This is a genomic window from Porphyromonas sp., assembly GCF_030529325.1.
GTDB lineage: Bacteria > Bacteroidota > Bacteroidia > Bacteroidales > Porphyromonadaceae > Porphyromonas_A.
Window position 1 is genome coordinate 1 of sequence record NZ_JAUMXC010000004.1, and the last position, 57671, is coordinate 57671.

39 protein-coding genes, 1 tRNA gene and 1 riboswitch (1 of these 41 running past the window's edge) are annotated in these 57671 nt (G+C 45.1%); of the genes, 21 read left to right on the forward strand and 19 right to left on the reverse strand.

The genetic code is table 11. The annotated features are described in order from the left end of the window. Positions 1-341: 341 nt before the first annotated feature. The 10 genes from Q4A14_RS01240 to Q4A14_RS01285 form a co-directional block, all read right to left on the reverse strand. The gene (locus Q4A14_RS01240; RefSeq protein ID WP_303169346.1) at positions 342-677 is read right to left on the reverse strand and encodes a hypothetical protein; all 336 of its coding nucleotides are present in this window, start codon (positions 675-677) and stop codon (positions 342-344) included. Between the two features lie 137 nt (positions 678-814). Then, positions 815-1285 (reverse strand): DUF1896 domain-containing protein, encoded by a 471-nt coding sequence (locus Q4A14_RS01245; protein ID WP_303169347.1) that lies wholly within the window; start codon positions 1283-1285, stop codon positions 815-817. A gap of 35 nt (positions 1286-1320) precedes the next feature. Next, positions 1321-2547: a site-specific integrase gene (locus tag Q4A14_RS01250; RefSeq protein WP_303169416.1), complete on the reverse strand. Its 1227-nt coding sequence runs from the start codon at positions 2545-2547 to the stop codon at positions 1321-1323. A gap of 315 nt (positions 2548-2862) precedes the next feature. After that, positions 2863-2935: transfer RNA gene (locus Q4A14_RS01255), tRNA-Phe, on the reverse strand. 351 nt (positions 2936-3286) lie between these two features. Beyond that, complete coding sequence (locus Q4A14_RS01260; protein ID WP_303169349.1) at positions 3287-4354, reverse strand: hypothetical protein; 1068 nt, start codon at positions 4352-4354, stop codon at positions 3287-3289. Positions 4355-4379: 25 nt separating this feature from the next. Further along, the gene (locus Q4A14_RS01265) at positions 4380-5489 is read right to left on the reverse strand and encodes a hypothetical protein (protein WP_303169350.1); all 1110 of its coding nucleotides are present in this window, start codon (positions 5487-5489) and stop codon (positions 4380-4382) included. A gap of 237 nt (positions 5490-5726) precedes the next feature. Further along, positions 5727-7472, reverse strand: coding sequence for a phospho-sugar mutase (locus tag Q4A14_RS01270; RefSeq protein ID WP_303169352.1), 1746 nt, complete (start codon positions 7470-7472; stop codon positions 5727-5729). An 84-nt stretch (positions 7473-7556) separates the two neighbouring features. Further along, positions 7557-8510 (reverse strand): TIGR01212 family radical SAM protein, encoded by a 954-nt coding sequence (locus Q4A14_RS01275; protein WP_303169354.1) that lies wholly within the window; start codon positions 8508-8510, stop codon positions 7557-7559. Between the two features lie 288 nt (positions 8511-8798). Beyond that, positions 8799-9341: an HD domain-containing protein gene (locus Q4A14_RS01280; RefSeq protein WP_303169417.1), complete on the reverse strand. Its 543-nt coding sequence runs from the start codon at positions 9339-9341 to the stop codon at positions 8799-8801. A gap of 31 nt (positions 9342-9372) precedes the next feature. After that, positions 9373-10191, reverse strand: a complete 819-nt coding sequence (locus Q4A14_RS01285) for a DUF3108 domain-containing protein (protein ID WP_303169355.1) — start codon at positions 10189-10191, stop codon at positions 9373-9375. Between the two features lie 468 nt (positions 10192-10659). Between Q4A14_RS01285 and Q4A14_RS01290 the strand changes: the two genes are divergently transcribed. The 4 genes from Q4A14_RS01290 to fmt all read left to right on the forward strand — a co-directional run bounded on the left by Q4A14_RS01290 (position 10660) and on the right by fmt (position 15912). Then, entirely contained in the window at positions 10660-12309 is a 1650-nt protein-coding gene (locus Q4A14_RS01290) for a C69 family dipeptidase (RefSeq protein WP_303169357.1), read from the forward strand. A 186-nt stretch (positions 12310-12495) separates the two neighbouring features. Next, on the forward strand, positions 12496-13080 hold the full coding sequence (locus Q4A14_RS01295; RefSeq protein WP_303169358.1) for an L-threonylcarbamoyladenylate synthase: 585 nt from the start codon (positions 12496-12498) through the stop codon (positions 13078-13080). Between the two features lie 24 nt (positions 13081-13104). After that, the gene (locus Q4A14_RS01300; protein ID WP_303169359.1) at positions 13105-14916 is read left to right on the forward strand and encodes a chloride channel protein; all 1812 of its coding nucleotides are present in this window, start codon (positions 13105-13107) and stop codon (positions 14914-14916) included. 12 nt (positions 14917-14928) lie between these two features. Next, a complete protein-coding gene (fmt, locus tag Q4A14_RS01305; RefSeq protein WP_303169360.1) occupies positions 14929-15912 on the forward strand; it encodes a methionyl-tRNA formyltransferase in 984 nt (327 codons plus the stop codon). 85 nt (positions 15913-15997) lie between these two features. Here fmt and pckA read toward each other — a convergent pair whose 3' ends face one another. The 3 genes from pckA to Q4A14_RS01320 form a co-directional block, all read right to left on the reverse strand. Then, positions 15998-17605: a phosphoenolpyruvate carboxykinase (ATP) gene (pckA, locus tag Q4A14_RS01310; RefSeq protein ID WP_303169361.1), complete on the reverse strand. Its 1608-nt coding sequence runs from the start codon at positions 17603-17605 to the stop codon at positions 15998-16000. 623 nt (positions 17606-18228) lie between these two features. Then, positions 18229-19266 (reverse strand): 2-oxoacid:ferredoxin oxidoreductase subunit beta, encoded by a 1038-nt coding sequence (locus Q4A14_RS01315; protein WP_303169362.1) that lies wholly within the window; start codon positions 19264-19266, stop codon positions 18229-18231. Positions 19267-19280: 14 nt separating this feature from the next. Beyond that, on the reverse strand, positions 19281-21146 hold the full coding sequence (locus Q4A14_RS01320) for a 2-oxoacid:acceptor oxidoreductase subunit alpha (protein ID WP_303169364.1): 1866 nt from the start codon (positions 21144-21146) through the stop codon (positions 19281-19283). 551 nt (positions 21147-21697) lie between these two features. Here Q4A14_RS01320 and Q4A14_RS01325 point away from each other — a divergent pair. From Q4A14_RS01325 to Q4A14_RS01340, 4 genes are all read left to right on the forward strand, one after another. Then, positions 21698-22642, forward strand: a complete 945-nt coding sequence (locus Q4A14_RS01325; protein ID WP_303169365.1) for a hypothetical protein — start codon at positions 21698-21700, stop codon at positions 22640-22642. 173 nt (positions 22643-22815) lie between these two features. Then, positions 22816-24108 carry a tyrosine--tRNA ligase gene (tyrS, locus tag Q4A14_RS01330; RefSeq protein ID WP_303169419.1) on the forward strand — a complete coding sequence of 431 codons (1293 nt, stop codon included), beginning with the start codon at positions 22816-22818 and terminating at the stop codon, positions 24106-24108. Positions 24109-24230: 122 nt separating this feature from the next. Continuing rightward, entirely contained in the window at positions 24231-25481 is a 1251-nt protein-coding gene (locus Q4A14_RS01335; protein WP_303169366.1) for a uracil-xanthine permease family protein, read from the forward strand. A gap of 186 nt (positions 25482-25667) precedes the next feature. Next, the gene (locus Q4A14_RS01340; protein ID WP_303169367.1) at positions 25668-28661 is read left to right on the forward strand and encodes a glycoside hydrolase family 3 N-terminal domain-containing protein; all 2994 of its coding nucleotides are present in this window, start codon (positions 25668-25670) and stop codon (positions 28659-28661) included. A 313-nt stretch (positions 28662-28974) separates the two neighbouring features. Here Q4A14_RS01340 and Q4A14_RS01345 read toward each other — a convergent pair whose 3' ends face one another. Beyond that, positions 28975-29856, reverse strand: coding sequence for an OmpA family protein (locus Q4A14_RS01345; RefSeq protein ID WP_303169369.1), 882 nt, complete (start codon positions 29854-29856; stop codon positions 28975-28977). A gap of 20 nt (positions 29857-29876) precedes the next feature. Then, complete coding sequence (locus Q4A14_RS01350) at positions 29877-32009, reverse strand: outer membrane beta-barrel protein (RefSeq protein WP_303169371.1); 2133 nt, start codon at positions 32007-32009, stop codon at positions 29877-29879. A gap of 569 nt (positions 32010-32578) precedes the next feature. Here Q4A14_RS01350 and Q4A14_RS01355 point away from each other — a divergent pair. The 13 genes from Q4A14_RS01355 (at position 32579) to Q4A14_RS01415 (ending at position 51826) form a co-directional block, all read left to right on the forward strand. Next, positions 32579-35113 carry a TonB-dependent receptor gene (locus tag Q4A14_RS01355; RefSeq protein ID WP_303169373.1) on the forward strand — a complete coding sequence of 845 codons (2535 nt, stop codon included), beginning with the start codon at positions 32579-32581 and terminating at the stop codon, positions 35111-35113. A gap of 38 nt (positions 35114-35151) precedes the next feature. Next, positions 35152-36672 carry a DUF5689 domain-containing protein gene (locus Q4A14_RS01360; protein WP_303169375.1) on the forward strand — a complete coding sequence of 507 codons (1521 nt, stop codon included), beginning with the start codon at positions 35152-35154 and terminating at the stop codon, positions 36670-36672. Between the two features lie 38 nt (positions 36673-36710). Further along, complete coding sequence (locus Q4A14_RS01365) at positions 36711-37631, forward strand: BACON domain-containing protein (RefSeq protein WP_303169377.1); 921 nt, start codon at positions 36711-36713, stop codon at positions 37629-37631. A gap of 418 nt (positions 37632-38049) precedes the next feature. Next, positions 38050-40644, forward strand: a complete 2595-nt coding sequence (gene glgP, locus Q4A14_RS01370) for an alpha-glucan family phosphorylase (RefSeq protein ID WP_303169379.1) — start codon at positions 38050-38052, stop codon at positions 40642-40644. A gap of 507 nt (positions 40645-41151) precedes the next feature. Further along, on the forward strand, positions 41152-41859 hold the full coding sequence (cas6, locus tag Q4A14_RS01375) for a CRISPR-associated endoribonuclease Cas6 (RefSeq protein ID WP_303169380.1): 708 nt from the start codon (positions 41152-41154) through the stop codon (positions 41857-41859). Positions 41860-41868: 9 nt separating this feature from the next. Then, entirely contained in the window at positions 41869-42447 is a 579-nt protein-coding gene (locus tag Q4A14_RS01380; protein ID WP_303169381.1) for a hypothetical protein, read from the forward strand. Further along, positions 42444-44612, forward strand: a complete 2169-nt coding sequence (cas3, locus tag Q4A14_RS01385) for a CRISPR-associated helicase Cas3' (RefSeq protein ID WP_303169383.1) — start codon at positions 42444-42446, stop codon at positions 44610-44612. The genes Q4A14_RS01380 and cas3 overlap by 4 nt, the downstream gene beginning before the upstream one ends. 30 nt (positions 44613-44642) lie before the next feature. Beyond that, positions 44643-45959 carry a hypothetical protein gene (locus tag Q4A14_RS01390; RefSeq protein ID WP_303169385.1) on the forward strand — a complete coding sequence of 439 codons (1317 nt, stop codon included), beginning with the start codon at positions 44643-44645 and terminating at the stop codon, positions 45957-45959. After that, complete coding sequence (locus Q4A14_RS01395; protein ID WP_303169386.1) at positions 45956-47020, forward strand: CRISPR-associated protein Cas7; 1065 nt, start codon at positions 45956-45958, stop codon at positions 47018-47020. The genes Q4A14_RS01390 and Q4A14_RS01395 overlap by 4 nt, the downstream gene beginning before the upstream one ends. Before the next feature lie 347 nt (positions 47021-47367). Continuing rightward, the gene (cas4, locus tag Q4A14_RS01400; protein ID WP_303169388.1) at positions 47368-47883 is read left to right on the forward strand and encodes a CRISPR-associated protein Cas4; all 516 of its coding nucleotides are present in this window, start codon (positions 47368-47370) and stop codon (positions 47881-47883) included. Continuing rightward, on the forward strand, positions 47880-48896 hold the full coding sequence (cas1b, locus tag Q4A14_RS01405) for a type I-B CRISPR-associated endonuclease Cas1b (RefSeq protein ID WP_303169389.1): 1017 nt from the start codon (positions 47880-47882) through the stop codon (positions 48894-48896). Before cas4 ends, cas1b begins: the two co-directional genes overlap by 4 nt. Next, the gene (gene cas2 / locus Q4A14_RS01410; protein WP_303169390.1) at positions 48896-49156 is read left to right on the forward strand and encodes a CRISPR-associated endonuclease Cas2; all 261 of its coding nucleotides are present in this window, start codon (positions 48896-48898) and stop codon (positions 49154-49156) included. Before cas1b ends, cas2 begins: the two co-directional genes overlap by 1 nt. Positions 49157-49343: 187 nt before the next feature. Continuing rightward, a riboswitch (TPP riboswitch) is annotated at positions 49344-49439 on the forward strand. A gap of 143 nt (positions 49440-49582) precedes the next feature. Beyond that, positions 49583-51826 carry a TonB-dependent receptor gene (locus Q4A14_RS01415; protein WP_303169392.1) on the forward strand — a complete coding sequence of 748 codons (2244 nt, stop codon included), beginning with the start codon at positions 49583-49585 and terminating at the stop codon, positions 51824-51826. A 332-nt stretch (positions 51827-52158) separates the two neighbouring features. On the opposite strand, the gene Q4A14_RS01420 is transcribed toward Q4A14_RS01415, so the two are convergent. From Q4A14_RS01420 to Q4A14_RS01435, 4 genes are all read right to left on the reverse strand, one after another. Next, complete coding sequence (locus Q4A14_RS01420) at positions 52159-53136, reverse strand: calcium/sodium antiporter (protein WP_303169394.1); 978 nt, start codon at positions 53134-53136, stop codon at positions 52159-52161. A 33-nt stretch (positions 53137-53169) separates the two neighbouring features. Beyond that, a complete protein-coding gene (locus tag Q4A14_RS01425; protein ID WP_303169395.1) occupies positions 53170-55179 on the reverse strand; it encodes a M3 family metallopeptidase in 2010 nt (669 codons plus the stop codon). Positions 55180-55311: 132 nt separating this feature from the next. Then, positions 55312-55761 carry a ribose 5-phosphate isomerase B gene (gene rpiB, locus Q4A14_RS01430; protein WP_303169396.1) on the reverse strand — a complete coding sequence of 150 codons (450 nt, stop codon included), beginning with the start codon at positions 55759-55761 and terminating at the stop codon, positions 55312-55314. 7 nt (positions 55762-55768) lie between these two features. Then, positions 55769-57671, reverse strand: partial view of a transketolase gene (locus Q4A14_RS01435; protein WP_303169397.1) — the 3' portion only. Its footprint extends 125 nt past the window's final position; only the last 1903 of its 2028 coding nucleotides appear in the window; its start codon lies off the right edge, out of view; its stop codon occupies positions 55769-55771.

Genomic DNA, 57671 nt, shown 5'->3' on the forward strand with positions numbered 1-57671 from the left:
TTATGCGTCCAAAGATCGGAGTATGCTGATTCCTTTTTTCGAGCGAAACAGAGGTCGTGGGGCAAAAGCGAACACAAAGTTTGGGCGGAAAATACGACCTGAAGAGAAGCATAGCGAAACGCAAGTGTGGAGATTTTCCAGACCAACCGTAGGCTTGACCTTGGGGTAGCTCAAGCCCCGTACTACCTTTGCGAAGAAAAAGAAACAGCATCCATCTGCCACGCATAGGGTGGAACGACAGGGCAAAGAAGCAAAAGTGCAACGCCAAAGCAGGGAAACAAAAAAGGTGACTACCTCCCGAAGAGACAGTCACCCATAAAGATTATTTTCAATCGTCTACTCTAAAAGACGAAGAGTAAAATTGCTGCTAAAACAGCCAGCCAGAAGAAGATGCTAAGTAACGTAAGTGTAACTCTTAGTATCGTACGTACAATGAAGCGTAGCACCAAGAAGCCAATAAAGATGCTAATAACGGTTATGACTTGAGGCGTAACGAGCTTCGAGATGAAGTAGATTGCGCCGGTAACAACTGAGAGTAGAAGCACTAGTTCAATGATACGTCTCCAGTCGATAGAGCGAAAACGCTTCATTGGCTCTGCCTTAGGCTTGTCGTTAGTAGTCTTAGCCCGAATGAAGATGGGGCTGTGTACATCGTGATTCATAACTTGAGTATTCATATCCGGGAGCATTTTAGAGTTTCAAGAGCGTCCACAAGATAGTCCGACCGACAAAGACAAGAGCTTGCCTCTTGGCGTGTGGGAGCGGAGTGTATATCTTGGCTCTTGATGCTCCAATGCTCCTGATAGGATTAAAGTTACTTCGATGTATCAGCCTTACCGACAGTAGGCAAGTTATTATTCTCGATAAGTTGAACAATCGTGCCCGTGAGTTCGGTGTAGAGAGCCTCATACTCAGTGCTTCCGTCGAAATCGTCTGTAAGGTCATACTTTGCGAAAGCCGCTTGAATGAACTTGTTGCCAAGTAGAATAGGTGCAAGCTCTTGAGGTAACGAGTCGGGTAGTTCTTCAGCAAACTCGTTCTCTAAGATAGACACGAGATTATTGTATTTGGAAAAATGTAACCCTTGGTAGAGGACTTCGCTAGACATAGCCTCGGCTTCGAGATGGGAGAAGCCTTGTTCCACGGCATCGCAGTAAGCGGTGAGTGCTGCATCAACACGAGCCGAAATAAAGGCTGCGTCTGTCATTAACTCGGGGTGATAATCATTGAGGTAAGTTTCCAACTTCAGGCGGAAGTAAGAAAGCTCTTTCTTAGTCTGATTCATAATATCATTCTGATTTTAGATGAAACAAGTCTTTGTTAGATGCCCATAGCAGTATTGAATTTATCAAGTTTTTCGGCGAGTTGCTCCATATCATGCTCTATTTTTTTGTTAGTGATACGGGCATAGATTTGCGTAGCTCTGATATTGGTATGCCCAAGCATCTTTGATACACTCTCCATAGAAACCCCTTTACTAAGCGACATCGTTGCAAAGGTATGGCGCGCCATATGAAAAGTCAGATTCTTTTTGATGCCACAGAGATCGGCTATCTCCTTGAGATAGGAGTTCGTTTTTTGATTTGATAGCATAGGGAATATCAGGCTTTCATCTGTGGACTCCTCAGTACGGTACTTACTGATAATCTGCTCAGGAATTTCCAAAAGAAGAATATTCGTTTCTACACTAGTCTTTTTCCGGTTGGTCATAATCCATTTTCTGTCATTCATGTTAACGATATTCCCATATCTGAGCATAGTGATATCAATGTAAGCTAAACCCGTAAAACAAGAGAATATGAAGACATCTCGAACAAATGAGAGACGTTGCAAAGAAAACTCCTTTGTTATGATGCTCATCAACTCTTCATCGGTAAGAAACTCTCTATTATGAACAACACTTTGAGGCTTATAACCAATAAATGGATCAGAACGAAAAAGCCCTAACTTACTGCCAAAGAGTATGATTGTCCGAAACGTTCTCATTGTCTTGTTGGCCGTATTGGGATTTTGTCTTGCTTTTGTCCTAAGGTAAACATCAAAATCAAGTACCGTCACATAGTTTACTTCCTTGACGAAAAGATCACTCCTTTTATAATTTTCCTCTATAAACTTTTTGAAGTGTCTCTTACAAACGTCATATTTTTTGATCGTTGTAGTGGATATGGAAATACCCACAAGTTTGTTTTGATTGGCAATATAGGCATCAAAGAGGTCAATAATGCTATCCATCTCTGACTGCTTTCCCAGATATTTACTTTTGATAAGCTCGACAGACAAACTTTCATCGAATTCCATCTTCTTGTACATCGCAGATAAATGCGCTCTGATGTTTTCCAGTTGTAGATTTGCTTGCAAGGCTTCTGATGTTCGCCCTTTGATCTTGTTACTTTTGCTATCCCACAATTCTGGAGAAACAAATACACCACTGGCTCCAAGGGAAGTCCGTTCGCTGTTTAAGTAGATGCGAATCATCACTGAAGCCTGTCCATTTTTGTTTACGTAATTGGAACGCAAATAAAAAACAACTCTGAATATACTTCTCATACTTAATGTTGTTGCTGCAGGTGATATAAAACTAATAATATCGCACTGCAAAGTTCTACATAATTAATTGAATAGCAACGAGATAAAGGTTGTCTAAACGAACTCTGTACGAACTCTTGGCTACAGGCTTTGAAAAGGTCAATTTTGTGTAGCCAAATTGTAGCCAATTCAGAGTTTTTTGAGCGTATCTGTGTTCTCTGAAGAGTATCTCGAAAGAGGTGTATGAGAAAAGAAAAAGTGTCATAACTTGTTGAAGTTATGACACTTAGATGTTTTAGAATGAACTCTCATTTTGTTGTTTCAGAGTTCCTTAAGTGGTGCCACCAGGAATCGAACCGGGGACACAAGGATTTTCAGTCCTTTGCTCTACCAACTGAGCTATGGCACCATTGTTTTCTTTTGCACTGCAAAGGTAACACTTTATTTTGATTCCACAAGAGCCTTGACAAAAAAATATTTGAAATCGACCTCCGAAAGCGAATATTTCAGCCGAGTTTCACACTTTTCTGAGAGTTCATTATCTCCCAAAGCCTCAACTATCTCAGAAAAGGCAGCCGTATCAATTTATCAGTTAGACACATCAACTCATCAGGTTAGAGAGATTGATTCATCTACTTAGACATATCCGCATTGACTCTTCTCAATCGCAAATATTTATCAAGAGGGGACAAGGGTCTTCGTATGATAGAACATAAATATGGGAAAAGAGCAACAAAAAGAAGTAACTGATTTTGAGAGTCTATTCGTAATATTCTATATTTCGCGTGATGAAAGAGAGCAAGCGTGAAGATGTTTGTTCACCTCCGAAAGTATACTTTTCGATGCTTTTTATCCAGTTCCCCTTTTCGTCATACTCATAAAGGATAGTTCTCATCGTCTTTTGCCCAACAATCTCATTACCGGTAGACTTTTCTATCAAATAATCATTTTCATCATACCGGTAGTTTGTTTGTTCGAAAAGTATGAGTGTCCCATCTTCTGACAAGTCATAAAGCGATTCTTCGAGCTTCTGTTGTAGATCATTGTAGGAAAATTTCTTTACTCTTTCAAGGACAAATTCTCCGCCCCTCTCATCACTGTACATACGCTCCTCAAGCAAAAGGCCTTGATCATCATAGTCATAAACCGTCTTTCGACAGCCATTGGTCATCTTTTCATTAAGGTTTATCAGGCGCTGATTGGCATCATAGTTATAAACAACTTCAATAGTGGGATTATCCTCATCGGTACATGTCAAAGTCTTCGTCAGATTGCCCTCCTCTCCGAAAGTATAAGCGATTCTTGACATAACAACATCCATCTCTGAATAAGCAACCTCTTCGACCAATCTCTGCTCTTCATCATAAGCATATTCTATCCGACTGACCTGCTTATCCTCCTGATCTCGGACATAGGTCTCCATGCGCCTACCTTTTTTGTCATAACAGTGAATCTCCCTACGCTGACAACTATCTCCCCCTTCGACACTATATTTTTCTGTGAGTCGTCCCCTATTATCATATGCATATGAGGTCTCGATGGAGTAACCGTCGATATTATATGAGGTCTCAAAAGTAAGCTTTTCCTCCTCATCAAAGAAAAGACACTCTGAGATCACCAAGATGAGATCATCCTTCCGCACAGAGTCTCCGCTGAAATGATTGTAAGCATCTTGATGTTTGTAATAAAAACTCGTACAAGCCTTGACTCTCCCTGAAAGCGAATAATCGGATAAGTTGGAAACTCCTTTATACTCTCGACGTTTGGTATGTGTGCAAGCAACACAACCAAGCAACATTGCTACGACTATGAGACTAAATCTATTCATCAAAATTGCTACTACTTAATAGGGCTTATTTATAATACTTCAGTTGACGCTCGGTGACAATCCTTGTAGGATCTTGCTCTCCATCATTCAGATGAACAGTAGTCATACGAGTCCAATTCCCCTCCTTATCGTATTCGTATTCCATCGAAGCAACATACAAATGCCCCTCAATAGGAAATGAAGTTGACTCCTCTATAAGTCCCCCCATCTTGTCATACTTATACTTGCTATGCAGACTGATAACCAATGTATCGTCCTCTGACATGGAGAAGTATACCGTCTCGGTGAGCCTGCCCATATCATCATAAGAACGTTGAGTCCTGGCAGAGATTTCACCGTCAGGGCTATAAGTCTCCGAGAGTATCGGGTTCCCTTTTTCGTCAAGAGTCTCCAGATACCTATACTCTAAACCTCCACTATGATCATAGACCTTGGTTTCACTCCCTACCCTTTTACCTTCAATATTACGGGAAACTATAAGTTCGCTTGCGAGCAAACCATCAGCATTATATGTCAAAGAGCCCACAAGGCTATCCTTATCGTTGTATGAAAAGGACACACGACTCTCCGACCCATCACTCAAGGAGACGCGCTCTTCGATGAGAAGCCCTTTTGCATCATAGGCACGAGTAATTTTGTCTCTCCCACCCTCTATCCGATAGGTCTCGGTCTCAATCAGATGGTTATTGCTGTCAAAAACGTGTGTGTCCCTCTGAGAGACGATAGAGTCTCCTGTCACAACTGACATTTCAATAAGATTACCGGAAACATCATAAACGTATTGCCTGACTTCAACGCGCTCATCCACATAAGTTAATTCTTCTCTCTGTAATCGCCCGAAATCGTCGTAGACATAGGAAATTGTACGTATGTCATCGTCACCATTCCTCTCATCAGACAAGATCTTTCCAACCTCATCAAACGACCGGACACCATCATAGTACGACATTTTACTATCTTGACCATCCTCCGAACTTACAGCATAAGCTACTGTATGAACAGACTTCACCTGCCCGAAAAGGCCATACTCAGAGAGGTTTGAAGTCCCCCCTTGCGATGATTTTTTATTGCTCTGTGTACAAGACATACCCAAAATCAATATCATTGCCAGTAATCCACAAATCTTAACTTTCATATACTGAACGCCTTGTTGAAATTGACCGCTGTTTTTATTTTCTCATGTACACCTTCAGACTTGAGAAGGATGAGATCACAACAAGTATATAAATTATCAGCACAAGCACCTCGGATTCTCTCTGATTTAGACAGGAGACTACGTATTTCTTGATTATTTCCACTTGCAATACAAATAAAAAAGCAGAGCCAAAGCAGGTGCTTTGGCTCTGCTTTTTTATTTATCAATTATTAGTCTTTAGATATCCAACTCCTTACAGATCTGAGCAATCTTTTCCTCGCATCTCTTTCGTGCCATACCAAGGTCAGCAGGAGAAGAAACAGGAGCTTGAACTTGAATATAAAACTTGATCTTTGGCTCTGTACCCGATGGACGGATAGAGAGCTTAGTCCCATCATTAGCCTTATATTGAAGCACATTGCTGGTAGTAGGCATATCGAGAGTAAAGACTTCTCCCTTGTCGAGCCACTGCCCCTTGAGATTTGAATAGTCAAGCACTTCTGTGATTGTAGAACCACCAAGAGACTTTGGAGGGTTGTTGCGGAAGTTTTTCATCATCGCATCTATCTCTTCTGCGCCGCTCTTACCGGGGCGCACGACAGATATACCCTTTTCAAGCGAGTAGCCATACTCGCAGTAGATCTTATCGAGCAATTGGTAGATGGTTAAGCCCTTATCCTTGGCCCAAGCTGCGATCTCTGCAAGGATAACACAAGCAGAAACGGAACTCTTATCACGGATGAAGTCTTCCCACAAGTAACCATAGCTCTCCTCTCCACCACCGAGGTATTCTTTTTTGCCCTCATTTTTACGGATGACGTCAGCAATCCATTTGAATCCGGTGTAACAGTCATATAGTTCGACATTGTTACGCTCCGCAATATTGCTGATAAGATCTGTGGTAACGATCGTCTTGACAAGATACTGATTACCATTGAGGCGCCCTTGTTCGCGTCGTCTTTCGATAGCGTAGTAAGCGTATAGGAGACAAGTCTGATTTCCATTGACAAGAACCCACTCGCCCTCGTTATTTTTCACAGCAGCACCGATACGGTCACCATCAGGATCACTCGCCATTACGAGTTCGGCATCCACTTCTTTGGCTCTTTCGATCGCCATCTTGAGAGCAGCAGGCTCTTCCGGATTAGGAGATTCTACAGTAGGAAAATTGCCACTGATGACATCCTGTTCAGGCACATTGAAGATATTGGTAAATCCCGCAGCTCTAAGAGCAGGAGGCACTATCTTTACGCCCGTCCCATGAATAGGCGTATAGACGATCTTTATGTCATGATGCTTCTTTACAATTTCTTGTGAGAGCATAGATCCAACGACAGCATCGATAAACTGCTCGTCCATCTCTGCGCCAAGGATGGTTATCATGTCTTTGGGACCATCAAACTTGATATCTGCCACCGATCTGATCTGATTGACCTCAGCGATGACATTACGGTCATGAGGAGCGATCATCTGTGCTCCATCACTCCAGTAAGCCTTATACCCGTTGTATATCTTGGGGTTGTGCGAAGCCGTGATCATAACACCACTTTGACAACCAAGCTCACGAATTGCGTACGAGATTTCCGGAGTAGGTCTGAGATCTTCAAACAAAAAGACCTTGATACCATTGGCTGCAAAGATACCTGCAGCAATCTCCGCAAATTTTCGGCTGTTGTTGCGACAATCATGCCCAATGACCACCTTGAGATCTTCGTTGGCACACTCCTTGATGATATAGTTGGATAGACCTTGTGTTGCAGCACCGACAGTGTATTTATTCATACGATTTGTGCCGGCACCCATGATACCTCTGAGACCACCGGTCCCAAACTCCAAGTCTTTGTAAAAAGCCTCGATGAGCGCAGTCTTATCCTCGCTCTCCATCATAGCTTTCACTTCAGCTTGAGTCTCTTGATCATACTCATTGCCAAGCCAACCCTGAGCTTTTGCAACGACCGTCTTCAATAGTTCTTCTTGTGACATAGTCTATAATATTTCAGTGTGAGAATTACCTAAGTCTAATGGAATATATCCAAATCAATCCTTAGACACAAATGTACCTATTTTTTATGAGATTAACTCTTTATAATACATTCCTTGTCGAATATCCTTTTCTTGAAGATAACGCAACACTTTGTGGGTAAAGACGTGATTCTTGATGTTCCATTTTGGCGCAATGAGAAGATCTGCCGGCGATGAAGACACAAACCTGTCGATGTATATATCCTCCCTCAGATGTGCGATGAGGTTCCCCAGGATCTCGAGATATTCGTCCGGAGAGAGCAGAGGGATAGAGGCAGGAGCTTTGAGGAACTCCTGTCCGAGGATAGTACCCTTAAGGATCTGGAGCTGGTGAAGTTTGATAGAGGTGATGGGCAACTTGGACAATTCAGATATATGATGTACAAAGTCTTCACGTCCCTCTCCCGGCAGTCCGATGATGAGATGAGCCCCCACGGGAATACCACGACGGGCTGTTTCCTCTATGGCATTGATGCTTGTCGCAAAGTCATGTCCCCTATTGATACGCTCCAGCGATGGATCCAAAGTAGACTCGACTCCATACTCTATGTATACAAATGTCTGACAAGAAAGTGTTTCAAAATAATCAAGCAACGCAGCAGGCATGCAATCCGGACGAGTACCGATGATGATACCTACAACATCCGGCACACTGAGAGCCTCCTCATACTTGGCAATCATCGCATCGATATCATCACCATAAGTATTGGTGTACGACTGAAAATAAGCAAGGTACTTCATCTCGGGGTATTTGTGGGAGAAGAACCTCTTGCCATCCTCTATCTGCTGTGTGATCGAGCCAAATTTTGATGTGTAGTCGGGAGTAAAAGATCTATTGTTACAATATGCACACCCTCCATGCCCGGACGCACCATCCCTATTGGGACACGTAAAGCCGGCATTTATGGAGATCTTTTGTACTTTGAAGGGAAAGATGCTCTGAAAATATTCTGTGAAATCTCTGTATGGTTTTTGAGATGCAGGGCGAAAATCGCTCATTGTTGTACCTATGTATAGTTTATGTTTGAAACAACAAGTTACTGAAAAAACAAAACCCCACAATATCCTTGTGGGGCATAAAAAGAAAAAGGCTGTCTCACGACAACCTTCAATCTAATATTAACCTAAAATCTAATACTATGAAAAACACAATGCAAAGGTAGCAACTATTTTTGATTTGTCAATACCACAAATCAAAAAACATGCCTCCAAAGCCCATAATTTAACCTATTTTATATATTGAGATAACAAATCAGATGAAAAGAAGCATTTTTTAAGAGTAAAAACCTACTCAGTCAAGAAAATCGTGCACCAGGCATCAAATTTTACGACATCATCTTTTCCGTACTTTGCAAGCCCTTTGCGGATCTTTTCCAAAGATTTCTCTTTCATCTCACCAGACTTGGAGAAGAACTTGTCTGCAAAGCATACGATCTGCTCCTCTATGGAAACAGGACACATTTCTCTATGAGGCAGATCCCAACCATTGGCTATAATCATTTCGAGTGTAAGTCCCATACCGGTATGACGCTCGCACACGAGAGCATGATCATGCAATCCTAAAGCTCGAAGGCGCTCGGCCCCCAAGTACCCGTGACGGATATATGGCGCCTCCCCATGACAGTCTATAGCAGGAGCGTGGCACGCATTGATCCCGATGTCATGGAGCATGGCAGACTCATAGACAAACCTCCTATCCACATCCCAGTCGGGATGGGCATCCACAATCTCCAAAGCTTTCTCCGCGACCTTACGGCTATGTTTGACCAATATACGATAAGCCTCTGAGGTCGGATCATAAAATTTCTCTATGATCTCAATAGGATCTATACTGTGCTGCACATCTTTATCCATAGCCTACTTACTGTCTTGTCACAGACGTAAGGACGCACTCGGCATAACCGACCTTGAGTTTTGCCCTCACTTTGAGCGGTATCAAGAACTCATCGTCTGTAACCCAGAGTTCCGCGGACTGATTCTTTTTCGAGAAAGCCTCATCTTCTATATTCAGAAACAGATGGATGACCTCCTTGTCCTGTCCGTCAGGCATACGCATCACATCCTTACCGGAGTAGACGATCTCACAAGGCACGATATCGTGTCCCACAGGGATGAGGAACCTCTCTCTGTAGTTGAGTCTCACCTTGGAGCGATCTATCCCGCGCACAATGTTAAATGCTGACTGCATATCCGCGACGACCTTATTGGAGTTTACTTGCAAGACAGTATCAATACGCAATTCATCGGAGGCATAGCGTTTCATCCTCACACGAGTTTTATTCGCCTCATAAGTGTAAGTCATCTCGTCAATAGAGTAATAACCTCCATCATCCGTCCTCTTCTCTGATCTCAGAGGAAGATTTTTATCACCATACAGGACTTCGAGGGTATCTCTCATCGAAAAAACGCTCTCAAATATCCCGGTCGTCCTAAACCTCACCTGTTGGAACCACTGTTCGTGCTTGGAGACTTTACTCGTCTTGATGACGGCAGTACCGGCAGTACCCTTGATGATTCCCCATCTGAAGTAGACATTATAGTGAAGTTGTTCGGGATTTTTGAACGTCGCAGATCTCTCATAGAGAGCAGCTCTATTGTCCTGAGCAACGATAGAACCTGCGAGAAACAAATTGCCAAAAAGAAGAAAAAGAATATTGAATATGTATCTTGATTTCATCATGATCAATGTTGAGTGAATAGCCAATACTACCGGGAGACTCCGACTCATGAGAGCAAACAGAGGGCCTCCTTGGGATAGTGACTTATCGCAAAGATATCATATTTTTTCAATATCCGTCTGTCAGGAGACATCTCAAAGGGTCTGAAAAAGGTTGTCTAACTTGCATTATCAAGTTAGACAACCTTTTTCATCAAGTTAGACACATTCATTTCGATGGTTCTATATCCTCCTCAAAACATCACCTGAAAAGGAGTCGAAAAAACGCTGGGCACTTTGTAAAAATAGACTAATCAAATAAGATATAAACACCGGAAGCATCGATGTGTACGAACCGACATTTTCGACTACGTGGCACTAAATCATACTCCCTATATGCCCAAGATTTATTATATTAGCAAATCTTTAGCCTTTCGGGACTAAGGAGAGATAACAGTCTATCAATATTATATTAACATTTTAAGTAATACAATGAAAAGATTATTTCTATCTGCAGTCCTACTGCTTATGGGGATCAACCTGTCTCAAGAAGCACAGGCTTGTACCGACCTCATAGTGGGACGCAAGGCTTCGACCGATGGTTCGGTCATCGTTAGTTATGCGGCAGACAGCCACACTCTCTATGGAGCACTCTACCACTGGCCTGCAGCCGTATGGCAACAGGGAGCTATGCTCAAGGTCTACGAGTGGGATACCGGTGCATACGGAGGAGAGATCGCTCAGGCAGGTCGCACCTACAATGTCATCGGCAACATGAATGAAAAACAGGTTGCCATCACCGAAAGTACATTCGGCGGTAGAGACGAGCTCCGAGGCACCGAGGGTATCATGGACTATGGAAGTCTCATCTATATTGCACTCCAACGCTCTGCCACAGCTCGTGAAGCGATCAAGGTGATGACCGGACTCGTAGACAAATATGGCTACAAGAGCAGCGGTGAGACATTTACCATAGCAGACAAAAATGAAGTCTGGGTAATGGAAATGATCGGTAAAGGCAAGGGTGAAAAGGGTGCTGTATGGGTGGCTATCCGTATCCCTGATGATTGCATATCTGCTCACGCCAACCAAGCTCGTATCCAACAGATACCGTTCAATGACAAAGAGAACTGTATGTACTCCAAGGACGTCGTAGAGTTTGCTCGCAAAAAAGGTTTCTATAATGGCAAGGACAAAGACTTCAGCTTCCAGAAGGTTTATGCACCATACGACTTCGGTGCTCTCCGTGGTTGCGAAGCTCGTGTATGGTCATTCTTCAACCGTTTTGCTGATGGCATGGACAAATACCTTCCTCTTATCACAGGCCATAATCCTGAAAACGAGCCTATGCCACTTTACGTAAAGCCAAACCGCAAAGTATCTGTGGCAGATGTCCGCGATATGATGCGTGACCACTACGAAGGCACACAGCTCGATATGACCCAAGACATAGGAGCAGGCCCTTATGCATGCCCTTACCGTTGGAGACCTATGACTTACAAAGTCGACGGTCAGGAGTATGTCAACGAACGTGCCATTGCGACTCAGCAATCAGGTTTTGTGCTTGTAGCTCAACTCCGCAATCACCTACCCGACTATGTAGGAGGTGTGTTGTGGTTCGCTGTCGATGATGCGGACATGGCTGTATTCACACCGATGTATGCATCTATGACTCGTGTACCTGAATGTTACAGCGAAGCCAACGGTGACTTGCTTACATTCTCATGGACTTCGGCATTCTGGATGCACAACTGGGTAGCCAACATGGCTTACAATAAGTACAGCTACATGATCAAGGATATCCGTAAGGTACAGAGCGAACTCGAGTCTAAGTTCTTGACCATGCAACCGATGATCGAAAAGTATGCTATGGAGCTCGGTCAGAAGGACGAAAAAGCTGCTGTAGACTTCCTCACCGGATACTCTTGCACCGAAGCCGACATGGCTACTGCTCGTTGGAAAGATCTCGGAACTTATCTCCTTATAAAATATATCGACGGTAATGTGAAGAAGGAAAAAGATGGCAAATTTGAACGCACAAGTGACGGCATGCCTGTCTCTCCACATCAGCCGGGCTATGACCAAGAGTACTACAGACGTATCGCTGAACAGACCGGTGACCGCCTGAAAGTGAAGAAATAAGACCGAGCGGTCGGTTCGACACAAACCCGTAAAAGAGGTTGCACAGAGGATATATACCCTGCGTGACCTCTTTTCTGTTGAGGTAAAAGACATATAGAAGTTCCAAAGTTAGAGAAAGACAGATTGCGTATTTTATAACAATTTGTTGTACCTTAGTCTGTTCAAAATATTGATTCGGAAAATGTCATGAAAGAAGAGCAGTTTGTTTATACCAAAGAAGATATACAGGCAGCACTCGAAGCTCTCCAACGTGGAGAGATCATCCTCTATCCGACCGACACGATATGGGGTATAGGCTGTGATGCAACCAACACAGAGGCAGTAAAAAAGATCTACGCCATCAAGCAACGTGAAGATGCAAAAGCACTCATAAGCATAATAGACAGCAATGCAAAATTGCAGGGGCTGATGGATGAGGTTCCGGAACTGGCCTACGATCTCACGGAGCTTGCGACCGAACCTCTCACAATCATCTATCCCAATGTGAGAGGCTTGGCCCCTAATCTATTGGCCGAAGACGGCAGTGCAGGCATCCGCATCTGCAATGAGCCCTTTTGCAAGGTTCTGTGCCAACGCTTCAAAAAGCCGATTGTCTCGACATCAGCCAATATTTCGGGAGAAACTGCGCCAAGATTTTTTACAGAGATCTCACCCGCCATCATCGAGGCAGTAGACTATATAGTTAGGTATCGCCGGGACGATAACCGCCCTCACAGTGCGTCAAAGATCATGAAGTTGAATATCGATGGGTCGTTTGTCCTCATCCGTTAATGCCTCCCGTCAATACTGAAAAGCATGAAAAAAGTTTTAGAAGATAAGTTCTTTACATTTTTGAAATGGAGAGAGGAAAACATCAAAGAGCCTGTCTTTATAAGTATCCTCAGTCTCGTCGTCGGGATAGCTTGTGCTCTTGTGGCTGCTCTGCTCAAGGGAGCAATCCATCTCATACAGAATTTTGTGACGTCCCGGCTGGTTTTCGATGGTTTGGATCTTGGCTTTTTGATCTTTCCGGTCATAGGGGTACTGCTTGCAGGACTTTTTGTCAAGTACATCGTCAAAGATGATATAAGCCACGGGGTAACCAAGATACTTTATGCCCTCTCCCAACGAAAGAGCCGTATCAAGCCACACAATATGTGGACCTCTCTTGTAGCCTCTTCAGTCACAATAGGTATGGGGGGATCGGTAGGAGCCGAAGCTCCGATCGTCCTCACGGGCTCTGCTATCGGGAGCAATATAGGGCGTCTCTTCCGTCTTGATCAAAGGAATCTCATGTTGCTTGTCGGCTGTGGAGCGGCAGGAGCAGTCTCAGGAATCTTCAAAGCTCCTATTACAGGACTTATCTTCGTCATCGAGGTACTGATGCTCGACCTGACATTGACCTCTGTACTGCCTTTGCTGATCTCATCGGTGACGGGAGCGACGATGGCATACGTCCTGTTTGGCACAGATGCGATGTTCTCATTCAGTATGTCGGAGACTTTTGAATTGGATAGCATACCTCTTGTACTACTGCTCGGTATCTGCTGCGGGCTGGCATCTCTATACTTCACCAAGATATCCTTTTCACTTGAAAAGAAGATGAAATCCATCTCCATCTATCGACGTCGCTATCTTATATCTGCATTTATGCTCAGTATCCTCATCTTCATATTGCCGTCGCTGTATGGGGAGGGATACCAGACAATCAGCAGTCTGATAGATGGAGATCCACAGGACGTCATGACGGGATCGTTCTTTGCTCTCTTGGGCGACGGTCTATGGGTACTCCCGCTGTTTGTCTTGCTCAGCTTGCTTTTCAAGGTCTTTGCAACCGTGGCAACGAACTCCGGAGGCGGAAGCGGTGGAGTCTTCGCACCTTCGCTCTTCGTGGGAGCTTTGGTAGGGTTTCTTTTTGCCCATCTTATAGGCTTGCTCAATGGAGTGGATGCACTGAGCTTTATCTTCCCCCACCTCTCAACAAAGAACTTTGCCCTCATGGGCATGGCAGGAGTAATGGCAGGGGTCATGCACGCTCCGCTCACAGGGACGTTCTTGATCGCTGAACTTACGGGTAGCTATTCGCTCTTCTTACCGCTCCTACTCGTTTCGATCAGTTCGTACGCTACCATCAAAGTCTTTCTACCCCACAGTATATATTCGTTGCGTCTTGCTGAAAAAGGTAAACTTCTCACACACCACAAGGACAAGGCCGTCCTCACCCTTATGCAGGTGGACAACGTCATCGAAGAAAACTTCAGCCGCCTACATCCCGATATGACACTCGGAGATATGGTACGTGTCTTCAGCGAAAGTCAGCGCAACATCTTCCCTGTGATCAACGATAACAACGAAATAATGGGAGTCGTTATGTTGGACAACATACGAAACATCATGTTCAGATCTGAGTTGTATGATAGATTCAAGGTTTCGAAGTTCATGACATCCCCCCCCGCCAAGATTGTCTCGGACATGAACATGGAAGAAGTCATGGATATCTTTGATGATGTCAATGCATGGAATCTTCCGGTTATAGATACCGATGGCAAATACCTTGGTTTTGTCTCCAAGTCAAGAATATTCAACACCTACAGAAACGTCCTTATCAATAACTTCAACGGAGACTAAATACATACCAACATGAATATATCTTCTGCAAAGGACCTCAAGATTGTTTTTCTTGGGACCCCTGACTTTGCCACACATATTCTCCGCAGACTCGTAGAAACGGAGCACAACATCGTCGCAACCGTCACAATGCCGGACAAGCCTGCAGGTAGAGGACACAAGCTACAGCCATCATCAGTGAAGATGTATGCAGTGGAACAGGGCATCCGCGTACTCCAACCCGAAAGACTCAAGGATGAGGTATTTCTATCCGAACTTCGTTCTCTGCAAGCAGACCTGTTCATCGTTGTAGCTTTCCGTATGCTTCCCGAAGAAATTTGGGCCATGCCTCCACGTGGGACATTCAACCTTCATGCCTCACTACTTCCGAAGTACAGAGGCGCAGCCCCCATACAACACGCCATACTGAATGGAGAATCGGTCACCGGCGCAACTACATTTTTCCTGGACAAAGAGATCGATACCGGAAGGGTACTCATGCGTCAAGAAGTACCATTGGCTCCGAATGAGACTGCAGGAACACTCCATGACAAACTTATGGAAATCGGAGCCGAACTCGTCGTAAAGACAGTTGATCTCATTGCCACAAACAAGGAGGTTCACTCTACACCTCAAATGGAGATGTGCGAAAACATTGCTCAGCTACCAACGGCGCCCAAAATATTCAAGGAAGATAGACTACTTTCGTTCTCCTCCTCTATAGCCATAGAGATCGACAGGCGGATCCGTGCAATGTCTCCCTACCCCACAGCCATAGCAAGATGGGAAATGTCCGACGGTGCATTCGTAGAGGTCAAAGTCTTTGATGCCGAACTGATCAACGCAACCCAATGCCTGCCCGCAGGTAAAATACAAGCCTCTAAAGAAGGAATACTCATCGGGACAAAAGAAGGTGACATTTTACTAAAAACAATACAGTTACCCTCGAAGCGTCCTATACCGGCCAAGGATCTTGTAAACGGGTTCGATCTTGCTACGATAGTGAAAGTTCATTGACATTGGTAAGTCCCCTCGTAATTCATACACAAAAAAGGCATCGGTGGTTATCACCGATGCCTTTTTTATTTTTGGAATAACTCTATCAGAGTTTAGGTCCTGCAGCAACGAGAGCCTTACCGGCGTCATTACCTGTAAACTTATCAAAGTTCTTGATAAATCTCTGAGCAAGATCCTTAGCCTTTTCTTCCCATTGAGAAGCATCTGTATAAGTGTCACGAGGATCAAGGATAGCCGGATCAACTCCAGGAAGAGCTGTTGGCACCTTGAAGTCGAAGTATGGTATTGACTTTGTCTCTGCCTTGTCGATAGAGCCATCAAGGATAGCATCGATAATACCACGAGTATCCTTGATAGAAATACGCTTGCCTGTGCCATTCCAACCTGTATTGACAAGATAAGCAGTAGATCCGTTTGCCTCCATCTTCTTCACGAGTTCTTCAGCATATTTTGTCGGATGAAGTGATAGGAACGCTGCACCGAAACAAGCCGAGAATGTAGGAGTGGGCTCTGTGATACCACGCTCTGTACCCGCAAGTTTTGCAGTAAATCCTGAAAGGAAGTAGTACTTGGTCTGCTCAGGAGTAAGAATAGATACCGGAGGAAGCACACCAAACGCATCGGCAGAAAGGAAGATCACCTTCTGTGCGTGACCTGACTTGGATACAGGTTTAACAATATTGTCGATGTGATAGATAGGATAAGACACACGAGTATTCTCAGTCACAGACTTATCAGTGAAATCGATCTTACCATCCTTATCAACAGTCACATTTTCGAGAAGGGCATCACGACGGATAGCATTGTAGATGTCCGGCTCATTTTCCTTGCTTAGATTGATCACCTTAGCGTAGCAACCACCCTCGAAGTTGAAGACACCATCATCATCCCAGCCATGCTCGTCATCACCGATGAGCTGACGCTTAGGATCGGTAGAGAGAGTTGTCTTTCCGGTACCTGAAAGGCCGAAGAATATCGCAGTCTCCCTGCCATCCATGCTTGTGTTTGCAGAGCAGTGCATAGCCGCCATGCCATTGAGAGGGAGGAGATAGTTCATGTAAGAGAACATACCCTTCTTCATCTCACCTCCATACCAAGTGTTGATGATGACCTGCACCTTTTCGGTAAGGTTGAAGACGACTGCAGTCTCACTATTGAGACCAAGTTCTTTATAGTTTGTGACCTTCGCCTTAGAAGCATTCATGATGACAAAGTCCGGTTCACCGAAATTCTTCAACTCTTCCTCGGTAGGACGGATAAACATGTTGGTCACAAAGTGAGCCTGCCATGCCACCTCCATGATAAACCTGAGTTTGAGACGAGAGTTTGGGTTCGCTCCGCAGAAAGCATCGACGACAAAAAGCTTTTTATCAGAAAGTTCCTTGGTCGCAATCTTCTTGATTTCCTTCCAAGCCTCTTCCGTCACCGGCTTGTTATCATTGGTATACTCAGGAGAAGTCCACCAGATGGTATCTCTCGTAGTATCGTCCATGACGAAGAACTTGTCCTTGGGTGAACGCCCTGTATAGTCGCCGGTCATGACGTTCACTGCGCCCAATTCAGTCAATTGTCCTCTTTCAAAACCCTGAAGGTCTGGTCTGGTTTCTTCATTATAAAGAGTATCATACGAAGGATTGTAGATGATCTCCTTCACCCCTGTGATACCATACTTGCTTAGATCGATAGTTGTCATAGTAAAACGATAAAATCTATTTAATGATTATTTAGTTACAAATTTCTTCTAAATATAGAAAAAAAGCCGGAGCAAACACTACTCGTTTGTAATATCAGTAGAAACAAAGTTAAGTTTTTTTCATCATAAAGCAAGCGCAATATAGAATTATTTCTACATTAAATCCTCGATCTATCCATTCGTTTCTCAAGATATATCGCACTTGTTTACAACAGGATGTTTCACCACACGAAATGACATCAAAATGGCTTATAAATCCTCCCTAAACAATCAAAGATCAGCAAGAGAGATACAACGTTTAGTTGAGGAACAGCCTCATTATATGCACTGTTGAGAACGCTGAAAAAGGTCGTCTAACTTGAAGTATTAATATGGCTACCTTGACTCATCAAGGTAGCCATATCGATTTTTAGGGTTAGAGACTTGCCATTTATCCCTTGCTCAAGACAAAGACGAACAAGATCGAGAAGTTTTGACAAATATCACATTTATCATAAGTGATTTCAGTCTCTCACGAACGCGCTCTATCACTTCATCATTTCGCAAAAAGTAAAGCGCAACGACAATCCGGTCCAACGGAATCGTTGCGCTTTGCAATATTTTTTCCTTACGTAATTACTCGCTTACTTTACTTCCCAAGTTGCGATGCGATTGAGATGCTGTTGAAGCGTTTCTTTACCGCTCTTTGCCTGTACTTCTGCAATCTGTTGAGCAACCGCCACTTCGTATGATGGAGCTGCAACATCACGAATGACACCCATAGCAAGAGGCATATCATCTTGCATCATCGCAAGCATGGTGTGTAGGACAGGCGATGGTTCGTGTGCATCATGCACCAAGATATCATCCATAGTGTATCCATCCTGGCCGATAGTCACAGCCTTGAGCTGAAGACCTTCGAGGACAATACCCTTATCCTTATTCTTACCATAGATCATCTTTTCGCCATGGCGGAGATAGATCGTACGTTCTTCACGGATCTCGCGGTCAGAGTACTCTCTGTGGATACCGTTGTTAAAGATGACACAGTTAACAAGGACCTCAAGCACCGCGGCACCTTGGTGCTTCGCGGCAGAGATCATACACTCTTGAGTCATCTTCATATCCACATCAAGTGAACGAGCGAAGAACTTACCACGAGCACCGAAAACAAGTTCAGCCGGGATGAATGGATCTTCGACAGTACCGAAAGGTGAACTCTTTGTCACAAATCCACGAGGAGATGTAGGAGAGTACTGTCCCTTGGTAAGACCATAAATCTTGTTGTTCATCAACACGATATTGAGATCGATATTACGTCTCAATGCATGGATGAAGTGGTTACCACCGATAGCAAGACAGTCACCGTCACCTGTGATGAGCCATACACCAAGATCAGGGTTAGCAGTCTTTACACCGGTAGCTATGGCAGCCCCACGTCCATGGATAGAGTGGAAGCCATAGGTATTCATGTAATATGGAAGACGTGACGAACATCCGATACCTGAGACTACAACAGTATCTTCAGGAGCGACACCGATCTCAGCCATAGCCTTATGCAAAGATGCCAAGACAGCGTGGTCACCACAACCGGGACACCACTTTACGAGCGAATCATTCTTAAAGTTCTTTGCCTCGTACTTTACTCCTTCAAGAGTAGCTTTATCTATTTTTCTTTCCATTGTCGATGTCCAAATTATGCATTATTATCCATAATCTTACTAATCTCTTCAACAAGGCGTGTCACCTTGAATGGCTGTCCCTTCACGCGGTTAAATCTGATGATATTGAGGTGTGGAAGCTCGCCACCAAGATACTTGGCAAACTGACCCATGCTCTGTTCACAGACAATGACATTCTTGAAGCGTGACAACACCTCATTTGTATTGAGAGGCAGAGGCTTGATAAACTTAAACTGAGCAAACGCAACCTTGCGACCGGCTTTGCGCAACTGGGTCATAGCCGAATGAAGGTGGCCATAAGTGCTACCCCATCCTACGATGATATTGTCTGCATCTTCATCTCCAAAGACCTCGAGCTGAGGGATGTCATAAGCGATACGGCGTACCTTCTCTTCGCGGAGGTTGACCATGAGTTGGTGATTGTCAGGATCAGTAGAGATCACACTTGTCACGTTATCTTTTTCAAGACCACCGACTCTGTGCTCAAATCCCTTCATGCCTGGGATACCCCAATAACGCACCTTTGTTTCTTCGTTACGGAAATATGGTTTCCAAGGCGCTTCACCCTTATATTGATCTGCATATGGAGGCTTGATCTCAGGATAAGATGCGATTTCAGGTACTCTCCAAGCAGTAGCACCATTTGCCACGTAAGCATCCGAAAGCATGATGACAGGAGTCATGTGCTCAAGGGCTATCTTAGCCGCCATAAATGCTGTATCAAAACAGTCTGCAGGACTGAGAGAAGCAACGACAGGGATAGGCGACTCACCATTACGACCATATAATGCTTGTAGGAGATCAGACTGTTCACTCTTTGTAGGAAGACCTGTAGATGGACCACCACGCATGACGTCCACGATGACAAGAGGGAGCTCAGTCATCATTGCAAGACCGAGGGCTTCGCTCTTGAGCGCAAGACCGGGACCGGAAGTTGTAGTCACAGCAAGGTCACCGGCATAAGAAGCTCCGATAGCGGTACAGATACCTGCGATCTCGTCTTCAGCTTGAACTGTCTTGACTCCCATTGCTTTGAACTTCGATAGTTCGTGCAAGATGTCAGTAGCAGGAGTGATAGGATAACTACCGAGGAAGAGGTCACGACCGGACTTTTCCGATGCTGCGACAAGTCCGAGAGCAGTAGCCTTGTTACCATTTATATCTACATAGTGTCCGGGGAGGGCCTTCTTTTCATTGGCTTCGATGCGATAAGTCTTGGCAGAAAGATGGGTATTCGCACCATAATTGTATCCATCCACGAGGGCCTTGATGTTTGCACGGAGGACATCCTGCTTCTTGCCGAACTTCTTGGACAACATATCCTCTGCCGGAGTTATATCCTTGCTGAAGAGCCAGCAAATGAGACCGAGGGCAAACATATTTTTACATCTCACGATACCCTTCATATCGAGACCCGAATCCTTGAGCGAATCTTTGATCATCGTTGTGACAGGGACAGAGAGCACCTCTACGCCATTGAGGCCAAGTTCCAAAAATGGATCTCCGGATGTAAACAAAGCCTTCTGCAGATCATTTGCAGCAAACGAATCCTCATCGATGAGTACGATAGCGTTTTTCTTGATCTGTAAGGCATTCACTTTGAGTGCTGCCGGGTTCATAGCCACAAGTACGTCAGCGTAATCACCGGGAGTTAGGATACCCGATGTACCTATACGCACTTGGAAGCCCGACACACCGGAGAGTGTACCCTGCGGGGCTCTGATTTCTGCAGGATAGTCCGGAAATGTTGAAATCTCGTTACCTAAGATAGCAGACACGTCAGAAAAGAGGCTTCCTGTAAGCTGCATCCCATCACCTGAGTCACCCGAAAATCGTATTACGATTTCCTCACGACTCTCGATCATTGGTTCTTGATTCATTGGTCGAAAAAATTAGTGTATATATTAGATGGTTGTTTTTGTCCAACAATAGTACTTGTATTCAATTTCGCGTCAAAGTTAGTCATTAAAATGATATATAAGCACTAATCTTCAAGAATTTAATATCAACCAAAAAATTCTTCTATTTTTCCCCGATTATTTTTACACTTTTCTGCTTGTCCCGGACCTCTTTATCGACACTTTGGATTTAGTTTATAGCACTTTAGAGGGGATTGACTCCAATACTCACCATCCGAGAGCATCGATAAGAGCACAAAGACTCCGAGGTCAAAACCGCACTCCCTCACACAATTCTCTACGCTCACAAAAAGGTTGTCTAACTTGAGATGTCAAGTTAGACACATTGATTCATCAAGGTAGGCACATCGATTTCGAAGGTTCTACTTCTTGTTTTTTTGCACAGACCGACTCACGAGACTCAGACGGGCATACACTCATGCCGGTTTCCGCCTCAAAAGCAAGAAAACAGCTATATTTGCTGCAAGAAAATAAAATAAATTCTCACGAAATTTCAAAATCCAATCATCCGAATGAAATCCAGAATCCTTTCGGGCCTATCATATGCCCTTGTCACAACAATCCTCGCCGGAGGATGCACCGGAAAGACCAATCAAGACAACGCTCATACCGGAGAACTCAAAGGAAATGTAAAATCGTTCACGGAGAGTGAATACTTCGTGAACGAAGAGATCGACAAGGCAGAGATAGAAAATCTTATGGAGAAGGGATCCTATGCCTACGATGCTCAGGGCAATATCCTTGAATACATCTCATACGACGGCCAAGGAGACATCATCTATAAGATGATATATACTTATGACGAAAGAGGTAATATGATTGAGGTAGCATCTATCCTACCCGACAAGACTCTGAGTGAAAAGGAGACTTACATCTACAATGAGAATAATAAAGTCATCGAGAAGCACATATATACCTCCGATAACATTATAGACGAAAAGAGAGTATATACTTATGACAACAAAGGGATCTTGATCAAAGAAATGGCTTATGACAAGGATGGCTCTGTGAGTGAAAAGATCATCTTCGTCTATGACGACAAAGGCAATGAGGTCGAGAGAAGTTATCATAATTACGATGGGTCGACTGCCAAACAAACATCCATCTATGACGAAAGAGGCTATAAGATTGAGACTGTCTATTACACTTCTGAAAACGGATATGAGGGCAAGACACACTTTAAGTATGATGATGCCGGCAACGAAATCGAGTGGAGATATTATGAAGCTGATGACTCCTTCGGCAAAACGATAAAAATGGGCTATGATGACAAAGGCAACAGAACGGAAGAGACAGAATACGGGGCTGACGGCTCAGTGAGATACAAAAACATCTGCAAGTACGAATACGATGAGAAAGGAAATTGGATCAGACGCCAGAGGTTCACTCAAGATTCAGAGAACCAAAAGCTCATACCTCAATCTATCACCGAGCGTACAATAGAGTACTGGAATTGATATCATCTCCCGTCTCAAAATAAGAGAAGCCCGCGGTATCACAGAAGGCTCTAACCACGTTAATACAGTCGATAGTTTACATAAAGTCTTGACCATGGGCTATTAGCTCTTTTTGAGTATATTTGTACGATTTTTCACCTTAGAACTAACACATATAATATATAGCAATGAAAATCAACTTTGTAGAAGAGCTCCGTTGGAGAGGGATGATCAGCGACATGATGCCCGGCACTGAGGAGATACTCTCCAAGGAAATGGTCTCTGCTTACGTGGGTATAGACCCTACCGCAGACTCTCTGCACATCGGACACCTCGTAAGTGTCATGATGCTTAAGCATCTACAACGTGCCGGACACCGTCCCATCGCCGTCATTGGCGGTGCGACAGGTATGATCGGCGACCCATCTATGAAATCTGCCGAACGCAATCTCCTTGATATCGAGACGCTCCGCCACAACCAAAGGGCTATCGGTGAGCAGCTCAAGAAGTTCCTCGACTTCGACAGTAAGGAGCCCAATGCGGCAAAGCTGGTAAACAATTACGATTGGATGAAGGACTTCTCGTTCCTTGACTTCATTCGTGATATCGGTAAGCACATTACTGTCAACTATATGATGGCAAAAGACTCTGTGAAGAAGCGTCTATCGGGCGAAGGCAACAGCGGTTTGTCATTCACTGAATTTTCGTACCAACTCCTCCAAGGGTACGACTTTCTCTACCTCTATGAGCATGAGGGTGTCAGACTTCAGATGGGTGGTTCTGACCAATGGGGTAATATCACCACCGGCTCTGAACTGATCCGTCGCAAGATCCAAGGGGAAGCCTATGCTTTGACTTGTCCTCTGATCACAAAAGCTGACGGTGGAAAGTTTGGCAAGACAGAGAGCGGCAATATATGGCTTGATCGTCGTTATACATCGCCATACAAGTTCTACCAATTCTGGCTCAATGTCAGTGACGATGATGCTGCAAAGTACATCAAGATATTTACAACCCTTACACGGGAAGAGATAGTTGCTCTTGAGGCAGAGCAGACCGCTGCTCCACACCTACGCCCACTACAGAAGCGTCTGGCGGAAGAGGTGACGATCATGGTACACTCTCGTGAAGACTACGAGACAGTAGTCAAAGCATCGGAAATACTCTTCGGCGCAGGTACAAAGTCTACCATGAGAGAGATAGATGAGGAGACCTTCCTTTCCGTCTTCGAAGGAGTGCCAATGGCTGAAGTCTCTACGGATAAGTTTGATGGAGAGACCTCCCTCTTGGATTTACTCGTGGAAGACTGCGGATTTTTCCCCTCCAAGGGAGAGCTTCGCAAGCTCATTAAGAGCGGAGGGGTGAGTCTCAACAAAGAAAAGATACAAGATGAGCGTTATAACGTCACTAAGGAAGACTTGATCAACGGTAAGTACATGATCGTACAGCGCGGTCGCAAAAACTACTTCCTCGTCAAAGTCGCCTAAGATCTTGAGGTCACGTATGACACAAAAATCAATATGAGTCAAGGGGTGGTGCAGTTACAATGGTAACTACATCACCCTTTTTTACAGCACCAAAATAAATACCTGAATATATCGCAGATAAAATGGAACAACACGAAACGACAGTGAAACTGACTCCTGTCCGCAAAGGCATAGTCGGGGTACAGTTTTTATTTGTAGCTTTTGGGGCTACTGTACTTGTCCCACTCCTGGTGGGATTGGATCCCTCGACAGCTCTCTTCTCCGCAGGGATTGGTACTCTGATCTTCCACATGGTTACAAAGGGCAAAGTCCCCATCTTTTTGGGGAGTAGTTTTGCTTTCATTGCGCCGCTTATCAAAGCAACAGAACTTTATGGTCTCGAAGGTGCTCTTTTTGGCATTTTAGGTGTGGGGCTGGTGTACCTTGTCATGAGCGCTTTGGTGAAAGCTCAAGGGGTCAATGTTGTGAGAAGACTCTTCCCTCCCGTAGTTATCGGACCGGTCATCATCCTCATAGGTCTGAGTCTCTCTTCGGCAGGAGTCAACATGGCAAAGAGCAACTGGATACTTGCGCTTATCTCCCTGACAACTGCCGTTATCGTGACGATATATTCCAAAGGATTGCTGAAACTGATACCGATCTTTTGTGGTATAGCCGTAGGTTGTATTGTAGCTGCAGTAATGGGCAAGATGGATATGTCTGCGGTTGCGGATGCTCCTTGGTTTGGACTCCCCAAGCTGGCAATACCCAAAACGTTCTCTTGGGAACCAATCCTATTTATGATACCGGTGGCAATCGCTCCGGTGATCGAACACATAGGAGACGTCTATGTCGTGAATACAGTGACAGGCAAAGACTTTATCAAAGATCCGGGTCTACATCGGACTCTCCTCGGAGACGGACTCGCATGTATGGCAGCCAGCATCATGGGAGGACCTCCCGTAACTACTTATTCGGAGGTTACAGGTGCAATGTCGCTAACTAAAGTAACCGACCCTGCTGTCATACGTATCGCAGCGGTGACGGGCATAGTCTTCTCCCTCATCGGCAAGGTAAGTGCTCTTCTCAAGAGTATACCTGAGGCCGTATTGGGGGGTATAATGCTTCTCCTTTTTGGAACGATCGCAAGTACGGGGATTGTCAACCTCATGCACAATAAGATCAACATGACCGACACCCGTAACATCGTCATCGTATCGATCACCCTCACGTTGGGCATCGGTGGTGCAGTAGTCAACTACGGTAATTTCACCCTCTCCGGCATCGGTCTGTCAGCCGTGGTAGCTGTACTACTCAACCTCATCCTACCGAAACCCTGTAAAGACAAATCAAAAACAAAAGAGGAGTCAAAGGCAGAAGAGCAAGCAAAATAAACAGAGCTTTTTCGGGCACTGAAAAATATATCCCCCTTGGAAAAAAGATAACCATTCTCTTCAAGGGGGATTTCTCTATTCTACAAGTAGCCTGAAGAAGGCTTTATAAAGAATCGGGAGAAAGAGCAATACGAAGAGTTTTTCCTATCTTTGGCGAAATACAAAACTGCAAGGGACTTATTTACTATGCGATATACATATATACTTTTCTCTCTACTCCTTTCAATATCAACTGCATGGGCGCAAAGGATGCCCAACCTTCTGGCAGATGTCCAATCCCGAGCTTTTGAATATGCAGATTCGGTAATGAAAGGGATGAGTGATAAGGAAATACTTGCGCAATTTATCATGCCCATGGTATGGCCGACAACAGACCCCAAAGCGCTCAAAGAATGGGATGACATGGTAAGTAACAAAAAGTATGGAGGGGTACTCTTCCAAAAGGGAGATCCCAAAGTACAACTATCTATGATCAACCACATGCGCAAGAAAGCAAAAATCCCCATGCTCGTATCGGCAGATGCCGAATGGGGGCTTTCCATGAGACTCTCAAACACGTTGCGCTACCCCAAAAACACCATGCTCGGAGCAGCAGACGACACTTCTCTCACCTACCGATACGGCAAGGCTGTTGCTTATGAGATGAAGCGTATGGGAATACATATCAACTTTGCTCCGACAATAGACGTCAACAATAATCCCAAAAATCCCGTCATAGGTGTGCGGAGCTTTGGCTCTGATCCGGAGAAAGTTTCGGCTCTCGGGATAGCTTTTTCGATGGGGTTGGAGAGTGAAGGAGTACTTTCTTGCGCCAAACATTTTCCCGGTCATGGCAATACGGACGTAGACTCCCACAAAGGGTTACCAACGATCAAAGGCTCGAGAGAAGCTCTCGATGAGATCGAGTTAGCTCCGTTCAAGCAGTACATAAACAAGGGGCTTGGGGCGATTATGGTAGGTCATCTCAAAGTGCCTGCCCTCAAAACCGGAGCACGTCCTACCTCCCTCTCAAAAGCCGTGGTAACGGATCTACTAAAGCATGAAATGGGATTTAAGGGGCTCGTTGTCACCGACGGACTTGGTATGGAAGGAGCCCTTACAGATAAGTCTCTCTCGGTAGCAGTAGAGGCCTTCAAGGCAGGGAATCATGTACTCTTGGCATCTGTAAATCCAAGTAAAGATCTATCCTCCCTTCATGTAGCGTTGATGAGTGGAGAGATCAATCGCGAGGAGATGATCCAACGTTGCCGAGAACTGCTTGCCATCAAATGGGCGGTAGGAGCACATATTGCAACACCATTGACTGCTGAAAGACTTTATGAAGACCTATCTCCCACAGCTCACAAGGCATTGATAGAGGAGATCAATGACAAAGCGATGACTTTGCTGAAAAATGAGTCCAACACCATACCTCTTCCCTCTCCAAAAAGCGGAAAAGTAGCGCTTCTCAGATATGGATCACAAGCCTGTGGCACTTTGCTAAAAACAATGAAGAAGCATTCACAGATAGCCACATTCACTCTGACACCCACATCCTCTCAGGCTGAAAAGGACAATGTATATTCACAACTAAGAAAGTATGAGACAGTGATCATCGCCTTGACATCAGACAAACTCAAAGGTGAAGGTGAGCTGGTAGCTCTTGCAAAGGCGACCCGAACCGTATTGGTATGCATGGCATCACCGTACACCCTACTCTCTTTTGACAAGGTCATTCCACATTGTAAAGCCATCGCCGTGGGGTATGAGTTGACGACGGGAGCTCAACGGTCTATGGGAGACGCCTTATGGGGAGGCAAAACCTTTGAGGGGAAGCTACCCGTAGACCTCACCCCTCTTTTCAGATCAGGCATGAACAACACTACTCCCGAGACACGACTTGGAGAGTCTGAACCGGAACGTGTCGGTCTGTCCTCGTCGAGACTCAAAGAGATAGACAATATCGCTCTCGAAGGGCTCAAGAAAGGAGCATATACGGGTTGTCAGGTTTTGGTAGCCAAAGAGGGAAAGATCATCTACAATAAAGCCTTTGGAGTCAAAGGCAAGACAGACAAGGACAGTGTGACGACAGAGACATTGTATGACCTGGCATCAGTAACCAAGGCCATAGCCACGGTACCTCTGACGATGATAGCCTCAGATGCAGGGCTTGTAAATACGGATATCCCGATAGCACACTACCTGCCCTACCTCAAACACAGCGATAAAGACAGGATCAAGGTCTCAGATCTTCTTCACCACACAGGGGGGATGCCCGCAGGCATCCTTTTTTATCAGTCTCTCATAGATCCATCGTCATACACCCCACCCCTGATATCTCATCGTCGCAAGAAAGGCTACCCCACACAGATCGGACGTCGCAGCTATGCTCGCAAGGGCTTCAAGTATCTGAAACATCTCGTCTCCAAAGACTCTTCGGCCATATATCCGATACGCTTTGCTCCGAATATGTACCTACATTACAGTATGAGGGACACCATACGTGCGGCAATCAAGGAGGCAGAAATCAATCATTCAAAAAAGAAGTATAGGTACAGCGACCTTGACTTCCTATTGCTTCAGGATATACTTGAAGCTCAACAAGGGAAAAGGCTGGATACCCTTTTTGCAGAACAGCTTGCACAACCTCTCGGTCTGCACAGATTGCTGTACAGGCCTTATACGAGATTTGCAAGGAAGGAAATTGCTGTCGGGCAGAAAGACAACTTCCTACGACATATGGATTTGCGCGGGGATGTTGATGATGAAGCAGCAGCAATGCTGGGAGGGATAGCGGGCAATGCCGGTCTTTATGGCAACGCAGAAAGCATTGCAGTACTGCTCCAAATGTTACTCAACCAAGGACAATATGGGGGAGCAAAGATCATCCGCCCGGAGACAGTGAAAAAGTTCACGACAGCTCGACATCCACACTCTCCGTACGCTTTGGGCTTCGACAGACAACGAGCCAAAGGGGAGCAAAGTCCCATAACAGAGCTTGCGCCTGCGTCCACCTATGGGCATCAGGGATTCACCGGCACTTGTTTTTGGGTCGATCCTCAAAACAAATTGATCTATGTCTTCCTCAGCAACCGGGGAGCTCCCAAACGTTGGAATTCTCTTCTCCTCCAACTCAACATCCGCCCTCGTATCCAAGAGGTCATCTACCGATCATTTATAGCCCCCTATCCACATACGTAAAGATCAGGAGGAGAGAGCTTCCATCTCCACAAAAAAGATCACAAAAAGAAGATGTCTACCTTGATGAGTCAAGGTAGGCATCTTCTTTCATCAAGGTAGGCACATTGTTTTGTTACCTTCTATATCTTTTGTCAGATACCCAATAGACATCCCGATACTATTAGATCCGAAAAAGGAGACTCTTGAAGAAAGAAAGCTGATGCTTCACAAGGAAATTGTCGAGAGTCATTACAACAAAAAGGCGATGGACAAGCCATAAAGACTTATCCATCGCCGGGATTGTTTACTGAGTATCTCTCTATACTTTCGTTTCTTATCGGACAGTGCGGAGTTCGACACGGCGAGCTTCCTTCAACTGATCCTTCATGCTATCGATACCTGCTGGCACAAGGACAAGGCGATCTGCGTTGACACCCTTACTCTGCAGGTATTTAGCAACACTTTCGACTCTCCTCTGAGACAATCTGTTGTTGGCTGTCACATTACCTTCGGGCGAAGCATAGCCCTTGAGTTGCAGTTTCATTGAAGGATGCTGAGTCATAGTGAAGGCAACGTTGTCCAAGTCTGACTTAGCCATGTTAGAGAGTGTATGGCTACCGACATTGAAGAAAACCTTGCTGTCTATGACTACAAAGCTTGTAGCAGCATCGACCTCCTTCACGGCAGATACATTGTCTTCGGGGACCACATTGCTCTTTTGCAACTCGTCTGTAGCAGACTCAAGTGCAGAGATCAACTCTTGTATATTCTGTGAAATGCCCGGATCACTCACGCGTGCAGGCACACTGTCCGAAATGCGTAGGACCGGAGTAGTACCGGTGCTTCCTTGAGTGATGATATTTTGTATCACCGTAGGATCTACCTTTCCATTGGACTGTGCCAAGATTAGCGTCATGAGCATCTTCTCCATACGATCCATGCGAACTTTGTATTCATCTATGTATGAGTCTCGGAGCGCTTGATCAAGTAGACGACGCTTGAGAGTCTCTATCTTGAAGCTCTGCACCATGCGATCGGTGGCTCTCGCCTTGATATGAGGCGCACGAGCTTCGATGATCATCTTAGTGATGAGCATCTCTGCTTGCTCGCGTGTGATGGGCAAGTAGCGATCGTCATCGTTACGCTCCACCTCTTGGGCAAAAAGCCCAAGAGATGATAGCGTTATTGTGATAAGTATAATGGCTAACTTCTTCATAATTCTATACATACTGATGATTAGAATTTGAATCTATAACCTACTGCCAACTGATTGTGCTTGAATAGATTTCTTGCTGAATAGTCAACGAAAAGGGCACCGTTGCCAACAGTCTTGACGTTTGCACCAACGATGATGTTTGTACCTGGATCGACACCATTACCATGGTTGAAGAGTCCAAGACCAAAACCTACGTATGGAGTAAACTTATCAGACTTGACGAAGTCCATGTTGTAGATCACGTTGCCTGATAAACCATATCCGGTCTTGCTGCCAAGGCCGAGATAAAGCTCAGGCATGAAGTCGAACGCAGAGTTACCTATCTGCATGAACCCACGTACACCGAGATTCACATTAAATGCACCTCCAACATTGACACCACCGAATACAGCATAACGATTCATCAAGTAAGAAGAGCCATCCTGAACATCAACCTTGACTGCTTCAGCAGAGGTTGCTGCAGGCGCAGCTGTAGTGTGTACAGGCACCACGGTTTGTGTTCCGGGGGTGACAACAGTGGTAGTTGTAGTCGCACCTGAACCAGACTTCTTCACCATCTCGCTGTGATTACGATCAAGCTTAGCGGAGATCTCAGTGAGGATCTTAGCGATTTCAGGAGTGTTGTCAATAGAAGTCTTTTGCTCCTTGCCCTTTGCTGTCATGGCAGAAAGGAGGACACTTGTTTCATCCTGAGTAAGTCTTGCTGTGATGAGATCCTCTTCCTTGCGTACCTTTTGGAGGATACGCTCTACCATTTCCTCAAATTCCTTTTGAGTCATACGATCATTAGCTCGCTCACGGCGCTCAACTTCCACTCGTTCTACTCTTTCTCTTTCCACTCTATCTACAACCATCTCACTTCTCATTTCATTGATACGATCATTATCGTACTCAGAAGTTGCCTCAGTTGCCCTGCCATAGATAGGAGCCTTTGCAGGAACACCAAGGTTGAAACGAACGCCGGCAGTATACATGTGGTTATTGATAAGTTCAGAAGGCTTTGACACCTTTGTCACGTCCTCTACTTCAGCACGGTTAGTCATCAACATAGCGTTGTATGTACCATAAAGAGCGATGAAACGAGATACCGGGATCTCAATACCTGCTCCTGCAATGGCCATAAGGTTGCTCTTCTTGAAAGCCTTGTCGCCCTCAACGTCCAAGTAACCGACACCAAGGCTGAGATAAGGAACAATACCACGTGGGTAATTGAGACGAGTGATGATATTAGCCCCATACATCTTCATGTCCTTGTTGAAGTCGATGTTGAGAGTGTTAGGTTCCTTTGTTGCTTGGTAGTAGAAACCACGGATACCAACAAGTGAAGAGAGATCAAAACCTGCAGCCCCCCCGACAAACCATTGGTCAGCACGATCGATCTTGCCGCTGAAATCCACAAATGCTACGCCCGGCTCAAGGACAAACTTTGGCCCGCGGAAACCATCTGTGAAGAGGCTATAATATGCACGACCTTGCTTGTCCCTTGGGGTAGTGTTTCCACCCAAATAGAAATCAAGTGATGCCAATGCTGCCCAATTGCCCCATCTCGCATCTTTGTCTGTTTCTGTAGGATTGAAGTAGGTATTATCTGCATCCATGTTAAAGCGGATGTTGCGTGCTTCAAGAGACAAAGCCATACGATCAGAGAGGCTTAGCTTGAGACCGGCACCGAGACTTACATAAATCTGCTTCTCCTTGACATCTGCATCAGAAATAGCACCACCAAGGTTGTCAGACTTAAACGGAGTGTAGTCAAATATCTGCACACCTGTACCGGCTGTGACATAAGGAGAGAAGAGTGCATTACCAAAAAGATTAATCTTTGCTTCACCACCGATACGAGTGATATCGATCTTTGAGCCTTCAAGTTTATTGAGGGTTTCTTCGTTAAATACGTTCCATGACTTATCTTGAAGAGCGCTCTTTGGATCAAGGGACTTTTCAAATGTTCCTCTCAACTCGAAGAATCTACCGAAACCAAAACCAACCCTTGCACCCCAAAATGGAGTGTTCTTCAACGCGATATTACTATTCCACCAATTGTACTCAACAAATGGAGATACAGTAACACTCACATCCTTCACCTGAGCTTGCGCTCCGGTAAGCGCTAGCGTTGCCAGCGCACTTGCTAATAAAAATTTTCTCTTTCTCATAATATTCTTTAAATTCGTTCTGTGGATTAGGGCTACGTTTTTACATGGCCTGAAACAAAGATAGGAATAAGAGTCTGAAATATACAATTATTTTGACCTTTCTTTTAAATCGTACATATCAAACCTGACAGAATTAATATCTTTTTGCTATTTTTTATCTTATTTATTGCCTGTTTTAGCCAATCACCCTCTCTAAACATGAAAGAATAAGGATAAAGATCACAAAAAGTAGGTATGATTATCAGATATCCTTAGGCATCTTTCAGCCATTCTTTAACAACAGATCGGTATAGGAACTCAAAGGAATAGTTCTACATTTAGCCTTAAAGAATTAAAACAATGACATAAGTAAATACAACACGGCATGCTCGGGAGATCTCTAAAGGACATCGGGCAAAAAGACACAAAAGCCAATATTCCGATATGAGTGCACGCTTTCGCGTGCACGTGTGCGAACACTTTATATATGTAAAACTTTGAAAATCGGTGAAAAAGGTATTACTTTGTAGGAGTATTAGGTAAGTTATTGCGCGGATATTCTCTATCCGCCTTCACACTAAACATTTTATATGAATATCAAACAAGGATTACTTCTGCTGAGCATCTCCGTCGGCATACTGGCGCATATTGATGCAACAGCTCAAGAAGTCAAGACTTCAGACTCTGAAACATTGAAGAGGGAAGTCTCTCAGTTGACACAAGAGGAACTCGAGCTTGAGTTTGACCCCGGTATGAATATGGAGTTACCAGCACTCCTCAATGCTTCGAGAGATCCATTCGGTGCGGCAGTTGCCTACAACCTGAGTCCATTCAGATATAGACTGAGAGGTCTTGATGGCATGTACACCAACACCTTGATCAATGGAATCAAGATGAATGACATGAACACAGGATTCACGGCATGGTCTCTTTGGGGAGGACTCAACGACATCACTCGTAACCAAGAGACGGTACTCGGTCTCTCTGCATCGGCATTTGATAGCGGGAATCTTGGTGGGACACAAGCCCTTGACTTTAGGGCATCAGCCTTTAGCAAAGGAGTAAAGTTGACTTACTCAAATAGTAACCGTACGTACTTACATCGTGCCATGATAACGGCATCGACAGGTCTGCGCACCGATGGTTGGGCAGCAACAATATCTGTCGGCACAAGACTTGGTAACAGTGGATATACACTCGGCACATTTTATGACGCTCAAGCCATCTTCTTGGGGATTGAAAAAAGACTTGATCAGGGACATGCCCTTGCCCTCTCAGCATTCGTTGCTCCGACTCGCCGTGGAGTGGCTATGGGATCGACCCAAGAGGCTTATGACCTTGTAGGCAGCAACCACTACAACCCCAATGTAGGATACCAGAACGGCAAGGTGCGCAATGCTCGTGTGAGACAAAGCTTCGAGCCCGTTGTTCTCCTTACCCACGACTGGAAGATCAGCAGGTGGAACAAACTGTCGACTTCGGTGATGTTGAGGGCTGGACATAATGCATATTCGGGAATGAACTGGATAGGCCAAGATCCTCGTCCGGACTACTACCGCAACCTGCCAAGCAACTATGAAGGGATCAAAACGGTGCAAGACGCACTCACAGAGCTTTGGGAGTCCGGAGATCGTAGCACTCTGTACATAGACTTTGACAGGATGTACCGCTCCAATCTCAATAACCAACAAATTATCCTCGATGACAAGGGAAATGTCGTAGCTGACGGCAAAAGGGCAATGTACATCATAGAGGATCGTAGAAACGACCAAAGACAATTGTCGTTAGCATCGACTCTCAATAGCAAACTCTCAGAAATGTTTTCTCTCGATGCAGGGGTACGCTTTGCAGCTAATAAGACATCAGGCTTCACAACGGTCAAAGACCTTCTCGGAGGAGACTATTGGTACGACATAGATAAATTTGCGGAAAGAGATTTCTCTCAAGATCCTCTAAAGGCGATGAGCGACCTCAACAATCCTTATCGTGTCGTCAAAGAAGGAGACAAGTTCGGTTACGACTACGATACTCATATCATAAGACCGGAAGTATGGGGTGTCCTTCGCCAGGAAACTTATCGATTTGACAACTACCTCGCTCTTCAGCTCGGCCACGCGACAATGTACCGCGATGGTAAGATGAAAAGAGGCTTATTCCCCGACAACTCATACGGCAAGTCTGATGTGCTCAAGTTCTTTGAATATGATGCCAAGTTAGGATCTACGTTCAAAATCTCAGGTCAGCACTATGTCTCTGCCAATATCAGTGTAGGTCAGCGTGCACCTCTCATGAGAGACATCTTTGTTTCTTCTCGCTCTCGCAACACGATCGTCGAAGGACTCAAAGCAGAACGTTCCCTTGCCGGAGACTTGAGCTATGTCTACCGTTCGCCTTTCGTAAAAGCAAGATTGAGCGGATTTTTCACCCGTATAGACAACAAGAGCAAGACAATATCATTCTATGATGACGAAAAGAGAACCTTTGGTCAATACGTAATGACAGGCATAGGCGAACAGTATGTCGGAATAGAAGCCGGTGCAGAAATAAAGTTGTCTCCGACATGGACGCTCAATGCGGCAGGATCGATCGGGGACTTCTTCTACCACCAAAATGCGAACTACTCACACTATGTGGACAACACGGAAAAACTCCTCGGTAGTGGTACGGTCTATTGGAAAGACTATAAAATATCAGGCACCCCTCAAAAGGTGGCAAGCCTCGGAGTGAATTATCGTTCGCCAAAGTACTGGTATGCAGGACTGACAGTAAACTACGCTGCTGACTCGTACATCAGCATGAACCCCACATTGAGGACAACAGAGCTATATGAGGCGGATGGATTCAAACCTGAGTTTGCTCACCAAGAAAACTTCGGTAGTTACTGGATCCTTGATGCTAACATAGGTAAATCTTGGAGGTTTGCTCGCAAATACACGCTTGCAGTCAACCTTTCGGCTTCCAATGTGCTAAACAACAAGGCCATCAAGACCGGAGGATTTGAACAGATGCGCAACCGATTCACTACGGATGACTCCGGTAAGAGAGTATTTGAAAGACCCTTCGACAAAAAGTACTTCTACATGTTTGGCATGAACTACTTTGCGAACATCAGCTTCCGCTGGTAAGCCACCCATGTCATAACTGTATATAAAGCAATATCGATATGAAACAAAAGGTAAATATACTACTCAAGGGGCACGTGTTGCTGCTGGTGCTACTAGGCGGATTCCTTTCCGCTTGCAACTTTTACGACAAGCATGATCCCGTGGCTCCACTCAATGAAGAACTACCAAAAGCAACCATCACCATTGCTGAAGTAAAAGCGATGTACAAAGAAGGTGGAAACTTCATCACCGGAGATAAGCCACTCATCATCCGAGGACAGGTTATTTCGTCTGACAGATACGGCAATTTATACAACGAACTGTATGTACAAGACGAGACCGGAGGAATAAAACTATCACTTAGTTCGTCAGCCCTCCATGGCTCATACCCTCTCGGTTCTGAAGTTGCGATGACTATCAACGGACTGAAGCTGGGCAAAGCCGCAAATAATCTCTCAATAGGAGTAGATAGTAATCGTGTCACAAAGAGAGGAGACAAGTATGAGAATGATCGTATCCCATTACCGATAGTACACAACGTATTGAAGTGTGATGGCGTAAGTAAAGCTTTAGTTGCAAAAACAGTGACAATCAAGGAAATCGATGAAAGCCTGAACGGATCACTTGTGAAGATTAAGGATGTACAGTTTGTGTCACCTGATGAGACTTGGGCGACCCCCACAAAAGACAACAAAAGTGGCGAGAGTAGAGACTTGCAAGACAAGAGTGGCAATACAATCATCGTTCGCAATAGCGACTATTCGACATTTGCAGGCACAAAACTCCCGAATGGCAGTGGCGAAATAGTAGCAATAGTCACCTATTTTCTCAAGACAAAACAGCTTGTCGTATCTTCCCCTGAAGATGCAAAATTCACAAATCCTCGCTTTGAGGTTGGCGGAGGAGATGGTCCTGCCCCCAAAGTGACATCTACTGTATCTGCGATCAAAGCTCTTTACACCAACGCACCTGTAGAGCTCCCAGCAAAAACAGTCTTCGAGGCAACCGTCATTTCTTCGGACAAAGACGGTAACTTCTACCGTGACTTGTATCTGCAAGACAGTGAAGAACAAGGCATAAGTATAAAGATCAACAGAAAAAACATCTTCCAAACTTATCCAATCGGTACAAAACTGATCATAGATGTATCCGGACTCACCTTAGGTCGAGACAATAACAGACTCTCAATAGGAACAAAGGGTTCCGGCAACTACCAAACAGCATTCGTTGACTGGGATGCATTTATCAAAATAGCCTTCAAAAATGGCACTGAAAGTGTCCAAGCCAAGGTCGTAACAATCCCTGAGATCACACAATCCATGTGGTGTACTTTCATAGAAATAAAGGGCCTTACAGCTGTCAATGGTGGCAAAAAGAAATGGGTCGAAGAAGGCAAAGACACCAACAGCACTTTCAAAGATGAAGCAGGCAATGAGATCATCATCCGTTGCAACAAATTTGTCCCTTACAAGGACAAGCTTCTCCCTACAGGAAAGGTCAACATCAAGGGGGTGCTTTCAGGATTTAACACGACCAATCAGATATTCCTCAACACAATCGAGGATGTCGAAGAACAATAAAAACAGAATGTTGAACACTAACTAAAACATTTACCAATATGAAACTATCAACAAAATTATTCGCTTTAGCAACACTACTTATCGGACTTTCGATAGTATCTACGTCATGCTCCAAAGATAATCCAGAGCCTCCGGTGACTCCAAAGCTCGACATCACAGATAAAACCATCTCCATAGCTGCAGAAGGTGAAGAGAAAAGTGCGGTTTTTGAAACCAATGTAGATTGGACAGCTTCTGTGCCAACAGATGCAAAGTGGCTTTCTATTACTCCAACAAGTGGCACTTCAGGTAAGATTACTCTCAAAGTAACAGCAATGAAGAACGAAGGAGCAGAACGCACTGCAGAAATCACAATCATGGCAGGTACAAAATCAGATAAGATAACTGTAACCCAGGCTGCAAAGGCTGTAGCAGAGAAAGAACTTCTTTTCCTGGGCTCTGACTTCGAAGATGAGGCTGCATTCAAGGGCGCATTGAATAACTATGGCCTAACAAATGCTACTATCGCTGACGGTGGTAAAAATGGCAAGGGCCTTAAAGTACAGCTTGAGAACCTTGAAAAGAACTCTTATATGTTCACGGCGACATTCCCCAAGGGCAAGAGCCTTGAAGGCAAAAAGAGCATTGAATTCTACATCAAGGGAAATTCAGCAAAGTCTTTCTCAATCCAGGTATTTAGAAAGGACGGCAAGTATGACGCATTCAACGTAGGCACTATCACCAACGATAAGACTGAAGTAATAATCAAGCCTACGACAAAGGCAAATAACACTACCGGAAGTGCTCAAAATGATTACAAAGGTACCATTGATACCGGTAACAAATGGGTGAAAGTAACTTTAGACCTCACTCCGATTTTGAGCAATGTCGGTACTACTGAAGGCAAAGATTTCTTCACGTTCAAGTTGGGCAACAAGTCTAAGTATGACATAATGATCGACGAAATCACTCTACAATAAAGACTAAAGTTATTTGACAGACTAACATGGAGAGTAGAGAAATGTGTCATCATATTTCTCTACTCTCTGCTCTTTACCCATCCTGCCGAAGACGACAGTCGAGTATGCAACAAGTATCGCCTGTAGCAAAATCAATAGGGCATACCCCTGAACTCATAGAATATAGCTAAAACTCGTGTAAGCACTTGGCCTAGAACTCAAATGACGCAACTAAAAGAATACTCAACCTGTAAAGCTTAATATAAACCTCCGAAAAATATTTCGACAGGGAATAAGACCCTAAAAAAGGGAAATATCAGATAAAAAGTGAACTACAAAAGGTTGACATCTCATTTTTTCTTGAAAGAAATCAAACAAAATGCTGATTTAGATGTTTTTACATCGTAGTTTATATTCTTTTCAAGATTATTATCCAAAAATGATACAATCAAAACGAACCAACGAGCCCTTATGGCACGATGTATATACCTACTCCAGTCTTCCGGAGTCATTGTCACAACTCGAGGAAATTGCCCATAACCTTTGGTGGGTATGGGACAGTGATGCCAGGAGCCTATTTCACGGTCTCAATGAAGAAGTCTGGGAAGAAACAAACGGCAACCCCGTAAAAGTGCTGAGAGCTCTCACACAGAAGAAACTGAAAGAGATTGAGGCGGATGATTCTTTCAAAGCAAAGATTGCCAGAGTCTATGCCAGATTTAAGGCATATATGGAAGGACCATACCGCACAGATGCTCCATCTGTTGCATACTTCAGTATGGAGTATGGTCTCACCAACATCTTAAAGATATACTCCGGAGGTCTTGGTGTGCTCGCCGGAGACTTTATGAAAGAAGCAAGTGACTCCAATGTCGACATGGTAGGCGTGGGTTTCCTATACCGCTATGGATACTTTGACCAAGTCATTGCCAATGACGGTCATCAGATGGCCGAGTACAAGGCACAACGCTTCAATGAGTTGCCCATAACACAAGTAAAAACTTCAGAGGGCAAACCCTTGATGATAGCTGTACCCTATCCTGAACGTACTGTATATGCCAATGTATGGCAAGTTGCGATCGGTCGCGTGACCCTCTACCTCTTGGATACAGACGTGGCGGACAACTCCGAATGGGATCGATCCATCACGCACCAACTTTATGGAGGGGACTGGGAAAACCGCATGAAACAAGAATATCTGCTCGGGATAGGCGGTATCCTCATGCTTGAGCAGTTGGGGATCAAAAAAGACATTTATCACTGTAACGAAGGGCATGCTGCATTCATCAACGTTCAGCGTTTGGCACATCTGATAGAAAAAGAAGGACTGAACTTCAACGAAGCTCTCGAAGTTGTAAGAGCCTCCTCCCTATATACCGTGCACACTCCGGTTCCTGCGGGACATGACTACTTCGATGAAGCATTATTTGGCAAGTACATGAACGGCTTCCACAATAAGCTGGGTATCACTTGGCAAGAGTTTGTCGACATGGGGAGAGAAAATCCCGGAAGTAACGAGAAGTTCTCAATGAGCGTCTTTGCACTCAACACATGCCAAGCAGCCAATGGAGTAAGTCTGCTTCACGGCGCAGTGTCCCAAAAGATGTTTGCTCCCGTATGGAAAGGCTTCTTCCCCGAAGAACTTCATGTTGGTTATGTGACCAATGGGGTCCACCTACCCACATGGATGGCATCAGTATGGAAACCCTTTGTACAAAAACATATTTCTGAAGACATCATCCACTTGCAAGACAAGGAAGAAGTATGGAATAAGATTCAGGAAATCCCGGATCATGAACTTTGGGAAATGCGTAAATTGATGAAACAAAGATTCATCGACTATGTCAAGACCACCTATTCACGCCACCCGGTAAATAGTAAGGGAGAACCATCCAGCACAATGGCAGTGATAGACAAGATCAATCCGGAGGCTTTGCTGATAGGTTTTGGACGTCGCTTTGCCACATACAAGAGAGCCCATCTACTCTTTACCGATCTGGATAGATTGGCAGAGATTGTCAACAACGAAAAGTTTCCTGTCCAGTTTATCTTCACCGGGAAAGCTCACCCTGCCGATGGCGGAGGGCAAGGTCTCATCAAACACATCGTTGAGATATCCAAACGTCCTGAGTTTGAGGACAAGATCCTTTTCTTGGAAAACTACGATATACGTCTTGCTCAGCGCCTCATTGCAGGTGTTGACGTGTGGATGAATACTCCTACCCGACCACTTGAGGCCTCAGGGACCTCCGGCGAAAAAGCCCTCATGAACGGGGTGCTGAATCTATCAGTCCTTGACGGATGGTGGTACGAGGGTTATAGAGAAGGTGCCGGGTGGGCTCTTACGGACAAGCGTACCTATACCAACCAGCACTTCCAAGATCAACTTGATGCTGAGACAATCTATGATCTTCTCGAAGATGAGATCGTCCCGCTCTACTACGAGAGACCAGAAGATTCAGAGTTTTCACCCGGATGGGTAAAGACGATCAAAAACTCGATGAACTTCATCCTCCCTCACTATACAATGAGACGGATGATGAATGATTACATCGAGAGGTTTTATCGCCCACTCAAAGAGAGGAGTGCCCGCCTCAATGCCAATAATCATAACCTCGTCCGAGATATTGTAAAATGGAAAGAGGCAGTTTCAGCGAACTGGCATATGATTCAGGTCTTGGACACCCAAATATTCACTCAAGACGGAGATACCACCACCTTTATAATTGGCGAACTTGCCAAGATATCCCTGACCCTCGACAAGCACCTATTGTCATGTGATCTGGATGTCGAACTTGTCGTTGCAGAGGAAGTCGAGGATAAGAGCCTCAGGCTCCAAAATGTACTACCATTCCAACTCATCAGTCACGAAGGCTCGAGAGTTGTCTATGAGTTGGAGAGAGTCGTTGACATCCCCGGCTATCAAAAAGTTGCCATAAGGATTACACCTCGATATGGCATGCTCCCTCACAAGATGGACTTTGCTTATGTCACCTGGGTACCCCTACCCTGTGTGCGCAAAGCTCACTCATAAAAAAAGAACCTATACCAAGATAATCCCCCTTCTGCTAGTATCCTTTGCAGAAGGGGGATTTTTCGTACACACCTCTGATCGGTTGACTTTATCAGGACTTGACAACGAAAAAAAATCAAAGTGATTGGGTTCTGACACTGATCTTCCTCTCCGGCAAAGGCACTATGCCACGATATCAATTAAGAGTGTCAGACAAAGAAAGAAAAGATGTACATCTCTCCAAATCGATGTGCCTACCTTGAGAAATGAAGGTAAAGATCTTTTTCAAACCACTTCACTTACTCTACCTTCAGAGGAAATACAATATGCTGTTTACATCAAACTCACTAAAAAAACGATACCCGCATCCAACGAACTAATAAATCTCCCCTTTTCTATCTACTTAGATTCGGGAGACAGGAATAAAAAAATATGTAAACATAATCAATATTCGCCTTGCAAATTTTAAAATTATGAAAATAAATGTATATTTGCATATACTGACAATAATGAAGAAAATTCCATAATATGAGAATACATACAAGGATTGAAACCAACAAAAGAACCGCAATCACCTTCGATCATCAGCCTGCTCTTGTAGGAGTCATACATAAGTGGCTTGGAGAAAACAAACTACACGGAGAGACTTCTCTTTTCTCTTTTTCTCCTATACGAGGAGGGCGTTTCGACAAAGATCAGGGAGGACTCATATTTGAGGGACAAGCCTTTCTCTCCATCGCAGCTCATGACCCTTCGATACTTTTGAGACTGATCAAAGGAATACAAGAAAGCCCGGACTTGTCTATAGACACTCCAAACGGTTGGCAAAGCAACCCTTTTGACGGGTTCAGAGCCGTGGATGTTGTCATCGAAGAAGATCCCGAAGATTTGACTCAACAGGAGCAGTTTTCGCTATACAGCCCTATTTTTCTCAAAAAACAGTTGCCTGATGGGTCATTCAAACACATACTGTATGATCATCCGGAAGCAGGCGAGCTGATGACGACTCTACTACGCCGTAAAATGGAAATCGCAGGATTGTCGGACCCTACCCTTGATGTGAGGTTCGATCTCTCCTACCCTACCCCTAAATCTTGTCTGATCTCATACAAAAAGGTAAAAAACAGAGCGAGCCTGTGTCCGGTTCTGATCAGGGGGAGTCATGAGAGCAAAGTTTTTGCTCGAAATGTAGGACTGGGGCACTCCACAGGTATAGGCTTTGGAACACTCAAATAATCGATAGCCATGGAATATTTTGTCGTAAAGTACACAGGCCCTTTCGGCTTCATCAAGCCATGGTCGGCGGTGAGAGACGGTGAGACTTACTCTCAGCAGTTTCTTTCTCCATCCATTGTCGAGGGCATGGAGAAAAAACTGTTCCCCGAGCTCTTGTCCCAAAAAGGAATATACAAGATCGCACGCCACAAACTCTCTTACAACGGCATAAGTGTACAACAGGAAAAGACACAGACTCAGGGATACAAACCTCTGAATAGAGGAAAAAGCTACATAAGAGAGAACTCCATCATAAAACGTGGGGTGATGCTTGAACCTAAGTTGCTGCTGGCTTTCACTGCCGAAGAAGATGCTCTCGTGGCATCTCGCCAACATCTGTGTCTGTGTCGCAATGAAGATGTCGTACTTCCGGATCCTAAGATTATAAGGATGACAGAGAAGGAGTTTGATGACCTGGTGGGCTTTGAGCTACGATTTGAAAGCAATAAATCAGACTCTTTCATGGTCGGGCTCAATAGATTTGATGACTATGCCCCCATGTACGGACGCATCGAAATAGGTGGAGAGGCAGTCTTGTCTACAGAATGAACGAGTACAACCACATATTGGCAAAGAGCGAAGGAACTCCGCTCGTCCGACATCTGCAGGATGTAGCTATGACAGCAGAAGTCATAGCCGGTCATCTCGGGATGAATACCGACCTTGCACGGAAAGGCGCTCACCTTCATGATATAGGGAAGGTATCCCCATTGTTTCAAAAAAGGCTGAAGGAGCAGGACATAATGCCGTTATTCACATTTAGGCATGAGATAGCATCACTGTTCTTTTTGTCCCTTGTTCCCCAAAAAGAGGATCGAAAGATCCTTATAGAGATGATCGTAGCTCACCACAAATCCGTGTATCAGGATTCGGGAGAAAAGGGACTACTGGACTTGTATGGTAAAGATCCGAAATGCTTTGACCGTCATGTACAAGGATTTGAGGAATGGAGCAAAAATGCTCTGGGAATACTTACTGAGCTTGGCTGGGAAACACATCCCATAAGTATAGAGGAGGCAAGGCAAAGTTTTGAAGAAGCTGTGGATTACTGTTCGCCTCTGCCACCAGACTGCTCAGAATGGAAAGGCCTACTGATGGCTGCCGATCACTTGGCATCCGGGATGGAGGAGTATACAGAAGATGCGTTGTCCAAACTTTTCATCACACCGGACCTCTCACACTACAGTAGCAGAAAGAGTGATCTCTATCCTCTCTCCATGCTCTCGACCGATGATCCACGGCTACATACGATCGTAACGGCACCCACAGGGGCAGGCAAGACAGACTTCTTGCTCCGTCGATGCAGGGGACGAGTCTTTTACACTCTACCCTTTCAAGCATCAATCAATGCAATGTATGACCGACTAAAGCAAGATTTGAGCTCCACCGATGCTCAGATATACCTCTTGCACGCAGCTTCGGTACTAAAAGTTGCAGAGGAAACAAAGAAGAGAAAACTATTTGGAGCAAAAGGCCCACGGATAGAGATATACGAGCAATTCCTGCCCCGACATATCGGAGCTTCGATCAAGGTCCTCACTCCACATCAAATGGCAGCAGTGGCATTCGGGCTGAAAGGATATGAAGCCATAGCTCTTGACCTTAAGGGTTGTGATGTTATTTTGGATGAAATCCACACCTATAGTGGTGTTACGCTGGGTATGGTCACCAAGATAGTAGAGATCCTTATTGTATTGGGCTGTCGTGTACATATCGGTACAGCCACAATGCCAAGTATCTTGTACCGGAGGATTTTGGATCTCCTTGGAGGAACGGAAAATGTGTACGAAGTAAAACTATCAGAAGAGAAATTGATGTCTTTTGATCGCCACATCATACATAAAGTGCCCTCCATCGAAACAACAGACAAGGAGGTAGGAGAAGCCATAGCTCGTGGAGAAAAGATACTCTTTGTCTGTAATCAAGTCAAACGGGCCCAAGCTCTATATAAATCTCTATCGGAAAAGTATCCAAGTGTACCAAAGATGCTTATCCATAGTCGCTTCAAACGTAAAGATCGAGCGCGATTGGAATGCGACCTGAAAGAGATTTATAACCAAAGTAAAGAGGCTTGCATAGTAGTCTCTACTCAAGTAGTCGAAGTCAGCCTCGATATCAGCTTTGATATGATGGTTACCGAGTGTGCACCTATAGATGCGCTGATACAGCGCTTTGGTCGTATCAACCGCAAGAGAACAAAAGAAGGGATAGGTCACTATCGCCCGATCTTTGTGATCGCCCCACCGGACTCTGAGAGCGATGCCAAACCGTATACGCGAGAAACTTTGCAAAGGACTTTTGAAGCCTTACCCGACAACGAGATTTTACACGAGGTAGATATACAAAGCCTCCTGGATAGAGTATATACAGAGATTCCGAATGTCGACGTCTCCCTGCATTCGGCATACCATGGTGGACAATGGGCGCTCAAGTCTCTTACACACGTTGCAAAATCTACCCTCCTGAGCTTACTTGACATCAATGCAGCTTGTGGAGTGACAGAGAGTGACGAAGATGCTTATGCACAAGGCTCTTATATCACGAGGACAGAGATGGAGATCCCTACATCGGCATCTATATGCTACAAACGTCTGAAGCCATTAGAGGTAGGACACAGGCCTTTCGTAATCCCTGACAAAGCATATAGCGTGGAGCTCGGGATCCTCGAAGAGTATAACTCTCCGGAGTACTACAACACTTTTGATTTTCTATAGCCTACTACAATGTACAAATGAGCAAGTGATATGGTAACATCTGTCATAGGCAAGATATTCCTCGAAGCATACAACAAGAAGAACGGCACGGACTATGATCCCAAACGTTTCTTTGTCGAAGTCTACTATCCTCTTTTCTTCAATCAGGAAAAGTACATGATGACAGCGGGTAACTCTCCGTTTGAGAACCCCAAAATATCATGGACGGATATGATATTGGGAAAGAAGCCCTTCGAAACTCCCGAAAAGAGGCAAGAGAGATTTGACCGATTTATTGAAAAAACAGATGGGTCTCTTTGTGATGCAAGTATCGCTATCGGCTATCCGACAGTAGATTTTTTCTCAACGACATCAGGGCAAGTATCTATTCCTCAAAAAGAAAACAATCCGGAGGAAGCCTATCTATCTTGGATCGGAGCCGGCTTGGGGGTGGGCGTTCAAGGGGGGATGTCTATACTCTTCAGCCATACGGACATACTGCTCGATATCTTCGAGGGATGGAAGGTTTACCGTAAATATCTGAATGAGACACCCAACATGAAGGGCAATCAAATCAACACATGGAATGGTCAATGGCTTAAAAAGCTCTATGATAAGATTGATACTTCCCAAAACTTTCTATCTGCCCTGTCAGAAAAGGACGGCATCATCAGTGTTGAAACCATCCCATGGGCCGAACTGCTCATAGCCATCAGCTCTCACCTCCAGAACCCGAAAGTCATGGGTTATGTATACAATATAGGGCAGACCAACACTACCATCGGGTTTATACCCTTTGCTCTCTCCCATATTCGCATACCGTATGAGCTCTATATCGACTATTTCGGGGCAGATGATATCGAGGACGCCTCAGAGCTGTTCGGGACCGCCATAGGATTTACGATGGCCTGTCGAGAAGGTGTCATCGGCATCAAAGCCCTCGAACCAAAGGGGCTGAGACCTTATATGGAGAAAGGCAAGATGCCATCATTCAAGAATGATAATAAAGAACAAACAATACAATTTCGAACCTATCAAATTTGGCTATTAGCTATGTTAAACAATGATCAACTGTGGGATAAGTCAACCCAATTTGCCAACTTCCTAAGCACCTACACAAAGGGAGGGAAGTCCGGTAGGACCGGCAGGAGCAATGAAGTCAAGAGTCTGCTGACAGCGGTCAATCAAAGGAGCTTCATTGAAAAGCTAATTCCTATTGTCGAGGAAGCTGAGAATAAAGAAGAGATAACAGAAATCGCAGGTCTCATTAATAAGATGCCTGCCGACAATGTTCCATACTTTTTGACTCTGCTACGTTTTCATTATGCCGCAATAAATAACAATCAAATAGATTCCACACAATTATGAATCCTTACATTTACCTCAGAGCACTCAAACGTGCAGAGCACACAGTCTTTTGTGTTGAAGACGGACAAAAAAAATACTACGATCCGCAGTTTGGGAGATATGTATCCTACTCCAGCGGACAACAAGTTAAAAGATCTGTTCTCGAAGCCTTGACAGACCGTCTCAACGTACAAATGGCTCCCATAACATTCAACTACGAGATCACTGCCAAACAAGAGCTATCATACAAGGAACCATGGTCTCCCTGTGATCCCCGATATGTAGACCAATTGGTCGGAGGTTGGATGCGTGCCGGAGACGGCGTCACAAAAAAACGCCGGAGCCCACTATCCATATCCGCGATGAGAGCACTACATCCTCTTCTCGTAGATGTAAGTCAAGAGAATGCGACTTTTGACAGAAGTGATCGCCCCGAAAATCATCCGGTGAATGTACGTGTGGCAGGTAAAAAAGAGCTTCTCACGGAAGAGGAGATCGAATCATTCCTCACAAAGACCAATAGCACCTTGGGACGACGCAACTGGATCCCTGATCTCCGACGCACATCCGGACTCTTTGTTTACGACGTTGCCATAGATTTGCGTACACTATTTTGTGTCTCCACCAATCAACACGAGCCGGAGATTGACAAAGAGATGATCGAAAAGCTCAAGAATGCGGGCTGGGTAGAGAGCGAAAATGTCTTTGGCAAATGCCTTGTATTACCTAAGGAGGAACGCGACAAGATCATTCCCGCATTGGCCCACGCCCTCATCAACTGGCGTATCACTTCCAATCAAGCCCGGACATTCAGCCTCATGGAAACACTGGCAGTGGCTATCAGTGACAATGCCAACGCACAAGCGGGAGCCATCAGAGCAAAGCTCATAGATGATGGTAGCGACAAACCAAAAGTGAAGCCCATCGTGGATGAGACTGCAGGTGCAGACGTATACATCACGTTGCCATGCGCCGGCTATGTAGTAGTCCAAAACGAAAGTGCAGATGCACTAAAATCTGCTGAAAATCAACTCATAGAGATGATGAAGGCCTTTGACTATGAGGGTCAGATGAAGCAATAAACCCAAATACAGATGCCAAGAGTCTCGACCCTTCGACTCTTGGCATCTGTGTTTCATAGGGCTTTGAGCCAAAGGGGGTGCATCCGTCAAAATCAATGTGCCTACCTTGGTCAATCGATATACTTACCTTGATGTATCAAGTTGGACAACTTTTTTGTGCCTTTGACAACCTCATTCTCAAGTCAGAAACACCCATGAAAACGCACTTAAGATTAGTCTGAACAAGTTATGGCAAGGTGAGAGAAAAATACAGACAAAGCCTCAGACCGGAGCCCCTCAACTTCAACAAAGAGGAGGCTTGACAACTTCTTGACATTCTCCAACATCCAAATAAACAACCATGACAGATGAATATAACCGGTACACATATCAATTATCACCAAGTTTGCCGGAGGAAGCTGTGGCTGTTCGGAGCGGGTATCCTCATGGAGCATACTTCCGACCTCGTAGCAGAGGGGAAAGTGCTACATGACACCACTTATCTTCAAAGGTCAGAGCGATATTCGGAGTTTTCGATAGAAGGCATCAAGATCGACTACTACGACGCCACCAATAGGATAGTCCACGAGGTAAAAAAATCGAATAAGATTGAAGACGCACATGTCTGGCAGGTCAAATATTATCTCTATGTACTTCAAGAGCATGGGATCACGGATGCGACGGCCGTCATAGAGTACCCGACCTTGAGGCATACGGTGGATGTCCGGCTGACGGAAGAGGACTGTACCACCATCAGAAAGATGAAAGCAGAAATAACATCCATCATCAACTCTGATCACTGCCCTCCGAGGATAGACTCAAAAATATGCAAAAACTGTAGTTATTATGAATTTTGTTATTCGGGAGAAGAAGAGAAACCATGAAGAAGACATACTATTTATTCAACTCGGGAGAACTGTCTCGAAAAGACAATTCGTTGAAGTTTGTCCCATTTACTGAAGATGACAATGGGCAAAGTGTATCAGGACAACCTCGATATCTGCCGATAGAGGCTGTGGGAGATATCTATGCCTTTGGTAGTCTCAAGGCCAATAGTTCTCTTTACAATTTCCTGGGACAAAATGGGATCTCCCTACACTTCTTTGACTATTATGAAAATTATACCGGCTCGTTTATGCCCAAGGATGGGCTCCTTTCAGGCAAGATGATCATAGCCCAGGTCGCAGCTTATCAAGATCACAAGAAGCGTATGGGGATAGCCCGAAAGTTTATTGACGGGGCAGCATTCAATATGCTCAAAAACCTGAGGTACTATGCCAATAGAGGAAAAGAGGTAAGTGAGATGACAAGCCTTGTGGAAAAATATGTGGAAGCCATACCGACAGCATCATCGATCGCAGAACTCATGGGGATAGAGGGCAATATCCGTCAGGCTTACTATATGGCTTTTGACGAGATTATAGACACCTTCGATATGGTAAAGCGTAGCAAACAGCCACCTCAAAATGAGGTAAATGCGCTGATATCTTTTGGCAATATGATGTGCTACTCTTTGTGTCTGAAGATGATACACCAAACCCAACTCAATCCGACCATCAGCTACCTGCATAGTCCCGGAGATAGGAGATACTCCCTCTGTCTTGACATCTCGGAAGTCTTCAAACCTCTCCTCGTGGACAGAACAATCTTCAGAGTGCTCAATAAGCGTGAAATACAGGCAAGACACTTCGAATTTAAGCTCAACAGCTGTGTACTCAACCCCGCCGGAAAAAAGATCTTTGTTCAAGCCTTCGAGGAGCGGCTTAACGAAACAATAAGGCACCGCAAGCTCGGACGAAATGTGAGCTACAAACATCTTGTGAAGCTTGAGTGTTACAAACTTGCCAAGGATATACTGAACATAGAAGATTATCAACCCTTTAAGATGTATTGGTGATGTATATTATATTGGTCTATGACGTAGGTGAAAAAAGAGTGGGTAAAATGCTCAGGCTATGTCGTAGATATCTGAACTGGATACAAAACTCTGTCTTTGAGGGTGAAATAACTCCTTCAAGCTTACTCGAACTGAAACATGAAGCCAAGATGATAATGAAAGAGAAGGACAGCATGATCATCTTCTCAACCCGGCAAGAAACATGGCTGAATAAAGAGATCATCGGGGATGAAAGAGCTTCGATAGATAACTTTCTTTGATCAACAGTCCCCCCCTATTTGAGCAGCATTCCTACAAGAAAGGAAAGACACTTCGCTCAAAGACGCCGGACAAAAGACTTAAAATCAATACCGTGACACACTCTTAAGGAGCTACAAACATCTTTAAGCTTCCGGCATTTGTTGTAAATTCAATCGGTCTTTTATACCTTTGTAGGGATTTAATGATCAAATCACTTAGGGGTGCTGTACGTTGTACGGCTGAGAACAAACCCTTGGAACCTGAGCGGATAATCCCGGCGTAGGAAAAGTAATGCAACATATCGGCCATGAGGGCAGAGTCCCTCACACCTTTCTAAAAAACTCACCCCTACATCATATATCTTCGTCAGTATCACAGGGTACCCTGCGTGTTGGAGGTCATTTGGATCGTCCATTACTAACAAACTAAAAACATTACTGACAATAATGATCAAAAGAAGTATCTCTTTGCTTTCCCTCTCTCTCCTGATCGGAGCCATGAGCCTGGGAGCAAAGGCACAAGACATCAAGCACTACACATCGGAGGAAGTCGAGATCCTTGGCACTCGTCCGGGAGAAAAGACGCCTGTCACCCAGCAACGTATCAAGGTCGATGATCTAAGCAAAAAATCTATTACATGGGATGTTCCAAGCCTCCTTCAAGGCACACCTTCACTCGTGATGACAAGCGATGGAGGTATCATGGGCGGATACACTTCGTTCTCTATCCGCGGAGTGGATGCTTCTCGCATCAACATCACCAACATGGGGATACCTCTCAACGATAGTGAAAGCCAAACAGTCTTTTGGGCAAATATGCCTGACTATGCATCACGTCTCGATGACATCGTGATCGTAAGAGGTGCGGGCTCTTCAACCTTTGGAGCAGGAGCTTTCGGGGCAACAATGGATATGAGGGGAAGAAAGCCGGCCAACGAAGCAGGTGTAAGATTGGCGACCTTTGGGGGCTCGTATGGCCTCAATCGCAATTTCGTAAGCCTTGAGTCCGGACGTCTCTCGAGCGGATGGGCATTCAGTGGTTATCTCTCAAGGATCAAGAGCGACGGATATGTAGATCGCTCCGGAGGTAAGGCGACGGCTTACTATATCCATGCCTCTCACAGGGGAGAAACAACCAGCCTCGATATCATCCATAACTACGGTGATCAAGAGACCGGAATTGCTTGGAGGGGGATCTCGGATAAAAATCAAGAACTGTTCGGCCGCAGATTCAACGAATCCGGTCTCATCAATCCTGATGAGGCGAAGAAAGACCCTTCGGTAGCAAAGTATTTCCGCAACACCGACAACTACAAACAGGGGCACACCTACGTCATCTTCAAACAAGAACTCATGCCGGGGCTCAAGTATGGCGCCACTCTACACTATACCAAGGGTGATGGCTACGCACAAGAATACCGTACAGGGCGAAAGTTCAAAGACTACGCTCTACCCTCGGTGGATGGAAAAAAGAGGACTTCCCTCATCCGCAACAAACACTTATCCAACGACTTCTATGGTGCGATCTTGAGTCTTGACTACAAGAGAGACGCTCTACACTTGTCTGCAGGCTTGGCGGGCAACAACTATGTCAATCACCACTTCGGCACACTTGACTTTGTCCTCGACAAGTCACCTGAGTTCACTCCCGGGCAAGAGTACTATCGCAACAAGAGCAACAAGTCTGACTACTCGGCTTATATCAAGGGCGAATACTCTATCTTTGACCAAACACTATTGTACGCAGACCTTATGTATCGCCATATCACTCACGACATGAACGGTACGACAGATGCCTACAACGATGTCACAGGGGCGTTGGATGTACTTGACTACAAGCTCAACTACAACTTCTTCTTGCCTAAAGTAGGGATACACCAGACTTTCAACAACAACTTCAGTGCCTATGCATCATTTGCCATGGCAGGTAAGGAGCCTACGCGCAAGGCCTACACAGAGAGTATGAAGATCGAGAACGGCATCAAGTCAAACCCGAAACCTGAATTCTTGATGGACTATGAACTCGGAGTCAATTGGAGAGTGAAAAACTTCTCTCTCAATGTCAACGGATACTTCATGGACTACAAAGATCAGCTCATCGTGAGTGGTAAGCTCAGCGATGTGGGCGAACCCATCCATGTCAACGTCCCCAAGAGCTATCGCGCAGGTATCGAGACATCTGTATCGTGGGACATCCTACCAAGCCTTTTTGTACAGTCCAACCTCACCCTCAGCCGCAACATCATCAAGGACTATGAGTTGACCGAGAGTGATGAGAACTGGGATAACGCTCTCTCTGTGACTCTTGGATCGACACCTATTGCAATGAGCCCTTCGGTCATCTTCAATCACACCATCGGCTGGAGCCCTATCAAGGCACTACAACTCTTCCTCACAGGTAACTATGTAGGCAAAAGACACATGGACAACTCCGGAGTTGAAGATCGCACCCTCCCGGGCTATTACACTTCGAACCTCAAGCTCAACTATACACGCAACCTCGGTATAGGCCGTAGCGTCACACTTTCGTTCCAAATCAACAACCTCTACAACAAGACCTATGCAACAACAGGCTATGTAGAGACCTACTACAAGAAGAACGGTGAAGAGATCGAAAGGCTGACCTCTAAGCGAGTCACTTGGCCTGCTGCACCTATCCACTTCGTTGGAGGAGTCACAATAGACTTCTAAGGCACGGCCGCATATAGACCTGAACAAGGTCGTCGATAAGAGAAAGTAAGCCCATCCGATATTTAGTATCGGATGGGCTTTTTTCGATATGAATCAGACTCAGAAAAGTGACAAGCAAATATCCGGAGAAAAAGTTGTCTAACTTGATGTCGCAAGGTAGGCATATCGATTCGTCAAGGTAGGCACATTGATTTCGAAGGTTGTCTACCTTTTTGAGATAAGCAGTCCAAAGACATAAAAAAGAAGAGGTTGATATAAGTAATATCGACCTCTTCTTCATCTATGATCAGTCCCGACTCAGTATCGGGCGAATGCCCCCCTCAATGACAGGATCAGGCTCCTATAGCTGAAGAAATAATATACCAGTTGTACGCAACAAAGACGGCAAAGAGCACCGCCCCCTCAGAGCGAGACAAGGTCCCGATAGAAAGGAAGCGAGCAAAAACAAAAAGCAACACGGGAGCTAAGAGTTGAGCAAAAAGATCAACAAAGGTGAATGCCAAGCCGGTCTGATTGTGCACCAATCCTGTACAACCAAGCACAAGGAAGATGTTGAAGATGTTACTTCCCACGACATTACCTATCGCAATGTCCGCGTTTTTCTTGAATGCTGCGACGATAGAGGTAGCGAGTTCGGGCATCGATGTCCCCCAAGAAACAAGAGTAAGACCTATGAGTGTCTCACTTACACCGAGAGTACGTGCAATCTCTGAGGCAGAGTCTACAAACAAACGTCCTCCAAAGACAAGTCCGGCAAGACCTCCGACAATGTATATGATCGACAACCAGACCTTCATGAGTTTCGCAGGTTGTTGTTCTTCTTTGGCGTCATTTTTACCCTTCGTTCCCATGTAGATGGTATACAGTAGAAAGAGAAGTCCAAAGGTAAGCAAAGTAGCCCCCTCGGAGCGTGTCAGTTCTGCAACATCTTTCCCATCTATAAAAATATCCCCGATGACAAAGAGCAAAACAAGAGCCGTCAGGATAGCCATGGGAATCTCGATGTTTCGTGATGATTTGCCGATGGGAAGAGGAGCTATGAGGGCGGTAAGTCCGAGTATGGCCAAGATATTGAAGATATTGCTACCGATGACGTTACCGACCGCCATGCCCCCGTTCCCCGACAATCCGGAGAGGACACTCACGGTAAGCTCGGGAGCCGAGGTACCAAAAGCCACCACAGTAAGGCCTATGACAATCTGAGAGATTTTGAACCTCGTAGCCAGTGCCGAAGCTCCATCTGTGAGGAAGTTTGCCCCCGCTATGATGAGAGCCGAACCTATGATTACAAATAAGATATGTAATAACATATTTAGGAATAAGTTTTATTGTTTGTTACGTTGTCAGTCCTTGAGACCGGATCTTTTCTTTAGGGCAGCAACAGTGGCATCTTTCCCCTTGAAGCGTCGATACAGTACATCTGCATCCACGGCATCCCCTTGCTGAAGAATATTCTCCTTGAAGCGGAAGGCTGTTTCTTTGTCCCTGAGACCGTTCTTATGAAACTCTTCAAAAGCATCGGCATCAAGGATCTCCGCCCATTTATAACCATAGTATCCTACGGCATAGCCTCCATTGAAAACGTGCGAAAAGCTACAACTTATGCAACCTCCTTCAACTCGAGGAAGGAGAGAGGTACGTTCTCCGACAAGACGCTCAAAGGCTTCGATGTCTCGTGTCCCCAGCCTGTCCGCTTCTCCTGTATGCCAAGCCATGTCGAGGTATCCGAAACTGAGCTGACGGATACAAGCATAGCCTTCGAGGAAAAGAGCATTGCGCTCAATGGCAGAAAGGAGTTCTTCGGAGATGGATTGGCCCGTTTGATAATGCACCGCAAAACCCTTGACAAACTCGGGACTGCGCATCCAATTTTCCATGATCTGTGAGGGAAGCTCAACGAAATCTCGGACGACATTCGTCCCACTTAGAGAGGCATACTTGACTGTCGTGAGGAGTCCGTGCAGACCGTGTCCAAATTCGTGGAAAAGGGTCGTAGCCTCATCAAAGGTAAGCAGAGAAGGTGTACTATTTGTGGGAGGAGTGAAGTTCATCACCAAGCTCACCACCGGTCTTACATTGTCATAAGCCTCGACATAATTGGTCATCCAGGCACCGGACTGTTTGCCCTTGCGGGGGAAAAAGTCCGTCATCAATATGCCGATCTCCGATCCGTCCTTAGCCTTCACATCATAGATCTCCACATCTTTGTGATATTTCGTCAGTGTGTAATTGGGGACAAAAGTAATGTCATATAGATCCGCAGCAAGGGAAAGCATGGCTTCCATCACCTTGTCAAGAGCAAAATAAGGACGGGTCTCTTCCTCATCATAGTCCAATGTCTCCACCTTGTACTGCTCGGCATAATAGCTCCAGTCCCAAGGCATGATATCGCCGGTCTCGAGAGGAGCATACTTCGCAGTCTTGGCAAAGTCTTGAACAGCTCTGACTTCCTCGCGTGCAAGCCCTATATAAGCATCATACAAGTCATCGAGCATCTTGTAGACATTCTCCTTTGTCTTTGCCATTCGCTCCTTGAGGACATAGTCTGCATACGTTGTATATCCGAGAAGAGAAGCAATCTTTGACCTAAGCTCTACAATCTTGAAGACGATATCGACATTGGCAGTCTCCTTATTCATGTCAAAACAAAGGGCCTGTCGATCACGATACATCTTCTCCCTTGTAGCCCTGTCATCGCAATATTTCATGATTGCCATATAAGAAGGAAAGCTGAAATCAAACAGATACCCTTCCTCTACACCCTTCTCCTTGGCCTTACTCTGAGCGACCTCCAAGGCAGCTTGTGGAAGTCTGCTGATGAGGGCTTTATCCAAGACTTGGAGCGTATACTCATTCTGTTCCCTGAGTACATTTTGGCCAAACTTCAAAGTTGTCAGGCTAAGTTCCTTTCTCAAGGCTTTCAATTCCTCCCGTTTGTCCTCCTCGAGAAATGCCCCTCTGTCTCTGTAACCCTCATAAGTACGCTGGAGGAGACGCTTATCTATCCCTGTAAGGACATGATACTCATTGTTGTATACCTGCTCTATATTCTTCGCCAGTCGGATATCCATATTGATCTCATTGTTGAGATCGGAGAGCAATGGCGTGAGTTCTTCCGATAAGCGCATGAAGTCGTCATCGGCATCACAATGAAGCAAGTTGAAAAATACCGAAGTGTGCAAATCAAGGGTCTTCCCTGACTGCTCAAGAGCAAGCACGGTATTGGCAAACGTGGCCTCTTCGGGCTTTATGCTTTTGATGCCATTGACTTCGGCTCTATGAGCCTCAATCTCTTGCTTGATAAGCTCTGAAAGATGCTGAGCACTTCTATTTTGAAAGTCCGGATAAATCATTATTTGTTACAATCTTTAAGTCTAAAACAGATGAGTGCTACCAACTACTTCTTTTGATGAAGAAGAGTGTGATAGCACTCATTAAGCTTATTGTCAGGAGTCTATTATTTTCTATCAGCTCGCTCCGACAGATTATCTTTGGGGTGCTATCTTGTCCACTCTACGTTGGTGTCGCCCACCCTCAAAGTCTGTCAAGAGAAAGATATCGACCATCTCCAGGCCCTTGTCCCGAGAGATAAAGCGAGCGGGGAGAGAAAGGACATTGGCATCATTGTGTTGGCGTGCAAGAGCTACAAGCTCATCATCCCAACAGAGGGCTGCCCTCACACCATCATACTTATTGAGCACCATAGAGATACCATTACCGGATCCACAAATGGAGATACCTCTGTCTACCGAACCATCACACACAGCCTGCGCAAGAGGATGTGCGTAGTCAGGATAGTCGCAACTATCTGTGCTGTCCGTCCCAAAGTTAGTCACAGCATAGCCTTTGGCTTTGAGGTGTGCTATGACAGTCTCTTTGAGTTCATATCCTGCATGATCCGCAGCAATACCTATTGTCATTATTTCCTTTGACATTATATTTTTATTTCTTTTTGAGCATTTTAGTCACCTGCTTCACCACGTTTTCAGGAGTAAAGCCGAGTTTTTCATCGAGGACCTTGTATGGCGCCGAGAAGCCGAACGACTCAAGTCCCCAGATACTACCCTGACCTGCTACCAAGCCTTCGAGTGTGACAGGCAGGCCGGCAGTAAGACCAAAGCGAAGCACACCCTTAGGAAGCACTGCATCCTGATACTTGGCACTTTGATTTCTGTATAGCCCTTCTGAAGGCACAGAAACCACCTGGGCTTTGATTTTCTTCTTGGCAAGGAGATCTGCTCCCGCCACGAGTGTAGAAACTTCCGAACCACTTGCAAGGAGCACGACATCCGGATTCTCTACCTCACGCACGACATACGCCCCCTTGGCAACTCTCTTTGACTTGCTATAAGTATTGCCGGGCAGGTCATCGATATTTTGACGCGAAAGGATGAGAGCCGTAGGAGTCTTGGTATTTTCCATTGCCAACTGCCAAGCCACTGTAGTCTCATAGACGTCTGCAGGACGGAGGGCAAGCAACGAATTATCTCCCGAGTGATTTTTGAGTTTTTCAAGGAGTCTGATCTGTGCCTCTTGCTCTACAGGCTCGTGTGTAGGGCCATCCTCTCCGACACGGAAAGCATCGTGAGTCCACACAAACTTTACAGGGACTTCCATGAGGGCCGCCATACGAGCAGCAGGCTTGATATAATCCGAGAAGACAAAGAACGTACCACAAGCGGCAATGACACCACCATGGAGAGCCATACCTATACAGAGACAAGCCATCGTAAACTCGCTTACACCTGACTGGAGGAAACCTCCGGAGAAGTCATTGCGCATGATGACCGAAGTATTTTTCAAGAATCCATCGGTCTTATCGGAATTGGACAAGTCCGCACTTGAGACCACCATATTAGGAACTTGCTGAGCAAGATAACCGAGCACTGTTGCCGAAGCTGCACGGGTAGCTTGATTGGGCTTTTGTACAATCGACTTCCAATCTACCTTAGGAGCCTCATCTGAGAGCCAAGAGTCCAACTCTGCAGCAAGAGCAGCGTTGCTTTTTCTCCACTCGTTGTATTCCTTTTGCCACTGTTTGCACTCATCTTTGAGAGCTTTTTGTCTGTCAGCATACATCTTTTTGACATCATCAAAGATGACAAACGGATTGTCGGGATTTCCTCCCATACCCTTGATTGTAGTCGCAGCACAAGCTCCGGCAGCAGACAAAGGCTGTCCGTGAGTTGAAACCTTATTTTCGAAAGACTGCCCTTCAGCACCCTTTGCGCCCTTACCCATTACGGTCTTACCGATGATGAGGGTAGGCTTGCCTACCACTGCGATAGCCTTGTCAAGAGCCTTACGTATCTGGTCATGATCGTTGCCATCTATTTCGATGATCTCCCAGCCCCAAGCTCTGTACTTCATCGCCACATCTTCTGAGGTCACTTCATCTACTGTGGTAGAGAGCTGGATATTGTTGGCATCATAAAACATCACGAGGTTGTCGAGGCCCAAGTGTCCTGCGATACGTCCCGCGCCCTGAGATATCTCTTCCTGTATCCCACCATCGGAGATAAACGCAAATATGCGTTGTCTCATGATCTTGCCAAACTTCGCCTCCATCTTCTTCGCTGCGATTGCAGCCCCGACGGCATACGTATGCCCCTGACCAAGAGGACCTGAAGTGTTTTCTACTCCTCTTTTGACATCTCTTTCAGGGTGTCCGGGAGTGACACTCTCCCACTGACGGAAGTTCTTGAGGTCATCCATACTATACTTACCATGCATGGATAGTGTCGCATAGAGCATCGGCGACATGTGCCCGGGATCGAGGAAAAATCTATCACGAGCAAACCACTCAGGGCTCTCGGGATCAAAGACCATGTACTCTGCAAAAAGC

What these genes read in the sequence shown, in the direction of transcription:
- Q4A14_RS01250 (WP_303169416.1), bottom strand. Translation starts at nt 2,547, where the DNA reads ATGAGAAGTATATTCAGAGTTGTTTTTTATTTGCGTTCCAATTACGTA.
- Q4A14_RS01315 (WP_303169362.1), bottom strand. Translation starts at nt 19,266, where the DNA reads ATGGAAAGAAAAATAGATAAAGCTACTCTTGAAGGAGTAAAGTACGAG.
- rpiB (WP_303169396.1), bottom strand. Translation starts at nt 55,761, where the DNA reads ATGTCAAAGGAAATAATGACAATAGGTATTGCTGCGGATCATGCAGGA.
- Q4A14_RS01275 (WP_303169354.1), bottom strand. Translation starts at nt 8,510, where the DNA reads ATGAGCGATTTTCGCCCTGCATCTCAAAAACCATACAGAGATTTCACA.
- Q4A14_RS01325 (WP_303169365.1), top strand. Translation starts at nt 21,698, where the DNA reads ATGAAATCCAGAATCCTTTCGGGCCTATCATATGCCCTTGTCACAACA.
- fmt (WP_303169360.1), top strand. Translation starts at nt 14,929, where the DNA reads ATGAATATATCTTCTGCAAAGGACCTCAAGATTGTTTTTCTTGGGACC.
- pckA (WP_303169361.1), bottom strand. Translation starts at nt 17,605, where the DNA reads ATGACAACTATCGATCTAAGCAAGTATGGTATCACAGGGGTGAAGGAG.
- Q4A14_RS01350 (WP_303169371.1), bottom strand. Translation starts at nt 32,009, where the DNA reads ATGAGAAAGAGAAAATTTTTATTAGCAAGTGCGCTGGCAACGCTAGCG.
- Q4A14_RS01300 (WP_303169359.1), top strand. Translation starts at nt 13,105, where the DNA reads ATGAAAAAAGTTTTAGAAGATAAGTTCTTTACATTTTTGAAATGGAGA.
- Q4A14_RS01320 (WP_303169364.1), bottom strand. Translation starts at nt 21,146, where the DNA reads ATGAATCAAGAACCAATGATCGAGAGTCGTGAGGAAATCGTAATACGA.
- Q4A14_RS01245 (WP_303169347.1), bottom strand. Translation starts at nt 1,285, where the DNA reads ATGAATCAGACTAAGAAAGAGCTTTCTTACTTCCGCCTGAAGTTGGAA.
- Q4A14_RS01365 (WP_303169377.1), top strand. Translation starts at nt 36,711, where the DNA reads ATGAAACTATCAACAAAATTATTCGCTTTAGCAACACTACTTATCGGA.
- Q4A14_RS01395 (WP_303169386.1), top strand. Translation starts at nt 45,956, where the DNA reads ATGAATCCTTACATTTACCTCAGAGCACTCAAACGTGCAGAGCACACA.
- glgP (WP_303169379.1), top strand. Translation starts at nt 38,050, where the DNA reads ATGATACAATCAAAACGAACCAACGAGCCCTTATGGCACGATGTATAT.
- Q4A14_RS01420 (WP_303169394.1), bottom strand. Translation starts at nt 53,136, where the DNA reads ATGTTATTACATATCTTATTTGTAATCATAGGTTCGGCTCTCATCATA.
- Q4A14_RS01260 (WP_303169349.1), bottom strand. Translation starts at nt 4,354, where the DNA reads ATGAATAGATTTAGTCTCATAGTCGTAGCAATGTTGCTTGGTTGTGTT.
- cas2 (WP_303169390.1), top strand. Translation starts at nt 48,896, where the DNA reads ATGTATATTATATTGGTCTATGACGTAGGTGAAAAAAGAGTGGGTAAA.
- Q4A14_RS01270 (WP_303169352.1), bottom strand. Translation starts at nt 7,472, where the DNA reads ATGTCACAAGAAGAACTATTGAAGACGGTCGTTGCAAAAGCTCAGGGT.
- Q4A14_RS01360 (WP_303169375.1), top strand. Translation starts at nt 35,152, where the DNA reads ATGAAACAAAAGGTAAATATACTACTCAAGGGGCACGTGTTGCTGCTG.
- cas3 (WP_303169383.1), top strand. Translation starts at nt 42,444, where the DNA reads ATGAACGAGTACAACCACATATTGGCAAAGAGCGAAGGAACTCCGCTC.
- Q4A14_RS01355 (WP_303169373.1), top strand. Translation starts at nt 32,579, where the DNA reads ATGAATATCAAACAAGGATTACTTCTGCTGAGCATCTCCGTCGGCATA.
- Q4A14_RS01425 (WP_303169395.1), bottom strand. Translation starts at nt 55,179, where the DNA reads ATGATTTATCCGGACTTTCAAAATAGAAGTGCTCAGCATCTTTCAGAG.
- cas4 (WP_303169388.1), top strand. Translation starts at nt 47,368, where the DNA reads ATGAATATAACCGGTACACATATCAATTATCACCAAGTTTGCCGGAGG.
- Q4A14_RS01335 (WP_303169366.1), top strand. Translation starts at nt 24,231, where the DNA reads ATGGAACAACACGAAACGACAGTGAAACTGACTCCTGTCCGCAAAGGC.
- cas6 (WP_303169380.1), top strand. Translation starts at nt 41,152, where the DNA reads ATGAGAATACATACAAGGATTGAAACCAACAAAAGAACCGCAATCACC.
- Q4A14_RS01285 (WP_303169355.1), bottom strand. Translation starts at nt 10,191, where the DNA reads ATGATGAAATCAAGATACATATTCAATATTCTTTTTCTTCTTTTTGGC.
- Q4A14_RS01345 (WP_303169369.1), bottom strand. Translation starts at nt 29,856, where the DNA reads ATGAAGAAGTTAGCCATTATACTTATCACAATAACGCTATCATCTCTT.
- Q4A14_RS01415 (WP_303169392.1), top strand. Translation starts at nt 49,583, where the DNA reads ATGATCAAAAGAAGTATCTCTTTGCTTTCCCTCTCTCTCCTGATCGGA.
- Q4A14_RS01390 (WP_303169385.1), top strand. Translation starts at nt 44,643, where the DNA reads ATGGTAACATCTGTCATAGGCAAGATATTCCTCGAAGCATACAACAAG.
- Q4A14_RS01290 (WP_303169357.1), top strand. Translation starts at nt 10,660, where the DNA reads ATGAAAAGATTATTTCTATCTGCAGTCCTACTGCTTATGGGGATCAAC.
- Q4A14_RS01265 (WP_303169350.1), bottom strand. Translation starts at nt 5,489, where the DNA reads ATGAAAGTTAAGATTTGTGGATTACTGGCAATGATATTGATTTTGGGT.
- Q4A14_RS01380 (WP_303169381.1), top strand. Translation starts at nt 41,869, where the DNA reads ATGGAATATTTTGTCGTAAAGTACACAGGCCCTTTCGGCTTCATCAAG.
- Q4A14_RS01340 (WP_303169367.1), top strand. Translation starts at nt 25,668, where the DNA reads ATGCGATATACATATATACTTTTCTCTCTACTCCTTTCAATATCAACT.
- Q4A14_RS01240 (WP_303169346.1), bottom strand. Translation starts at nt 677, where the DNA reads ATGAATACTCAAGTTATGAATCACGATGTACACAGCCCCATCTTCATT.
- Q4A14_RS01295 (WP_303169358.1), top strand. Translation starts at nt 12,496, where the DNA reads ATGAAAGAAGAGCAGTTTGTTTATACCAAAGAAGATATACAGGCAGCA.
- cas1b (WP_303169389.1), top strand. Translation starts at nt 47,880, where the DNA reads ATGAAGAAGACATACTATTTATTCAACTCGGGAGAACTGTCTCGAAAA.